Below are 56,291 nucleotides of genomic sequence, written 5' to 3'. Positions count from 1 at the left end.
TCCTCTCGCCCTTCACCAACCGGCGCACCGACGAGTACGGCGGCTCGTACGAGAACCGGACGCGGTTCGCGCTGGAGGTCGTGGACGCCGTACGGGAGGTCTGGCCCGAGGAACTGCCGGTCTTCTTCCGGATCTCGGCGACCGACTGGCTCACCGAGGACGAGAGCGACGAGCGCGAGGGCTGGACGGCCGACGACACCGTGCGCTTCGCCCGCGAGCTGCACGAGCACGGGATCGATCTGCTGGACACCTCCACGGGCGGCAATGCGCCGGACGCGAAGATCACCACGGGGCCCGGCTACCAGGTGCCGTTCGCGGAGCGGGTGAAGAAGGAGAGCGGGCTCGCGGTGGGCGCGGTCGGTCTGATCACCGAGGCTCGGCAGGCCGAGAAGATCATCGCGGACGGTCAGGCCGACGCCGTGCTGCTCGGCCGTGAGCTCCTGCGCTCCCCCAGCTTCGCGCAGCACGCGGCACGGGAACTGGGGGCACGGACCGCCGTGCCGCAGCCGTACCACCGGGCGGTCTGAGGCCGTCGGGACGGCGTGCGCTACCCGTGGCAGGAGCGGGACCGCACCGTCCGACCTGCGCGGACATGTTCCGGGACGCCATTGTCAGTGGCCGGGTGCAAACTTGCCACTGTCTGAGACAACGGCGTCCCGGAGGTGTTCCGGCATGACTGACGTACTGCTCGCGGTGGGCACGCGCAAAGGGCTCTTCATCGGCCGTAGACGGCACGGTGACTGGGAAGTGAGCGGCCCGCACTTCTCCGCGCAGGCGGTGTACTCCCTCGCGATCGACACCCGCCGCGCCACGCCCCGGCTGCTGGCCGGGGCCGACAGTGCCCACTGGGGTCCCTCGGTGTTCCACTCCGACGACCTGGGCGAAACCTGGCACGAGCCCTCCCGCCCCGCGGTCACGTACCCGAAGTACACCGGGACTTCACTGGAGCGGGTGTGGCAGCTGCATCCGGCCGGTCCTGCCGCCCCTGATGTGATCTATGCGGGCACCGAGCCCGGCGGGCTGTTCCGCTCCGAGGACGGCGGCGAGACCTTCGAGCTCGTGCGGGCCCTGTGGGACCACCCGAGCCGGGAGGAGTGGGTGCCGGGCGGCGGTGGGCTGGCCGTCCATACGGTGATCACTGACCCGCGGGACGCCGGCGTGGTCACCGTCGCCGTCTCCGCGGCAGGGGTCTTCCGCACGCTCGACGGGGGCGCCAGCTGGGCCCCGTCGAACACGGGCGTGAAGGCGGTCTTCCTGCCGGACCAGCATCCGGAGTTCGGCCAGTGCGTCCACAAGATCGCGCAGGACCCGGTGCACCGCGACCGCCTCTATCTGCAGAACCACTGGGGCGTCTACCGGAGCGACGACGCGGGCGCGCAGTGGACGGATATCGGCGACGGACTGCCCTCCGACTTCGGCTTCGCCGTGGCCGCCCATCCGCGCACGGCGGATGTCGCCTATCTCTTCCCGATCACCGCCGACAGCGACCGGGTGCCGGCCGGGCACCGCTGCCGGGTCTACCGCACGGCCGACGGCGGCGGGAGCTGGCAGGCGCTGAGCGCCGGGCTGCCGGACGAGGACCATTACGGCACGGTCCTCAGGGACGCCCTGTCCGTCGACGACGCCGATCCCGCCGGGGTGTATTTCGGCAACCGCAACGGCGAGGTGTACGCCAGCGCGGACGATGGCGACAGCTGGCAGCAACTCGCCTCCCACCTGCCGGATGTGCTGTGTGTACGGGCGGCCGCGGTGGCCTGAGGGAAGCGGGGCGACACGGCGGGGCGATGGCCCGCATGCCGGGTCACGGCGCCTTGTCGAGCGGCAGTGCACCTCCCGCGGTGCGCCGGACGCAGGGCAGGCTTGGCCATCGATTGAAGGGGGGCGGGCCCCGGCCAGTAGGGTGATCCCGTGGCTGTACGACCTCTCCAAGACATTGTCGAACCGGGCTGGGCCAAGGCACTTGAGCCCGTTGCCGGACGGATCGCCGCGATGGGCGACTTCCTGCGGGCGGAGATCGCCGCGGGGCGTACCTATCTCCCGGCCGGCAACAATGTGCTGCGCGCCTTCCAACAACCCTTCGACGAGGTGCGGGTGCTCATCGTCGGACAGGACCCCTACCCCACACCGGGGCATGCGGTGGGGCTCAGCTTCTCCGTGGCGCCGGACGTGCGTCCGCTGCCCGGCAGCCTGGAGAACATCTTCCGGGAGCTGCACTCCGACCTCGGGCTGCCCCGCCCGTCCAACGGCGATCTGACTCCGTGGACGCACCAGGGCGTGCTGCTGCTGAACAGAGCGCTGACGACGGCGCCCCGCAAGCCCGCCGCACACCGCGGCAAGGGCTGGGAAGAGGTGACCGAGCAGGCCATCCGCGCGCTGGTGGCGCGCGAGCGCCCGCTGGTGTCGGTGCTGTGGGGGCGCGATGCACGCAATCTGCGGCCGCTGCTCGGCGATCTGCCGGCCGTCGAGTCAGCGCACCCCTCCCCCATGTCCGCCGACCGGGGCTTTTTCGGCTCGCATCCCTTCAGCCGGGTGAACGACCTCCTGGTACGGCAGGGCGCACAGCCCGTCGACTGGAGGCTGCCCTGACACCGGGGGATAGTGTGCCTGGCATGACGAATGCGAACATCCCTGCGGGCTGGTACGCCGATCCGCAGGGCACCCCCCACCAACTGCGCTGGTGGGACGGGTCCCAGTGGACGGAGCACACCCACCCGGGGCAACAGCCCGCGGCGCACGACCAGGGCCAGGCACCTCAGCCGGGCCCTCAGCAGTCCCCACCGCAACATGCTCACCAGCCGCAGGCTCAGCAGGCCCCGCAGCAGCAGACGCTGCAGAAGTCCGCACCGCAGCAGCAGATGCCGCAGCAGCAGGCGCCTGGCCAGGGCCCCTATCCGGGCCAGCAGGGCGGGGCGCCGTACGGTCAGCAGGGTGGTTACGGCCACCCCCAGCAGGCACCCGGCCAGCAGGCACCCGGCCGGCCGATGCAGCAGCCGTACGGACAGCAGCCGATGCCGCAGCCGGGCACGAACCCGGGCGGCGTGCAGCAGCAGGTGCACCAGCAGGCCGGGGTGGCGCCCGGTGGACCGGGCGGCGGCAGTCTGTTCACCGAGCCGGTGCTGGTGGTCAACCAGAAGGCCAAGCTCATCGAGGTCACCAACGAGTACAGCGTCTTCGACCAGCACGGCAACACGATCGGCGCGGTCGTCCAGGTCGGGCAGAGCACGGCCAAGAAGGTGCTCCGCGTCGTCTCCAGCCTCGATCAGTACATGACCCACAAGCTGGAGATCCGGGACGCCTACGGCCAGCCGCAGCTGGTGCTGACCCGGCCGGCGAAGATCCTCAAGTCCAAGGTGATCGTGCAGCGTCCGGACGGCTCGCCGGTCGGCGAGATCGTCCAGCAGAACGCCATCGGGAAGATCAACTTCGCGATGATGGTCAACGGCCAGCGGATCGGCGCCATCAAGGCCGAGAACTGGCGCGCCTGGAACTTCGCCATCGTGGACCACGCCGACACCGAGGTCGCCCGGATCACCAAGACCTGGGAAGGCCTCGCCAAGACGATGTTCACGACGGCGGACAACTACGTCCTGCAGATCCACCATCAGCTGCCCGACCCGCTGTTGAGCCTGGTCGTCGCCACGGCCCTGACCGTCGACACCGCCCTCAAGCAGGACGCCCGCGGCTTTGGGTGAGCCCGCCGGCCGCACCCCGGGCGCCCTCCGGCCCGGCCATGTCCTGGGGATCGACTCGGGCGGGTCCGGGCTGCGGATCGCCGTCGCTCGCGCCGACGACACCGAGGCCCGTCCGCTGGCCACCCGCGCCTCCCACGAGCCGGTGCGCACCGGCCCCGCCGGGATCGACGCGGACCATCTGCTGTCCCAACTCCTGCCCGCAGCTGAGGAGTTGGGGCGCGAAGTGGGTGCGCACGGGTTTGCCGCGGTATGCGTGGGCGCGGCCGGTATGGCAACTCTGGGCGAGGATCTGCGTGCCCGGCTGCCGGCCGCACTGGCCACCGCGTTCGGGGTGCACCACCTCGCCCTCGCCGCGGACGCCGTGACCGCGTACGCCGGCGCGCTGGGCCAGCGGCCCGGTGCCGTGGTCGCCGCGGGCACCGGCATGATCGCCCTGGGTACGGACCTGACCACCGTGGGCGGTTGGCGCCGCGCGGACGGCTGGGGGCATCTGCTGGGCGACTGCGGCGGCGGCGCATGGACCGGCCGCGCCGGACTGGAGGCCGCGCTGCGGGCGTACGACGGACGACCGGGCGGCTCGGCCGCCCTCCTGGCGCGCGCGGAAGCGGTGTTCGGGCCGGTCGCCGGGCTGCCCGGCGCGCTCTACCCGCGCCCCGACCGGCCCGCCGTACTGGCCTCGTTCGCCCCGGAGGTCGCCCGCTGCGCCGTCGAGAACGACGCCGTGGCCCTCGGCATCATGCGTGCCGCCGCGGGCCATATCGCCGATGCCGCCGCCGCGGTCTGCCCGCCGGGGGCCGGCACCGCGGTGGCCTGCACCGGCGGGCTGTTCGGCCTGGGCGAACCCCTGCTGGCTCCGCTGCGTACGGCGCTGACGGAGCGGCTGCCGGACGCCCGTCCGGCAGCCGCCGCCGGGAGCCCGCTCGACGGGGCGCTGACCATCGCCGCGGCACTGGCCGATGACCGTCTGACACTGCCCGCCGATGCGAAGTTGTTGCAGATCACACGGCCTGCACCGGGGTAGCACGGGGTGACGCGCGGGATAAATCGGGACGGATACCTCTTCACCGAACCCTCCCTCCGCGCGGGGGTGGTCCGAACCGTTAGCATGCGGCGCCATGAGTTCCCCCACTGGGCCCGCACCTGGCTCGCCCGATTTCGACGCCGCATCCCCGAGCGCGGGAGCCGCACCCGGCCTGCCTGTACGTATGCCGCGCGCGCGGCAGTCCGGCCGCCACCGCAGGCCGGAGCCGCTCGCCGCACCCGAGGGCGCGCCCGCCCTGGTGCTGGCCGTGCCCGGCACCCCCTCCGCCGCCTCGCGCAGCCTGGCGGAAGAGGTCTCCAGCATCGCCCGCTCCGAGCTCCCGGGCCTCGACGCCCGGATCGGCTATGTCGACGGCGGCGACGACGAGTTCCCGTCCCTGGAGGCCGTGCTGGCGCAGGCCGCCACCGAGCACAAGGCCCGGGTGGGCGCCGACGGGCAGCCCGACCCCGGCCCCGCCGCCGTGGTGGTGCCGCTGCTGGCCGGGCCGGACAGCGCCCTGCTGCGCCGGATACGCCAGGCCATGATGAACAGCGGCTCCGGCGCCGAGCTGACCGATGTCCTCGGCCCGCACCCGCTGCTCGCCGAGGCGCTGCACGTCCGGCTCTCCGAGGCCGGTCTGGCGCGCGCCGACCGTGCCCGGCTGTTCACGGTCGCCACGGCGGCGGACGGCATCATCCTCGCCACCGTGGGCGGCGAGGAGGCCGTGCAGGCCGCCGGGATCACCGGCATGCTGCTCTCCGCACGGCTCGCGGTGCCGGTGCTGGCCGCCGCCCTGGACGAGGAGGGCGCCATCTCCCGTACGGCCGAGCAGCTGCGCGGATCCGGTTCGCAGCAGCTGGCGCTGGCCCCGTACCTGATCGGCCCGGAGATCACCGACGGCCTTCTGGGGGCGGCCGCGGCGGAGGCGGGCTGCGCATCGGCCGAGGCGCTGGGCGCCTACGGCACGGTCGGCCGGCTGGCGTTGTCGAACTATGCGGCGGCGGTGGGCATCACCCTCCCGACGCAGGCACAGGGGGCACCGGTCCGCTAGGACTCTTCCGCCGGACCGGACGCCGCTCCGGCGAAGGGCCGTCTTCGCGCACCGCGCGGGGCGGCCCTTCGGCTTGTCGGGACGGCTCTTCGGCATGTGCGGTCGCCCTGTCCGGGCGCCTCGTCCGGGCACCGTGTCCAGCCGGAGGCGATACGTCCGATTCCGCTCCGAGCGGCGCAGATGCCCCGCAGAAGGCCCGGGAGGCCGGTGGCCGCGGTGCGGGCGCCCCGGTGGGCGTACGCCCGGGAGCTGCCCTCACAGGGGGCTTGCCGCGCCCCTGACACGCCGACCGATGAGTCCGGGAGCACCGCGAGGTCTACCGTCCTGCAGAGGCATTCGCCGGCCCGCTCGCCCCGCGCGCCTGAGCGGCCGCCCAACGGAAGGAAGTTCATGTCGAACGTCGACCTCGTCCGCGCCGCCTTCGGGGCCTATCTCGCCCAGGACCGTGCGGCCATGGACCGGCTGCTCGCCGAGGATTTCGCCTTCACCAGTCCGCAGGACGACCACATCGGCAAGGCCGCGTTCCTGGAGATCTGCTTCCCCACGGCGGACCGGCTGCGCTCCCAGGAGATTCTCGACGCCGTGGCCCTCGACGGCGAGCAGGTCTTCGTCCGGTACGAGTACGAGCTGAAGACGGGCGAGCGGCATCGCAATGTCGAGGTGATGACGGTGCGGGACGGCCGGCTCGCCGAGACACAGGTGTACTTCGGCGGACGCTTTCCGCAGGGGTGAGGCGGCCCTGGGCGGCTCAGACGAAGACCACGCAGGAGGCGGCCGGCGCCGGGACGGATCCGCCCCGGGCCGGGATGCCGGTCGCCTGGTCGACGGTGAACCAAGTGACGTCGCCGGAGCGCTCATTGGCGGCGTAAAGGTGCCGGCCGTCGGGGTGCAGCGCCAGATCACGGGGCCAGTGGCCGCCGCAGGGGACGGTGGTGACGAGGGTGGCGGTGTCGCCGTCGAGGGAGAGGACGGAGAGGCTGTCGTGGCCCCGGTTGGCGGCCCAGGCGAACCGGCCGTCAAGGGAGACGACCAGTTCGGAGGGGAAGGTGCCGGCCGTGGCGGCCCCGTCCGGGAGGAGGGGGGTCTCCCCCAGCGGCGTCAGCGCACCGGGGCCGGCGTCCCATCGGCAGACCGTGACCGTCGGATCGAGTTCATTGATGACATAGGCGCGGTCGCCGTGCGGGTGGAAGGCGAGATGACGCGGGCCGCTGCCGGGCCGCAGCCGGGTCTCGGCGCGTACGGCCGGCGTCCCGTCGCCGGCGGCCAGGGCGCAGCTGCGGACCGAGTCGGTGCCCAGGTCGACGCTGAGCAGCCAGCGGCCGCTGGGGTCGGGCAGCACGGCGTGGGCGTGCGGACCCTCCTGACGGTCGGTCCGCGGGCCGCTGCCCCGGTGGGCGAGCACCGTGGCGGGACCGGCGAGCGTGCCGTCCGGCCGTACGGGGAGCGTACTGACGCTGCCGGAGCTGTAGTTGGCGGTGACGAGGTGGCCGTGCGCCAGGGTGAGGTGGGTCGGGTCGGCGCCGTCCACGGGGACGGCAGGTGCGAGCAGTTCGGGTCCCCGAGAGGTGAGGGCGAAGGCCGCCGCGGTGCCGTCCGGGGTCTCGCTGACCGCGTAGAGGTAGCGGCCGTCGGGGCTCGGGGCCAGGTAGGAGGGGTTGGGGACGGCGTCGGTGGAGTGCAGCGGGGTGAGTGCGCCGGTCTCCGGGTGGACGGCCGCGGTGGTGATGCCGAGGCCGCCGGCCGCGGTGAACGATCCGATGTACGCGCGCCGGCCGTGGTCGCTCGTTTCCACTGGTCCGCCCTTCGTCCGCCTGCCCGTTGAGGTGCCCCGGCGACGCTAACAGCCGGGGGCGGGGCGTTGGGGGCGATGGCGGGTTCCCGCTCACGGGCGTGCGCCCCGCGCGCCCGGGACCGAACCGGCGTCCCAGGCGCTCCGTACGCCGCGCAGGCCGCACGGCGGGCTGCCCCCGGAGGCGCTCCGGGTCAGGCGTCGACCAGTGGGGAGCGCGGGGAGCTGCGCAGCGGTGCGGAGAGGTCGGCCAGTGCCCGCTCCAGGCCGTGGAGATGGACCAGCGCGGGTTCCGCAGCGGGAGGGTGCGCCACAAAGACGGTGGCGGCCGCCGCGTCGCGTGCCCTGCGCGGGGTGGTCAGTGCCTCGACGGCGGCCTCCACACGCTGGCAGGAGGCGGTGAGCCGGGCATCGTGGGATGCCTCCGGATCGGCGGCGATGGTGGCCAGCGCGCGGACCTCACGGGCGCAGTCGTCGAGCAGCGCAAGCACCTGCCGCGCCCGCGCCTTGCGGGCGCGCAGCGGGCTCAGGGGGTGCACGAGCGGGGAGAGCGACAGGCGCACCCGGCTCAGCAGCGGCCCCAGTTCGGCGACGTGGGGGGCGGGGTCGGCGGTCGCGGAGCCCGCGAGGCGGGCGGCGGCCTCGGCGGTGCAGCGGTGCACACAGCGCAGGGCGCGCTGGATCCAGGCGTCGGTGGTGGCGTGCGTCGTGACGGGCAGCACGAAGAGCACCGCCAGCGCCGCGCCGAGCGCCCCCACACCGGTCTCCGTGAGACGCAGCGTGAGCAGGCCGGGGTCCAGCACTCCCAGGAGCCCGTAGAGCAGCGTGGCCATCAACGTCACCGCGAGCATCATCCACGTATACGAGACAGCGGCGGTGTAGAAGATCCCGAAGACGCTGACCGCGACCAGGACCACCGTGGGGACGACGGCGCCGTGCAGCGGGACGGCGACGAGCAGCCCGAGGACGACGCCGATCACCGTGCCGAGGGTGCGGCGGAAGCCGCGGACCATCGTCTCGCCGCGCGAGGTGGTGTTCACGAAGATCCACCACGTCGCGCCCACGGCCCAGTACCAGCGCTGCTCGGAGAGCAACTGGCCCACGACGAGGGCGAAGGCGCTGCCGGCGGTGGCCTGGATCGCCTGGCGGGTGGTCGTCCGGGCGAGCCCCCTCGCGCCCGTCGGGGCGGGCACGACGGCCGGGGGCAGCCGGCGCTCGTAGCACCACAGCCCGAAGCGGACGGTCGAGGAGGCGGCCAGGGAGAGGGCGATCGCGGCATACAGGTCGGGCAGCTGTCCCGGCACCGTGTGCAGGAACTGCGCCGCGAAGAAGGTCATGAACGCGAACACCCCCAGGGCGTGGCCACGCGGCCCCCAGCGGCGGGCGTAGACCCCCGCGCCCACCACCGCGGCGAAGGCCACACCCCGCCCCACCGGATGTTCATGGAGCACCGCCGCGACGGCGAGCACCGGGAAGCCGACCGCGGGCAGCAGGCCGGTGGTGACCATCTGCGCGCGGACCGTCGCGTCGGTGACCGTGAAGAGGGCGAGCAGCGCGGCGAGCCCGCCGGTGATGGCCGCGACGAGCGAGTGCCCGGCGAAACCGCACCCGGTGACCGCCAGGCCGATGCCGAGGACGGACCGGGCGGCGCTGCGCAGCCGCAGCCACCCCGGATCCGGAGCCACGAACATCCTCTTCAGCACAGCTTCCGCCCCTTCGCCGTTCCCGCATGAAAAAGGCGCCGCGGGGATCCGCAGCGCCATCGACGGGACCATCACAGCATCAGTGCGGCAGGTTGCTCAACAGACGCCGAGATGACTGTGCCATTGGTACAGCCTCGTCGGCTCATGTCGCGCCGGAAGGGGCCAATGGGCGAGAGCGGGGGCGAGGGCAGGGTCTCCGGGCCGCGACCGCTTCGCTGCGGTGCGGCCGGTGCGGGGAGCGGTCCGCGGCGGGAATCCGGCGCGGGCCCGCCGGATTCCCGTCCGTGGTGGCCTCAGCCGGCGACGCCCACCGGGGGTGTGCCGGCCCGGGTGGCGGGGGCGGGGGTGGCCTCTTCCGCGGCGCAGGTCCAGAGGCGGGCCAGGGCTTCTCCTTTGAGCTGGTGGCCCTCCTGCCAGAGGCGGCAGGCCGCGGTCAGGACGGCGTGCCGGTCGGCCTCCGGGGTGACGGGACGGGCGGGCAGGAGGGGGACGGCGGCCGAGGCGCCCAGACGGACGGCGCGGTGGCGGCGGGCGAAGACGGTGAGGGTCTGCCGGGGGCCCGCTTCGAGGAGGAGCATGTCGTCGGCCGCCAGCAGCTGGTCCAGCGCGGGCTGGAAGAGCACCGGGTCGGTGATCTGCCGGGCCCAGAAGCGGGGGCTCACCGCGTCGTCGGGCCCCAGCAGGTCGCCGGTGTAGCCGGAGTAGAGCGGCAGGTCGGGGGCGCGGAAGGGGATGCCGGTGTAGGCGCGTTCCACCGCGGCCGATGCCGGGGCCATGGCCGGGCTGTGGAAGGGGCTGGTGGCGGGCACCGTGACGACCGTGTGCCCGGCGGCGCGCAGCGCGGCGGCCGTTTCCGCCAGCGGAGCGGTCGAACCGGCCAGCATGGTCTGGCTGGTGGCGTTGACCGCGGCGATGACCACATCGGCACGCAGGTACGGACGCAGGGTGTCGGCGCCCGCGGCCACCGCGAGCATGCCGCCCGCGGGAATCCGCACCGCCGCGACGACCCGCTCGCGCATCATCGCGACCGCGTCGCTGAGCGGGACCACTCCGGCGAGGACCGCGGCGACCAGTTCGCCGGCGCTGTGGCCCAGGAGGGCGGCCGGGCGGATGCCCCAGCTGAGCACCATGCACCCCAGGCCGTAGTCGACCGCGAAGAGCAGGGGCTGGGCGCGGCGGACGTCGTCGATGGCGATGACCGGGGTGTCGGCGAGCCAGTCGGCGCGGATGGCGGGCCCCTCCGGGCCCATGAGCTCCAGTACGGCATCGACGGCGGCGGTGAAGACCGGCTCCCGGCCGTAGAGTCCGGCGGCCATCGCGGTGTGCTGGGAGCCCTGGCCGGGGAAGAGCAGCGCGACCGGGCGGGGGCGGGGCGCATGCACGGTGCGGGCCGCGGCGACCGCCGCAGGGGCCCGCTCGGCCGTGGTGACGGCCCCGGCACGGACCGGCCCGGGAGCCTTGCCGCAGGGCATGGTGGCCGGCAGGGCGGGGAACGCCTCCGGGAACAAACCGTCGAGCAGGGGCGCCAGTTCGCGCCGTACGCGCTGTTCCTCCGCCGCGTTGCCGCCGGACCACAGCAGCAGACGGGGCGCCGCGGGGTCGGTGAGCCGGCGGCTGTGCCGCGACGGCCGCAGGACCGGCTCGTCCGCCGGTCCCGCACAGCCTTCGAAGTCCAGCACCCCCAGCACACTGTCGTCGGCGGCGACCGCTTCGGCCGCCCGGCGCAGGGCCTGGACGGTGACGGCCCGGCCCAGGGGCTCCTGGAAGCCCGCAACCAACGCCAGGTCGGCGCTCTTGGCCTGGAGTTCGTGGTGGGCCAGGTGCAGGGCGTGCGCGGGCGAGGAGGCGGTACGGACCGGGATGCCCTCGTGGGTGGCGGGGAGTGCGGTGAGCGGAGCGGTGGATCCGAGGACGACGACCGTACGGGGCGGGAGGTCCTGGCGACGGCCGCCGAAGGCGTGCAGCACGGCGGTGACGGCGGTGGGCGGGAGGGTACGGCCGGCGGAGGTGTCAATGACGGGGCCGAGGGGCGGGCCCACGGCTGCATCGTCGGGTGCCTCGGTGCCGGTGGCCGCACCGTCCGCCGTATCGGTGCCGGCGGCCGTGGCGGCGCCCGACGGGTCGGCGGCGGCGATCGGGTCGTCCGCATCGCCCGGGATCGGTGGCGCCTTGGGGGTGATCTCCAGCCTTCTGGTCACCGCGGTCTGGTTGGCGAGAGACATGGGTGCCCTCCTTCCGGGCGGGTGCACATGCAGGGTGTGGCGGGTGGTGCGCGGCGGGCGGATGCCGGTTGGGGGGCGGTCTGCCGGGCGGTAGGGCACGGACGGTGCGGGGTCCGGCGTGGTGCGTGTGACGGCGGAAGGGGCCACCGGGCAGCCCGGGAACGTGCGGGAACGGGAGCCTGCGTGGCGGGAGCGCGCGGTGGTGCGGGCACCCGCCACCAGGCAGCCTCACTCCTCGTGGAGCGGCGCCGAAGGCGGCCCGTCCGGCCGGGGGAACCGGGGTGGCCGCCTTCGACGCCAGATCATGCGGCCGACGCGGTGCCGGCGTTGATGAGGTCGAGCAGGGCGCGCGGGGTCTCGGCGTCGACGACCGCGTCGTCCGGGATCTCCACGCCGTACTCCCGCTGGATCTCGCCGATCACCTGCAGCAGGGCGAGGGAGTCGTAGCCGAGCTCGATGAAGGGCGTGTCGATGACGTCGCCGTCCAGGTCGACGCCCTCCTCCTCGCCCGCGCTCTCACGCAGCATCCGGGTGAGGTCGGTGAGGGTGACGTGGGTGGTGGTGATGGGCATGGCGTGTCCTCTCAGTCGTTCCGGCCGGATGCCGGGTCCGTCGTCGCGGCATGCCGTCGTACGACGAGGGCCGCGTTGAAGCCACCGTGGCCGCGGGCCAGCACCAGCGCGGCGCGCAGGTCCTGCTCCCTCGGTGAGCCGGTGACCAGATCGAGGGGGAAGTCCGTGGCCGGGGCGGCCACGTTGACGGTGGGGGGAATGACGCCGTCGCGGAGGGCGAGCAGGGCGGTCGCGGCGTCCAGGGCCGCGCCGCCGGCGAGCAGACGACCGGTCATGGTCTTGGGGGCGGTGACGGGCACGGCGCGCGGGCCGAAGAGGGCGGCGATCACCTCGGTCTCCACCCGGTCCAGTTCCGGTACGCCCGCGGCGTCGGCGAAGACCACATCGATGTCGGCGGGCGTGAGGCCCGCGTCGGCCAGCGCGTGGCGCGCGGCCCGTCCCAGGCCGGGCGGACGCGAGGAGCCGGGGGCCGGGTCGAGCGTGGCGGCGTACCCGGCGAGTTCGCCGTAGATCTGCCGGGCGCCGCGGTCGCGGGCACTGCCGGCGTCCTCGGTGACGAGGATCGCGCCACCCTCACCGGCCACGTATCCGCAGGCGTCCGGCGAGAACGGCAGGTAGGCGCGGGCCGGGTCGCCGACGGTGCTCATCCGCCCGGAGGCGAGCTGCGGCACCCAGCCCCAGGGGCAGAGGGCCGCGTCGACACCGCCGGCGACGACCAGCGGGATGCCCTTGCGGATGTGGCGGCGTGCGTGGCCGAGGGAGTCGATCCCGCCGGCCTGTTCGGTCAGCAGCACCCCGCTGGGGCCGCGCATCTTGTGCCGGATGGAGATCTGGCCGGTGTTGACGGCGTAGAACCAGGCGAACGACTGGTAGGCGCTGACGTACTCCTTGCCCTTGCTCCACAGGTTCTGCAGTTCACGCTGGCCGAACTCGACGGCGCCGCCCGAGGCGGCGGTGACCACGCCCATGCCGTATTCGGGCAGGGCCGCCGCGTCGACCCCCGCGTCGTCGATGGCCCAGTCGGCGGCGGTCAGTGCGAGGCGGGTCATGTGGTCGGTCTGCGGCATCAGCCGGCTGGGGATGTGCTCCTCGGCGACGAAGCCGGGGACCTCGCCGGCCAGCGTCGCGGGGTACTGCGAGGCGTCGAAGCGGGTGACCGGGCCGATACCGGAGCGGCCGTCCAGGGTGGCCTTCCAGTAGTCCTCGGTGCCCAGGCCGTTGGGTGCGGTGATGCCGATGCCGGTCACCACGGTCGTGGCGGTCATACGGCGCTCCTCTCCGGACGGGCCAGCACCATCGCGCTCTGGAAGCCGCCGAATCCGCTGCCGACGCTGAGGACGGTGTCGGTCTTCTTCTCGCGGGCGGTGAGCGGGATGTAGTCCAGGTCGAGTTCGGGGTCGGGCTCGTGCAGGTTGGCGGTGGGCGGCAGCACCGAGTGCTCCATGGCCAGCGCACAGGCGGCGATCTCCAGCGAGCCGATCGCGCCGAGCGAGTGCCCGATCATGGACTTGATGGAGCTGACCGGCGTGCGGTAGGCATGCGCGCCGAGGCTGCGCTTGAAGGCGCCCGTCTCGTGCCGGTCGTTCATCTTGGTGCCGGAGCCATGGGCGTTGATGTAGTCGATGGCAGTGGGGTCGATCCGCGCCTCGGCCAGGGCGGCGTCGATGGCCTGGGCCATCTCGCGGCCGTCCGGCTTGAGCCCGGTCATGTGGTACGCGTTGCAGCGCGCGGCGAACCCGGCGATCTCCGCGTAGATGTGCGCGCCGCGGGCCTGTGCGCTCGTCAGCTCCTCCAGGACGAGGACGGCGGCCCCCTCGCCCAGGACCAGTCCGCTGCGGGTGCGGTCGAAGGGGCGGCAGGCGCTCTCCGGGGTGTCGTTGCGCGGGGTGGTGGCGTGGATGGCGTCGAAACAGGCCGAGGTGATCGGGGAGATGGGGGCCTCGGTGGCGCCGGCGATCATGACGTCACAGGTGCCCTCGCGGATCAGCTCGACGGCGTGGCCCAGGGAGTCGAGGCCGGAGGTGCAGCCGGTGGAGACGACGGCCGCGGGGCCCTCGGCGCCCGCCGCCATGCCGACCTCGGCGGCCATCGAGCTGGGCACGAAGTGCCGGTAGAGCTCGGGGACCGCATAGGTGTGATCGACCTGCCAGCTGCGTCCGCCGTTGCTGACGACGACGTACTCGCGCTCCAGGCTGGTGGTACAGCCGACCGCGCTGCCCAGAGAGGTGCCGATCCGGCCCGGGTCGACGCCGGCCGCCTCCAGGCCGCTGTCGGCGAGCGCCTCGCGGGTGGAGACGACCGCGAACTGCGCGGCGCGGTCCAGCCGGCGGATCTCCTGCGGCGTCAGCCCGGCCGCCGCGGGGTCGAAGTCGCACTCGGCGGCGACCCGCGAGCGGAACGGGGAGGCGTCGTAGAAGGAGATCGTGCGGGTCGCCGACCGGCCGGCGGTCAGCAGGTCCCAGTAGTTCTTGATGCCCACTCCCCCGGGCGCCACGGCCCCGAGTCCTGTGATGGCGACTCTGCGCATCGCCGCTACCTCGCCTTCGACGGGGCCGGGTACCCCTGCGGGTACGGGCCTGACGGAACGTTGCGGGCCACGGTGTTCCCTTCGGTCGGTCCGCTCCTCGATGAGCCCGGCGGCCGGGGCCGGGCGGGGGTGTTCCCCCGCGCCCCGCCGCCGCGGCGGACAGCTTCGGTGGCCGCTGGTGGCGCTTCCCCCGCTGCCGGCTCCGCCATGGTTCGGCCCTCGCCTCGATACCCGCTCGTATGTGCGTGGATCTGCCGACGGGGCTGCCGTAGGCGCTGGTCAGCGAGGTGCCCGCGGTCTCACGTCGGGACGATGCCGTGCTTGCGGTCGGGCAGTTCGGCCTTCTTCTCGCGGAGCATGGCCAGGGACCGGGTCAGCACCCGCCGGGTGTCGCCGGGGTCGATGACGTCGTCGACGAGGCCGCGTTCGGCCGCGTAATAGGGGTGCATCAGCTCGGACTTGTACTCCTTGACCAGCCGCTCGCGGGTCGCGTCCGGATCGGGGGAGGCGGCGATCTCGCGGCGGAAGACGACATTGGCCGCGCCCTCGGCGCCCATCACCGCGATCTCGTTGGTGGGCCAGGCGAAGGACAGGTCGGCGCCGATGGAGCGGGAGTCCATGACGATGTACGCGCCGCCGTAGGCCTTGCGCAGCACGAGGGAGATACGGGGCACGGTGGCGTTGCAGTAGGCGTGCAGCAGCTTGGCGCCGTGCCGGATGATGCCGCCGTGCTCCTGGTCGACGCCCGGCAGGAAGCCGGGCACGTCCACCAGCGTCACCAGCGGGATGTTGAAGGCGTCGCAGGTGGTGACGAAGCGGGCGGCCTTCTCCGAGGCGTGAATGTCCAGCACACCGGCCAGGACGTTCGGCTGGTTGGCGATCACTGCGACGGTCTGCCCGTCGATCCGGGCCAGGGCGCACACCACATTGCGGGCCCAGCCCTCGTGCACCTCCAGGTACTCGCCGTCGTCGACGATCTCCTCGATCACCGCGCGCATGTCGTAGGCCCGTCCGGGGTCGGCGGGGACCAGGCCGGTGAGGGCGTCGGTGCGCCGGTCCGCCGGGTCCTCGCCCCGTACGGGCGCGGCGAGTTCACGGTTGTTGCGCGGCAGCAGCGACAGCAGCCAGCGCACCTCTTCCAGGCAGGCGGCTTCGTCGTCGAAGACGAAGTGGGCGACGCCGGAGGTCTCGGCGTGCACATCGGCGCCGCCCAGGCCGTTGTGGGTGATCTTCTCCCCGGTGACGGCCTGGACGACGTCCGGGCCGGTGATGAACATCTGGGCGGTCTCGCGCACCATGAACACGAAGTCGGTCAGTGCCGGGGAGTAGGCCGCGCCGCCGGCACACGGGCCGAGCATCACGGAGATCTGCGGGATCACCCCGGACGCACGGACGTTGCGGCGGAAGATCCCGCCGTAGCCGGCGAGTGCGGTGACGCCTTCCTGGATGCGGGCGCCGGCGCCGTCGTTGAGCGAGACCAGCGGGGCACCGGACGCCTCCGCGAGGTCCATGACCTTGTGCACCTTCGTCGCATGCGCCTCGCCCAGCGCCCCGGCGAACACCCGGAAGTCGTGGGCGTAGGCAAAAACGGTGCGGCCGTGCACCAGGCCCCAGCCGATGATCACGCCGTCGCCGTGCGGTTTGCGGGACTCCAGCCCGAAGCCGGTGGCCCGGTGCCGGCGCAGCGGTTCGAGCTCGGTGAAGGTGCCGTCGTCGAAGAGGATTTCCAGCCGCTCGTGAGCGGTCAGCTTGCCCTTGGCGTGCTGCCGGCGGGTGGCGGCGGCGTCGGGGCCGCGGCCGACCTCCTCCTTGAGGCGGTGCAGCTCGTCGGTGGCCCGGCTCAGATCGGGGCGCGGCGGGGTGAGCGGCGGGGTCGCGGTTTCCTGAAGGATCGTCATCGGCCGAACGTAGGAACGCCGACTCGAACCCCGCTGGAGAGCGCACGGCGGCGCGGCTGGCGGGCGCGGCCCGGTCCGGCCGACGGCGGCCGGCGGGCTCCGTCAGCCGGTGGCGGTCAGACGCTGGCCGAGGGGCAAGTCCCCTGACAGGACCGCGTGTTGGAGCTGCTGGAGCCGGGCCGACGGCTCGATGCCGAGCTCCCCGACGAGCGCCTCGCGCAGCCGCTGGTACGCCTCCAGCGCACGCCAGGAGCTGCCCGAGCAGTGCAGTGCCGTCATCAACTGGGCGCAGAAGTTCTCGTGCATGGGGTGCCGGGCGGCGAGGAAGCAGAGTTCGGGCACCACCTCGGTGTGCCGGCCGAGTTTGAGGTCGGCGTCGATCCGGCGCTCCAGGCAGGCCATCCGGTCCTCCTCCAGCCGGAGCACCTCCAGTTCCAGCACCCCGCCCACGGGCACATCGACCAGCGCGGGCCCCTGCCAGATGGCCAGGGCCTTGCCCAGCAGGGCGGAGGCGGCGGCGTAGTCGTGGGCGTCGTAGGCGCCGCGCCCCGACAGGGCGAGCTGCTCGAACTCCTGGACGTCGACCTGGCCGGGCTGGACCTGGAGGAGGTAGCCGCCGTGCTGGGTGACCAGGACTTCCTTGGCGTTGCGCACGGGGTCGCCGTCCAGGGCCACCGCGATCTTGCGGCGCAGCTGGAGGATGTAGGTCTGCAGGGTGGTGGCCGCGCTGCGCGGCACGTTCTGCCCCCAGATCTCTTCCATCAGGGTCGGTACGGTCACCACATGGTCGCCCTGCAGGGCGAGCAACGCGAGTATCTGCCGCGGTTTGGCGGCGCTCGGCACCAGCGAGACACCGTGTTCGTGGGCGGTCAGCGGGCCCAGAACCTTGATTTCCATGAGTGCTCTCCCCTCGTGAGTCACAACCGCCGGCCACCGGGCCGCGGTTCATCTCGAGCTTCAAGCGAGGTTCGCACCGGGGAGCGCACGAGCCCAGTGAGCCACTCATGAACACAATCATGAAAATGTCATGCCGATGTGGTGAACCAGGCACTGGGGCCTGTGCCTCCGGCGCCCGCAGAATACTGCCTCACCGGACGCCGGGTCGTCGTGCCGAGCACTTCAGGCCAACCCCGACGGACCGTCCGACAACGGAGGGAACAGTCACATGCCCGCGACGCACCGGACCATGTCTGACCACACCGCGACCGACACCGCCGCCGACCTCTGCCGCTTCGCCGAACTCGTCGCCCGGGCGGGCCTGGAGCCCGACCTCAAGCACCGGTACACCAGTGACCCGGCGGCCGTGTTCGCCGAGTTCGGGCTGCTGGGCGCGGAGCCCGTCTACACCGCGCCGTCGCTCGTCATCGAGGATCTCGGACGGCCGGACGCCACGGCCACCACGCTGCTGACCGGTATCCCGTACGCCGTCTGACGCCGTGGAGACCACGGAGCCCCTGGTCGGCTTCCGCCGCCATCTGCGTGCCGAGGTGGTGCCCGACGAGGCCACCTATCTGCTGTCCGGGCAGGGTGTCACCGCGCTGTTCGGCCGGCCCGCCGAGGTCGTCGCGCCGCTGCTCGACGGGACCCGGACGCTGTCGAAACTGCTGACGGAGGCGGCGCGCGAGCTGCCCGCGGTGCAGGCCGGCGCGGTGGTGGCCGAGCTGGCGACGGCCGGGCTCATCGGCTACCGCTCGGCGCCCGGTGCGCCGTCCGACGGTGCGGCCGCGGCGTTCTGGGACCTGGCGGAGGTCTCCGGACTGCGGTCCGTCCCGCCGCGCGTCCGGCCGACGGTCGAGATCCTGACCGTGGGCCGGGGTGCGGCCGACGGGCTGCGCACCGCATGCGCCGACTCCGGACTCACGGTCGTCGGGCCCGGCCCCGGCGGCGGCCCGTCGGCGGGCGCAGCGGATCTCTCCCTGGTGCTCTGCGACGACTACCTCGCCCCGGACCTGGCGGCGGTCGACACCTGGCACCGTGCGCAGGGCCGGCCCTGGCTGCCGGTGCGCCCCTGCGGCGCGGAGCCGTGGGCCGGACCGGTGTTCCGGCCGGAAGAGGGCGCCTGCTGGCACTGTCTGGCCGACCGGCTGCGCGGCCACCGGCGGGCCGAACTGGCGGTGCAGCGCGCCCTGGGGGCGGACCGCCCGGTGGCGGCTCCCGAGGCCTCGCTGGCCGCGGGCCGTGCCATGGGCCTGCAGCTGGCCGTGCTGCTGGCGGCGACCTGGCTGGGCGGGGTGCGGCGGGAGAGCCATGACGCGATCTGTGCGCTGGACACCCTGACGCTGCACACCCGGCAGCACACCGTGCAGCGAAGACCCCAGTGCCCCGGCTGCGGGGACCCGGGGCTGGTGGCGCGGACGGTGGACCGGCCCGTGGTGCCCCGCTCGCGCGCCAAGGCCGCGCACGGCGGTGGCAACCACCGGGCGCTGCCCCCAGAGCAGATGCTGGCGCGCCACGGCCATCTGGTGGGGCCGGTGACCGGTGTCGTCAGTGAGATCCGGCGCGCGGACAACGCCCCTGCCGCGCTGCACTGTTACACCTCGGGGCACAACGTGGCGCTCGGCGGCGGGCTGGGCTGGCTGCGCGGCGGACTGCGCAGCCTCAGCGGCGGCAAGGGCGTGACCGCGGTCGAGGCGCAGGTCAGTGCGCTGTGTGAGGCCGTGGAGCGCTACTCGGGGACGCGTCAGGGCGATGAGCCGGTGATCCGTGACTCGCTGCGGGCGCTGGGCGGCGACGCACTGCACCCCAATCGCTGCCAGCTGTGGGCGGCACGGCAGTTCCGTGACCGCGCGAGGTGGAACGCGACCGCCTCACCGCTCCAGCGGGTCGCCGCGCCCTTCGACGCCTCCGCTCCCACCGACTGGACCCCGGTGTGGTCACTGACCCATCGCCGTCAACGGCTGCTGCCCACCTCGCTGTTGTACTTCGGGCCGGGCCCGGACGGCACCCCGCCCGCCGTACCGGCCGACTCCAACGGCAACGCGGCCGGCAGCAGCCTGGAGGACGCCATCGTGCAGGGCTTCCTGGAGCTGGTGGAGCGGGACGCGGTCGCGCAGTGGTGGTACAACCGGACCCGGCAGGCCGCGCTGGACCTCGACGCCTTCGACGAGCCGTGGATCGCCGGGCTGCGCACGGCCTACGAGCGGGATCTGCACCGCGAGGTGTGGGCGCTGGACCTCACCTCGGACTTCGGCATTCCGGTCGTGGCGGCCGTCTCCCGGCGGCGGGACAAGGCCGCGCAGGACATCACCTTCGGATTCGGGGCGCACTTCGACCCGCGGCTGGCGCTGCGCCGCGCCCTGACCGAGATGAACCAGCTGCTGCCGCCGGTGCTGGGCGCCCGCGAGGACGGCACGGGGTACCTCACCCGGGACCGTGATCTGCTCGCGTGGTGGACCGGGGCGACGGTGGGCGGGCAGCCGTACCTGCTGCCCGACGGCGGGCAGAGCGCGCGCACACCGGGGAGTTACGGCTACCGGCCGCGCGCCGATCTGCGCGACGACATCGAGGCGGCGGAGCGGCTGGTCGCCGAACGGGGGCTGGAGTTGCTGGTACTGGATCAGACCCGGCCGGACGTGGGGATTCCGGTAGTGGCGGTGCTGGTGCCGGGGCTGCGGCACTTCTGGGCGCGGTTCGCCCCCGGCAGGCTCTTCGACGTACCGGTGGCCGAGGGGCGGTTGGCGCGCCCCACCCGCTACGAGGACCTGAACCCCGTCCCGCTCTTCGTGTAGACGTGTAGACGTGTTGACGTGTTGACGTGTAGAGGGGTACGTCCAGGCAGCCCGTGAGCCATATGCCAGAGGCCCCGCCCACCTCCGCAAAACCCGCTCCGCGGGGCGGTTGGGCCCAGGTTTGGCCATACTATGCTGTCACGTCCGAGAGCCGCGCAGCCAAGGCACGGGGGGGCATACATGGGTGTCACCGGCGTTCCGTCCGATGCCGGCGCGGAGCCGTTATCGCAGCGTTCGCGGTGGCCCGCAGGGCTGCCGGACCGCGATCTGCCCGCGCCGCGGCTCGCCCGGACCATCACCATCGTGGTGCTGCTGTGCCTGTCGATCGTGGTCTCGCTCAACTCCCTTGAGTACAGCGCCAATATGCCGACCTTGGCCGCGTCGGTGGCCGTCGTGCTGGCCGTGTTCTTCCTGCAGTTCCTGCACTCCTCGTCACGGGCGCAGCGCTGGACGACGCGGACGCGGGTGCTGATGCTGCTGACGCAGGCGGTCTTCACCTACGCACCCGTCCTGATCTTCCACCGCACCTGGGTCAGCATGACCGGTCCGCTGGCCGGATCGATTCTCCTGCTGGTGCCGTTCCCGCGCGCCTGGATCCCGTTCGCGGCGACCGTCGCCGTGCCCGCCTCCTTCCAGCTGGTGGTGTCGCTCAGCTGGCTGGAGACGTCGTATCTGGTGCTGTCGACGCTCTTCACGGGTCTGGTGATCTACGGGCTGTCCCGGCTGACCGACCTCGTCCAGGAGGTGCACCGCTCGCGTGCCGAACTCGCCCGGCTGGCCGTCTCGCAGGAGCGGCTGCGCTTCTCGCGGGACCTGCACGACCTGCTGGGCTACAGCCTCTCCGCGATCACGCTGAAGAGCGAGCTGATCTACCGGCTGGTGCCCGGCCGGCCGGAGCTGGCGCGTGACGAGGTCGCCTCGTTGCTGGACATCTCCCGTCAGGCGCTGTCGGATGTGCGCACGGTGGCCAGTGGGTACCGTGACATGTCGCTCGCCGCGGAGGCGGATTCCGCCGCGGCGATCCTGGCCTCGGCGGACGTGCAGGCGGAGGTCGAGATCGCCTGCGGACATCTGCATCCGGTCATAGACACCGTGCTCGCGACCGCACTGCGCGAGGGTGTCACCAACATCCTCCGCCACAGCAAGGTCGAGACCTGCCACATCAGCGCCGTCACGGAGGACGAGAGAGTGACGCTGACCCTGACCAACGACGGTGTGCCCGACGATCTGCCCACGCTCTCCCCCCACAGCGGCAGCGGAATCGGCAACCTCAAGGCCCGGCTCGGCGCGGTGGGCGGCCGGCTGGAGGCGGAACGGACGCACGACGGGTGCTTCCGGATGGTTGCCGAAGCGCCGACGCGGCCGATCGCCGCGCGCACGACGCAAGACCGGATGGCCGCGAGACCCGCGGCCTGATCGATACCTGCCCGGCTCCGTGCCGGGCACCTGCCCGCCGGGGGAGACCTGCCATGCTCGCCGTCAAGATCCTGCTCGCCGAGGATGTGCACATGATCCGCGGTGCGCTCATCGCCCTTCTGGAACTGGAACCGGACCTGCAGGTGATCGCTTCCGTGGACCGCGGCGACAAGATCGTGGAAGCCGCGCTCGCCAGCCGGCCCGATGTCGCCGTCGTCGACATCGATCTGCCGGGCATCGACGGGCTGACCGCCGCAGCGGAACTGCACCAGCGCCTCCCGGACTGCCGCACGCTGATCCTGACCAGCCTCGGCCGTCCGGGGACCCTGCGCCGTGCGCTGGCCTCCCAGGTGACCGGCTTCCTGCTCAAGGACGCGCCGCCCGACCAGCTCGCCCAGGCGGTGCGGAGCGTGGCGGCAGGGCGGCGTGTGATCGACCCCCAACTGGCCCTGGCCGCCTGGGACTCCCCCGAGAACCCGCTCTCGCCGCGGGAGCTGGAGGTGCTGCGGCTGGCCGCGCGCGGCGCGGACGCCGCGGAGATCGCCGGCTGTCTGTTCCTGTCGCAGGGCACCGTCCGCAACTACCTCACCGCGATCGTCACCAAGCTCAACGCCCGCAACCGGATCGACGCGGTCCGGATCGCGGAGGAGGCCGGCTGGATCCCGTAAGACGGTGTCCCGGCGACGGGGGGCACGGCCGGTGAGGTCAGCCGGTCGTGTCCAGCAGGGCGTCCAGCAGCCCGGCGTCCAGTGCCGTCTGTACCGACAGGTCGGTGCCGCCGCCGAACCCGGCGTCCTGCACGGCGGCGCTGACGACGTATTTGCCGTCGACGGCGAAGGTGGCGAAGACCCAGTCGTCGGCGCCCGCGTCCCGCCCGTCGGGCCCGACCAGCCGGGCCCAGGTGCCGTCCAGCGCGAAGCCGAACTCGGTGAAACGGAACCGCAGTCCCTGCCCGAGCGCCTTGCTGTACGCCTCCTTCAGCGTCCACAGCCGCACCAGCGTGTCATTGCGGTCGCGGTCGTCGACGGCGTCCAGCCACTGCCGTTCGTAGGGGGTGCAGCCCTGCGCCTCGGAGCCGGTGCCGGCCATCCGGCGCACCGCCAGCTCGACGTCCACGCCCACCCGTCCGCGGCTGGTGATGCCCACCACCATCACCTCCTCGGTGTGGCTGAGGCTGATGTCGATCTGGTCGCAGCCGCGCACGAACGGCCGGCCGCCGGGCTGGTAGGCCAGGTCCACCAGGTCCGGCGCCGTCTCGATGGCCACCGCCGCGGCGTAGCGCAGCAGCAGTCGCGAGGCCAGGAACCGTTCCTTGGCCCGGGGATGGGTCAGGGTCTGGTAGCGGTGCCAGTCACGGCCGAGCACGGGCCGCACCAGGGCCACGTCCTGGATGTGCGGCAGCCACTGCTCCAGCCGTCCGTAGACGAGGACGACACCGGTGGCGGAGAGATCGTCATGGACCGTGTGCCATGGACCCTGCGGTCCGGCGACGGCCCGGGGGCGGCGGAGCGGGGGCCCGGCAGCGGGGGACACCGGTGCCATCTCAGGCCCGTACCAGCGGGTCGGACAGCGGTCCGGCGTCCAGCGCGGACAGCACACCGGCCAGGTCGACGGCGTTGCTCTCCGGGCCGCGGCACACCCCGAGGCAGACGGGACCGGCCGAACCGCCCATCCGGCGTACGAACGGGGTGAGCACCACCCGCGGGCCGATCTCCACGACATGGCTGGGGGTTTCCTGGTCGAGCAGCTGCCGTGCCGCGTCGGCGAACCGGACCGGGGCGGTGATCTGCCGGCTCCAGTACGGCGCGTAGAGCGGCTGGGTGGTGAGCCTGCCGTGGACCGTGGAGTAGTAGGGCAGCCGCGGGGCGCCGCCGGGCAGCCGGCGGGCGACCGCCTCGAAGCGCGGCAGCATCGGCTCCATCAGCGGCGACTGGAAGGAGTGCGACACCTCCAGCATGCTGCAGCGGATGCCCCGTTCCTCCAGCCGGCCCCGGACCCGTTCGAGGCCGGCCAGGTCACCGGAGAGCACGGTCGCCCGCGCGGCGTTGATCGCGCCGATGACGACGCCCGGCTCACCGGCTATCGCCTCGGTCGCTTCGTAGGGCGCGGCGCAGGTGGCCATCATGCCGCCGTCCGAGGACGGCAGGTACTGCATGAACGCGCCGCGCAGGGCGACCAGTTTGGCGGCGTCGGCGAGCGGCAGCGCCCCGGCGACGGTGGCCGCGGCGTACTCGCCGATGCCGTGCCCGAGCACCGCCACCGGCCGCACCCCGGCCTCCTCCAGGGTGCGGGCGAGGGCGTACTGCACGGCGAACAGCGCGGGCTGGGTGTAGGCGGTCCGGTGGATCCGGCGGTCGCCGCTGAGGATCAGGTCGACGACGGACAGGCCGGTGTAGGGCCGCAGGACATCGGCGGCCTCGTCCAGGTAGCCGCGGTAGCCGGTGGAGTGCATGTACAGGCCGGCGGTCATGCCCGGGTGCTGGCAGCCCTGGCCGGTGAAGACGAAGGCGGCGCGGATCCGCCGGCCGCCGCAGGGCCGGATGTCGCGGAGCTGGAGGTAGCGGGTGAGCTCCCGCACGGTGGGGTAGTCCCAGATGTCGGTCGGGTCGATCAGCGGCCCGAACTCCTCCTCGATGTCCCCGTAGAGGCTCAGCGCGGCCACCGAGTCCAGCCCGTACTCCACGAAGGCGACGTCGGCCGCGACGGGCCGGCCGAGATAGTGCCGCAGACGTGCGGTGAGCCAGCCCTCGTAGTCCGGTTCGTTCGGCGGGGTGGACGGCGGCGTGCTGTGCATGGCGGGCTCCTCCTGGGCAGGTCGGGTACGTCGGTACGGGGACGGGGCGCGGGTGGTCAGGCCAGCGCGGATCCGTACAGGTCGTAACTGCGGCGGCCGTGGAGTCTGGCCAGCACCTCGGCCAGCACGCGTTCCTCGTCCGCGGCCGGGCGGTCGGGCAGCGGCAGGCCCAGGCGGCGGCCCAGGCGGTAGAGCGCGGCGGTCGCCCAGGACGGGTCGGCGAGGAAGTCGTCGGAGCCGGCGCGCTGTTCCCGCCACACCCCCAGACAGGCGGCCGCGGTCAGTACGAGGGAGTAGCGGTCGGCGAGGCCGAACGCGTGCGGGCTGGCCAGCGCCTTGCGGTCGTCGGGGGCGATATCGGTGAACGCCTTGCGCAGATCGGCGAGTTCGGTGGTGAAGGCACGGGCGAGGAACCGCAGGGTGCCGTCCCGGGACGCGGCCGCTTCGCCCTCCAGCTGGTCGGTGCAGGCGACCAGGGTCGCGGCGAGCGGATCGCCGTCGCCCAGCAGCGCCGGCTGCGACAGATCCAGCGGCGGCAGCCCGTCGTGGATACGGAACAGCGCGGCCGGAGCCTCGGGGTCGGCGAACCAGGCGTTGCGGGCGAAGTACGGCAGCTGCGGCAGCAGGCTGACCTGCCGGCCGGCGCTGCCGGCGTGCCCGAGCGAGGTGACCGGCAGATCCCGCAGCTGCTTTTGGAACATGGCGTACGCGCCCGCCTCGGCGAAGGTCGCCTTGCCCAGCACCGCCGACATCTCGTCCATGGACTCGGCGAGCAGCTTGGGGGCCTGGTAGGCGGCAGCGGCGGCGTAGGCGCTCATCTGACGGGGCACCAGGTGCAGCGCCCGGGTGGCGACCGCGGCCAGGCAGTCGCTGAGCAGCAGATCGAGGAACGCGCCGGTCAGCACGTCCCGTACGTGCCGTACGTCGAGCGAGGAACGGCCGTCGGCGCGGCGCCGGGTGGCGAACCGGGCGACGGTGCGCAGCGCGGTGTCGGCGCCGGACAGCACGATGGACGGGATCAGCCCCCGGATGACGAGGGAGGAGCGCAGGCTCAGCTCATAGCCGTCGCCGAGGGAGCCGACCAGGGAATCGTGCGGGACGACGCAGTCGGTGATGCTCAGTCCGCTGAAGTCGGTGCTGCGCATGCCGTTGGTGGCGCGGCGGCCCAGGTTCTGGACCCGTCCGGCGGGCAGCCGTTCGCGGTCGAGCAGCAGCACGGAGTGGGTGCGGCCCCTGGCCTCGCCGGTGCGGGCGAACACCACCAGGCCCGCGGAACGGGCGGCGTTGGCGATGACGGATTTGCTGCCGTTGAGCAGGAACCCTTCCTCGACGGGCTCGGCCGCGAACTCCTCGCGGACGAAGGCGTTGCCGTGGGCGACCTCGTGCCGGGCGACCGCGATCCGTCGGCCGTCGAGCAGCAGCCGGGCGGCCAGCGCACACTGGCCCTCGTGCCCTCCGGTCCACACCGGGACGGCCGCGAAGAAGCAGTTCAGCCCGTAGCCGAAGCCCAGGGAGGCGTCGCGGCGGAAGACCGGGCGCAGCACCCGGCCCAGGACATCCATGCGCGCCAGCCGCCCGCCGTGGTGCTCGGGCACGAACTCGGCGTCGAAGGCGTAGGAGTCCAGCACCGCTTCGGCCGCGGGCAGCGCCTCGCCTGCCGAGTCGGCGGCGAGCAGCGCGTCCTGACCGCAGGGGTTTGCGGGGTCGTCCAGCGGGCCGAACGCGGACTCCAGGCGGTCGATGCGGTCCTGCGCCGGGCCGCTCATCGCGCGCTCCCGACCGGCAGCAGCTGCTCGACGTCGGACTCGATCTGCTGGTGCAGCGGCCGTAGCTCGCCCTGGAGGAACAGCCTGCGCATCGCGGCGCGTTCGACCTTGCCGCTGGTGGTGCGACGGACCGTACCGGGCCGCACCAGCAGCACCGCCCCGGCCCGCACGTCGTACTCCTCGGTGAGCGCGGCACCGACCGCGGAGGCGAGCGCGGCGAGGTCGATGTCGTAACGGCTGCCGGCCCGCAGCTCCTGTACGACGACGACGCGTTCGCGTTCGCCGGGGACGACGAAGGCGGTGCAGGCGCCGAACAGGGCGCTGAGGCGCTGGACGGTGGTCTCCAGGTCCTGCGGATACAGGTTGCGGCCGGCCACCACGATCATGTCCTTGAGCCGGCCGGTCACATACAGCCGGCCGTCCTCGCGGGTGCCGAGGTCGCCGGTGCGCAGATGGCCGCCGTGGCCGGCCGCGGTGGTGCCGTTGAAGGCCGCGGCGGTCTCGGCTGGGCGGCGCCAGTAGCCGCGGGCGACGCTGGCGCCGCGCAGCCAGATCTCACCGATGCGGCCGTCGGGGAGCGGCTCCCGGGTGGCGGGGTCGACGATCAGCAGTTCACCGTCGGCGGGCTCGCCGCAGTCGGTGAGCAGCCGCCGCGGTGCGCCCTCGGTGGGGGCCCGCAGCTCGTGGGTCTCCAGGGCGGCGGCGTCGGCGGTCAGCTCGCGGCGCTCGGTGCCGGCCGGGGCGCCGGACGCCAGCAGGGTCGCCTCGGCGAGCCCGTAGCAGGGGGTGAGGACCTCGCGGCGCAGGCCGGCCGGGGCGAACCGTTCGGCGAAGGCGTGGAGCGTGGCGGGGCGCACCGGCTCGCCGCCGCTGACCGCCATCTCCCATCCGGACAGGTCCAGGGTGGCGAGCTGCTCGTCGGTGACGCGCCGGGCGCACAGGTCGTAGGCGAAGTCCGGTGCGCCGCTGACGGTGACGTGGTGCTGCCCGATCGCCTCCAGCCAGCGCACCGGGCGCCGGACGAACGCCTCGGGTGAGAGCAGCACGCTGCTGCCGCCGAGCCACAGCGGGTGCAGCAACTGGCCGATCAGGCCCATGTCGTGGTGGAAGGGCAGCCAGCCGCCGAGGCGGGCGCCGGGCAGAGTGTGCAGCACCCGGCTGATCGCCCGCTGGTTGGCGAGGAGGTTGTCGTGGGTGACCACCACGCCGCGGGGTTCGCGGGTGGAGCCGGAGGTGTACTGGAGGAAGGCGACCGTGTCACCCGGCAGGTCCGGTTCCTGCCAGGCCCGGGAGGCGGGGACGACGTCGGCGGCGAGGCAGGGGATATGGCCGTGGCCGTGCCGGGCGAGCAGCCGGGAGACGTCCGGGGCACCGGCCCCGTCGGCCAGTGCGAGGGTGGGGGCGGCGTCCTTGACGATGCCGGCGAGGCGGGCTTCGAGGTGGCCGCGGCCGTCGGGCGGCGGCACCGGGACGGCGAGGGCACCGGCGTAGAGGCAGGCCAGGAAGCTGATGGCGAACAGCCTGCGGTCGCTGTGCACGATCAGCACGCGTTCGCCGGCGGCCCCGTGGTCCTGCAGCCAGCCGGCCAGGCGCCGGGCGCCCTCGTCCAGCGCCCGGTAGGTCACCACTTCGGGCTGCGCCCGGCCCTCGTATTCGGGCAGCACGATCAGCGCTTCCCGGTCGGGCGTCTGGGCGGCCCTGGAGCGGACGAGTTGGGTGAAGTTGTGGTTGCCGTTCAACGCCTCCCCCTCACATGTCGTGGTGTACGGGCCCGGTCGGCCCCTGCGGCGGTGCGTTGCGGTCGTCGGGCGCGGCCCGTCCGGCGGGGTACGGGTGCCGGTGGTGCGGTGCGCGCGGCGACCGCGGGGTCATGGCGTGGACCAGCCGACGGGTGCGCGGCGCGGGACGTGCGCGCGGCCCCATCCGGCGCGCGGCGGCAGCGGCTCACCGGTTTCGGGACCGGCGGCTTCACCGGCCCGCAGCACGGCGAGCAACACGGTGGTGACGGCGGCCAGTTCGGCCTCGTCCGGTCTCCCCCGGACCACGGTGAACCGTATGTCGTTGGCCATGTGCGCAGGATGCGCCGGGGCACTCGAAGGGAACTCGCGTCCGCCCGCCAAGATCGCTATACGGCGGCGGTCCCGGGCGGAAACGGCCGGAGCCGAGGACCGGTGGGTCCTCGGCTCCTGCGGTGCGCGTTCGGGCGGTGTCAGCGGATGACGCGCTGGTAGGCCAGGTGCACGGTCCGTTCCGTGCTGACGTCGGCGATCTCGGAGACGCCCCGCAGCCGGTCCTCGGCCTGCGGGTCGCGCAGTGCGGAGACACAGGCGTCGCCGTTGCGCCACCATGACAGCCCGAGGTAGGCCATGGGGCTGAGGGTGGAGCGCAGCAGGTCGCTGCCGCCGAACCCGTCGAGCTGGGACCAGCGGTCCGTCAGCTCGCCGAAGCGGCGCTCGAACTCGGCACCGGAGCCGCGGACCCTGGCGTGGGTGAGGACGACATCCGCGTCGCCGACGGCGGCGTCGTGGTGGAGCAGCCGCCCCACACTGACGGCCTGGTCGGCCTCGGTCTCCACCAGCGCGCCGAGGCGCCGCACCCGGTCCAGGAAGGTGTCGTCGTGGACGACGTCCAGAAAGTCCCGCAGGCTGCGCCAGTGGCCCAAGTGCACGTACATATGGGGCTGTTCGACGAGTCTGACCGTCACCAGGAAGTCGAACCCCTGCTGCCGGCGCAGGAATTGGGAGTGCTCGTGGAACTCCCGCTCAAACTTTCCGGTGTCGCCCTTGACGCTGAACCGGTTGATGACGGTGACGGGCCCGTCGAGGTCACGTCCGGGCATGTGCTTCCTCCGCGAACTGCTTGGCATGGCGCAACGTGGTCGAGCTGTTGGTCCCCAGCGCCTTGCGCACCAGGGTGCGGGCCTCTTCGAGCGTCGCCTCGGGCCCGAGCGTCTGGCGCACCCCCTCGGGATCGAGGGTGACAGTGTGCCAGGAGGTGGCGGTAACTCCCGTGCGGTGCGGCCCGCGTGGCGTGATTTCCCAGCGGCCGGTGTGGCCGGCCATCGCGACGGGGACCCGCAGCTGCTTGTAGACGATCTCGGCGCGGTCGGCGAAGCAGACCCGCACGGACGTGGTGTTGTGGATGGAGCCGTCCGGGCTGCGGGTGTCCATGTCCAGGTGCTGCAGGCCAGGTTCGTCCTCGGTCAGCTGCAGCCGCGCCACGTGCGGCAGCCGCTCGGGCCACCGGTCGGCGCGGTCGAGGAAGGCGAAGACATCGGCGGCGGCGCCGTCGATGTCCACCGAGTCGCTGAAGGTGAAGGTGGTCTCGTGGCGCCGGCCGGCGAGTTCGGCGGCGTTCTTCAGCGCCTCCAGTTCGGCGCGGCTGTTGCGGTCGACCGCCTGCTCGATGAGGGCCACGGCGGCCGGGTCGTCGTCGGCGGCCCGGTAGTCGTGCAGCAGCACCACCCGGCAGCCGCCGTCGTCATCGGCCTGTATCTGCCAGGTGCCGCCCATCGACGCCACCGGAGCGGCGGAGACGACCTGGCGGAAGGTGATGGTGTGCGTGGCGGGGTCGAGGGTGCGGCGGGAGGTCCAGTTGCGTACCTCGCCGTTGGCGAACGCCCAGAGGTGCAGCAGCTGTTCGCCGCGGGCCTCCTCCAGCACCTCGACATGCACGGTCGGCCCGAAGACCTGCGGCCAGGCGGTGACGTCGGCGACCAGGGCGTAGACGGTGCCGGGCGAGGCGGCGACCGTGACGGTGTGCTCGGTGACATGGGTTGTGCCGGTGGTGGTAGCGGTCGGCGCCACGGCGGACCTTCCCTTCATTACGCGCCGCGCAGGCGGCGGCATCAGACTGGCAGGGGGGACTTGAGCGGAGCTGGAGCGCGGGTCGGCCGGTCCCCGGACCGGCGGCGCGCCCGGCGGAGGGCAGGGATCGCGACGCGCGAGCGCACACGGCCTACGCCTCCGCCCAGGCGGGGCGTTCGCAGATCTCGACCACGGCGGCGCCCCAGCTGTAGCCCGCGCCGACTCCGATGAGCACGACCCGGTCGCCGGGCGCGGCCCGGCCCGAGGTGACGAGGTGGTCCAGGCCGGCGAACTGGTCGCCGGCGCCGAGGTGGCCGACGGTGCGGCTCCACTCCCAGGTGGTGCGGGCGGGGTCGATGCCGTACGGCCGGTAGTAGATGGCTTCCAGCCGGCGGCGGCCGAAGTGCGGCAGTACCACCCACTCCGCCTCGGCCAGCTCCAGGTCCGCATCCGCCAGGGCCTTTTTGACGACGGTGCGCTGGCCGGCGTTGGCGCGGCTGATCGCGAAGGACATCCCGACCCGGCCGACGAAGGCGCGCTTGGCCTCCTCGAAGTCGACCGGGGTGCGGTGGCTGAAGGGGGCCGGGCCGAAGGGTTCGTCGCCGCGGTGCATCGGCTCCAGCTCGGGGTCGGCGAGCAGCGCCAGCGACCGCAGCCGGGCGAAGCCGCTCTGCCGGGAGAGCACCAGGGCACTCGCCCCGTCGGCGTAGGGAGTGCCGGGGTCCGTACGCCAGCGGTCGATGCCGGGCGCACAGAACCGGTCGGCGGCGCTGAGCAGGGCGTCCCGGCGGCCGGCGGCCGCGGTGAGGTAGGCGGTGGCCAGGTCGAGGGCGGCCATCCCGCCGTTGGACATCTGCCGGATCTCGATGGCCGGGCAGGTGTTGCCGACGGCCTCCCGCTGGATGTACGAGGCGACCGGCCACAGGTCCTGGCCCTGGTGGTAGGTGTCGGCGTGCAGGATCAGCGCGATGTCGCCCGGGGCGGATGCGGCCCTGGCGAGGGCCGCGCGGGCGGCCGCCGCGCCCATCTCGGCAGCCGACTCGTCCGGTGAGTGGGCCACCGCCAGCATGCCGGTCGCCCGGGCCACTTGGGGCGGGCAGCTTCCGTCGGCGACGGCGTCGGCAATCGGTAAGGAGGAGGGCAGCCTGGTCGCGGTCCCCCGGATGAAGATGTCGTCCACTCGCACAGCCACTCCTGGAGTGTGGTTCGCGGCCGGCGCGGCCGGGTGCCCGGCGGCGCGCCGGCGGGGTCAGTCGGCCACGGCGGCGGTCGGCAGCGCCCGGTAGCGTGCACCGCCGGTGCGCGCCCCGGACAGCAGGACATAGCGGACCGCGTCGAGCAGGGCCCGCCAGGACGCGGCGACGGTGTTCTCGTCCACGCCGACGGTGCCCCAGCGGCGCTGCCCGTCGCTGAAGGTGATCAGCACCCGGGCGGCCGCGCCGCTGCCGCCGCCCGGTCCGGCGCTGCCCGGCAGCACCCGCACCTGGTAGTCGACGACCTCCAGCGCGGCGAGCTCGGGGAAGAACGGGTCGAGTGCGGTGTGCAGCGCGCGGTCCAGGGCGTTGACCGGTCCGTTGCCCCCGCCGGCGGCGCTCAGCGGCACCCCGTCGACCCGCAGCCGCACGGAGGCCTGGGTGCGGGTGCCGCCACCGGGCCGCCGGTCCACGCCGACCCGCCAGGTCTCGACATCGAAGGGGCACTCCAGCGGTCCGGCGACGGCCCCTTGCAGCTCCTCGCGCAGCAGCAGTTCGAACGAGGCGTCGGCGGACTCGAAGCTGTAGCCGCGCATCTCCAGGTCCTTGATGCGGGCGGCGGCGCGGGCGACCGGCTCGGAGCCGGCCGCGACGTCGTAGCCCAGTTCGCGGGCCTTGAGCTCCACGGAGGAGCGGCCTCCCATGTCGGAGACGAGGGTGTGCATCGCGTTGCCGACCAGCGCCGGGTCGATGTGCTGGTAGAGGCCGGGGTCGACGCGCAAGGCGGAGGCGTGCAGCCCGGCCTTGTGGGTGAAGGCGCCCGCGCCGACGTACGGGGCGGCGGCGCGTACCGGGATGCCGGTCAGTTCGGCGATGGATCCGGCGGAGAGGGTCATCTCCCGCAGCTGGTCGAGGGAGACCGCCTCCAGGCCGCGCTGGAGCAGAAGGTTGGCCGTGACGGTGAACAGGTTGGCGTTGCCGCAGCGTTCGCCGTATCCGTGGGCGGTGCCCTGGACGTGGTCGGCGCCGGCGTCGACGGCCGCGAGGGTGTTGGCGACCGCGCAGCCGGAGTCGTCGTGGCAGTGGATGCCGAGGCGGACACCGGTCACCACCCGGGTGTCGTCGACCACCGCGCCGATCCGGTCCGGCAGTCCCCCGCCGTTGGTGTCGCACAGCACCACCGCCTCCGCGCCGGCGTCGGCGGCGATCCGCACCACCTCCAGGGCGTATTCGCGGTTGAGGCGGTAGCCGTCGAAGTAGTGCTCGGCGTCGACGAAGACCCGCCGGCCGGCGCGCACGAGGAAGCGCACGGTGCTGCCGATCATGGCGAGGTTCTCGGCGAGCGTGGTGCGCAGGGCCAGCTCGACATGGCGCGGGTGGCTCTTGGCGACGATGGTCACCACCGGAGTACCGGCGGCGAGCAGTGCGCGCACCTGCGGGTCGTTGGACACCATCGCGCCCGCCTTGCGGGTCGCGCCGAAGGCGGCCAACTGCGCGTGATGCAGGTCCAGTTCCTGTTCCGCGCGGCGGAAGAACTCGGTGTCCTTGGGGACCGCTCCCGGCCATCCCCCCTCGATGAACCCGACGCCGAAGGCGTCCAGATGGCGCGCGACGGCGAGTTTGTCCTCGACCGTGAGCACCATGCCCTCCTGCTGCGTTCCGTCGCGCAGGGTGGTGTCGTAGAGCTGGAAACGCTGCTCGGCCATGGTCCCTCCGTCCCTGACTCACGCCGCTCTCGGTCGGCGGCTCGGAGCGGTCACGGTCGGGTGGCGGGGTGGAGCGGGGATGGAGAACGGCTCGAACCTCCGTGGTGGTCCGCCGTGGGGCGCCGGGCCGGGTACGCGGCACGGACGGGCCGGGTGCGGCGCGAGCGGCGCCGGAGCTGTTCGCTCCGCCGCGGACGGCCGTTGGTAGGATCGCCTGCTCATGGACGCGAGCGAGGACAACGAGATGATGGCCGTCCCTCCGGGGCGGGTGACGCTGTCGGACCGGCGCACACAGCGCAGTTGGCCGGTCGAGCTCGCGCCCTACCGGCTCGCGGCGTTCCCCCTCACCCAGGCGCGGTACGCGCAGATCACCGGCCGGCGGCCGAGCACCGCGCAGGGCGACCGGCTGCCCGTCGAGGGCGTTTCGTGGTGGGACGCGGTGCGGTTCTGCAACGCCCTGTCCCGAGAAGAGGGGTTGGCGCCCGCGTATCGTCTGCAGGCCGGCGCCGAGGACGTCGAAGCCGTCGAGTGGGACACGTCCGCCGACGGGTACCGGCTGCCGACCGAGGCCGAGTGGGAGCACGCATGCCGTGCCGGTACGGCGGGGGCGCGGTACGGGGAGCTCGACGAGATCGCCTGGCACCGCGGCAACGCGCACGAGCGGATGCACGACGTGGGCGGCAAGCAGCCCAACGCGTGGGGCCTGCACGACATGCTGGGCAACGTCTGGGAGTGGTGCTGGGACCTCTACGATGCCGAGGTCTACGGCACGTACCGGGTGCTGCGTGGCGGTGGGTGGTTCGACGAGCGCTGGAGCTGCCGGGCCTCGGTGCGCCGCCGCAGCCACCCGACCTTCCGGATCGATGACGTCGGATTCCGCCTCGCGCGTTCCCTCGTGCGCTGAGGCGCGTGGGGGGCGACGGCTGCCGTCGGCGTGGCGCGGCAGGGCGGTTCGGCCCTCGCCGAGGGGGTGCCGGGGAGGTGAGCGTCCCCGGCCGGCGCCCGGCAGACCCCCGTGCGGCCCCTGAGCCCGTCCGCGGCGGGCCGGACCCCGTCGGGAAACGCTCCCCTCTCTCCGCGCTGTCAGGCGGCGACCTCGACGCTGGAGTGGTCGCCGACGACGAGGCGGGAGCAGCGGGTGCGGACGGCCGAAGTCACCGTCGCGTCCCGGCCGATGACCGAACCGCGGACCCCGCCCACGCGCCGGACCGTCGCCCCGTCCAGCATGATGGAGTACTCCACCTCCGCCGCGGTCAGCACACAGTCCCGGCCGATGGAGGTGTGTGGGCCGATGTGGCTGTCCTCCACGACGGTGCCGGCGCCGATGATGACCGGGCCGGTGAGGCGTGAGCGGACGACGCGGGCGCCCTCCTCGATCACCACCGGGCCGGTCACCTCGCTGGTGCCGTCCACGGCGCCGAGCACCGACGGCGCGAGCCGGTCGAGGAGTTCGCGGTTGCAGTCCAGGACGTCCTCGATCTTGCCGGTGTCCTTCCAGAAGCCGGAGTAGATCCGCGCCCGCACCTCCGCGCCGTGGGACACCATCCACTGCAGCGCGTCGGTGATCTCCAGCTCGCCGCGGGCGCTCGGCTCGATCGCGGCGACCGCCTCGTGCACGGCCGGGGTGAAGAAGTAGACGCCGGTCATCGCGAGGTCGCTGCGCGGCTCTGCCGGCTTCTCCACGAGCCGCACCACCCGGCCGTTCTCGTCGATCTCGGCGACCCCGAAGGCCCTGGGGTCGGGCACCTTGTGCACCACGACCTGGGCGGCGGGCCGGTCGGCCCGGAACTGCCGGGCGATGTCGGCCACGCCGTCGGTGAGCATGTTGTCGCCCAGATACATCACGAAGTCGTCGTCGCCGAGGAAGTCTTGGGCGATGGTGATGCAGTGCGCCAGGCCGAGCGGTGCGTGCTGCCGGATGTAGGTGAGCTCGACGCCGAGGCCGGTGCCGTCGCCGAGCGCGGCCACGATCTCGTTGCCGCGGTCCCCGACGACCAGGCCGATCCGGGTGACGCCGAGGGCGCGCAGATCCTCCATCACATGGACGAGCACCGGGCGGTTGGCGATCGGGATCAGCTGCTTGGGCATGGAATGACTGAACGGGCGCAGCCGGCTGCCCAGCCCGCCGGCCAACACGAGTGCCTTCATGGGAAGTCCTTCCTCACCGCGTCGCCGGCCGCCGCTGCACGGCGGCGGGCGGCCTGTGACCTGCGGGCGCAGAATGCGGTGGGCGGGTCGCGGCGCGCTCAACCCCCGCTGGTTTCCGGCCCTTTGGGGGCCGGGGCCCTAGCGTGCCGGGGCAGGTTCGGCGGTGCACAGCCGGGTGCTCTCCGCCTCCGTCAGGCCCCAGCCGGCGAGCAGCCGCCGGGAGGGCGCGCCGGGCGCCGCCGGGTCCGGTCCTGCGGGGGTGCGTCCGAACCGGGGCGCGGGGGCGGGCTGGACACCCTCGTCGGCGCGGCGGAAGGTGCCGCGTGCCCGGTGGTGCGGGTGCCCGGCGGCCTCCCGCAGGCTGAGCACGGGGGTCACACACGCCTGGGTGCCGTCGAAGGCCGCGGTCCACTCCGTACGGGTACGGGTCGCGAACCGGGCCGCGAACTCCTGCCGGAGATCAGGCCAGTTGGCGGGGTCGTCGCGGTCCGGCAGCCGGGCCGCGTCAAGCCCGAGGCCCGTCAGCAGCGCCCGGTAGAAACGCTCCTCCAGCGCGCCGACCGCGACATGCTCGCCGTCGGCGCAGCGGTAGACGCTGTAGAAGGGTGCCCCGCCGTCGAGCAGGTTGCCGCCCCGGTCCGCACCCCACTGGCCCGCCTGCGCCATGGCCAGCAGCATGCCCGTCAGCGAAGCCGTGCCGTCGACGATGGCGGCGTCCACCACCTGGCCCAGGCCGGAGCGGGACCGTTCGAAGAGCGCGGCGAGGATCCCGGCGACCAGCAGCATCCCGCCGCCTCCGAAGTCACCGAGAAGGTTGGCCGGCGGGACCGGAGCGCCGCCGGCCGGCCCGATGGCGTGCAGCGCGCCGGTGAGTCCGATGTAGTTGATGTCGTGGCCGGGGGCCTGCGCGAGCGGCCCGTCCTGGCCCCAGCCGGTCATCCGGCCGTACACCAGCGCGGGGTTGCGGTCGCGGCACACCACGGGTCCGACGCCGAGCCGCTCGGCCACCCCGGGCCGGAAGCCTTCGACCAGCACATCCGCGCCGTCCACGAGCCGCAGCAACAGCCCGGTGTCCGCCGGGTCCTTGAGGTCCAGGCTGACCGGCCGGCGGCCCCGGTCGAGAATGCGGTGCCATGCGGCGAAGGCGCGTTCCTGACCGGGCCGGTCGACGCGCAGCACCTCGGCGCCGAGGTCGGCGAGCATCATGCAGGCGTAGGGCGCGGGGCCGATCGCGGCGAGTTCGAGCACCCGCAGACCGCGCAGCGGGCCGCCGCTCACCGTGGGTCCCGCTGATGCGGTGCGGACGCGGCGGCAGGGCGGGGCGGCGTACCGGCGGGCGGGCGGCCGGCGGAGTGGGAAGGCGGCATCCGGTGAGGGTGACAGCGGGCGCTGCACCGGGCCTTGAGGGGCTCTCGCGCCACGCCGACGCCCGCCCGCGCGCGGTTCGAGCCGGAGGCGAGTGAACCGGTCCATAGTGGGCCTGCCCTCCTGCACCACGACCGAAGGAACCCGATGGCCACCCGGATGCCGGCGAGCAGCCGCCCGCACAACGGCGAGGACGACGGCCCCGTCCTCAGCACCCGCGCCCTCAACCGTGCATTGCTGGCACGCCAGTTGCTGCTGCAGCGCCACCGGCTGGGCGTCATCGACGCGGTGACCCGGCTCGTCGGACTGCAGGCCCAGGCGCCCAACCCGCCCTACATCGGCCTGTGGACCCGTCTGGAAGAGCTGGCGATCGAGGATCTGGCGGGGGCGATCCAGGACCGCTCACTGACCCGTATCGCCGTGATGCGCAGCACGGTTCATCTCGTCACGGCACAGGACTGCCGCACGCTGCGCCCGCTGACCCAGCCCGCCCTGGACCGCGATCTGTGGGTGGGCAGCGGGTCCGGCAAGGCGGTGGACGGGGTGGTGGACCCGGCCCGGCTGGCCGCCGCCGCGCGCGCCGCGCTGGCCGATGCGCCGCTGACGACCGCGGAGTTGGGCGAGGTGCTGCAGAAGGAGTGGCCCGACGTGGCGGCGCGGCATCTGGCGTACGCGGCGCGCGCCCTGCTGCCGCTGGTGCAGGTGCCGCCGCGCGGCATCTGGGGGGTGGGCGGCCGGACACGGTACGCCACCGCCGAGTCCTGGCTGGGCGAGCCGCTGGTGGCACAGCCGTCCCTCGCGGAGCTGGTGCGGCGCTATCTGGCGGCGTACGGTCCGGCCACCGTCAAGGATGTGCAGGTCTGGTCGGGGCTGACCCGGCTGCGGCCGGTGCTCGACCGACTGCGGGACCAGCTGCGCACCTTCCGGGACGGCACCGGCAACGAGCTGTTCGACGTTCCCGGAGCGCCACTGCCCGACCCCGGCGTCCCCGCCCCCGTGCGGTTCCTTCCGGAGTTCGACAACATCCTGCTCTCACACGCCGACCGGGCCCGCATCATCACCGACGAGGACCGCCGGCGCATCTTCACCCGCAACGGCATCGTCCGTGCCACCTTCCTCGTCGACGGTTTCGTCCGCGGGATGTGGGCCATCGACCGCGACCGCAGCGGGGCGGTGCTGCGCATCGAACCGTTCGTCCCGCTCGGCGCGCCGGACCGCGACGCCCTGGCCGAGGAGGGCGCCCGTCTGCTGGCGTTCGCCGCGGCCGACGCCCGCGCGCACGACATCCGTTTCGCACCGCCCGGAGGGTGACCGCGCCCTCCCGTCACGGCAGGTGCGCCCGTACGACCCTGCACCGGGCGGACGAGCCGCCCGGCCTTCCCGAGAGGAACCCGCCATGCCCCACGCACCGTTCACCGGCCGGACCGTCGTCGTCACCGGAGGCGGCAGTGGCATCGGCCGCGCCACCGCGCTCGCCTTCGCCGAGCAGGGCGCCGCCGTGATCGTCACCGGCCGCCGCAAGGAGCGGCTGGCCGAGACCGCCGCCGCGCACTCCGCGATCGTCCCGGTGACCGCCGATGTCACCACCGAATCGGGGGCCGAGGCGGTCGCCGAGGCCGTGCGGGCGCACGGCGGGACGGTGGAGGTGCTGGTGCACAACGCCGGCATCTTCCGCTTCAGTCCGCTGGCGGCACTGGACGTGTCCGCCGCCCGGGAGGTCCTCGACACCAACGTCATGGGCCCGGTCCTGCTGACCAAGCATCTGCTGCCGCTGCTGCGTACGCCCGGTGGCTGCCTGGTGCTGGTCTCCAGCCGCGGCGGCCACAACCCGGGCCCCGGCAGCTCGCTGTACTCGGCGAGCAAGGCGGCCGTGCACAGCCTGACGCGCAGCTGGGCAGCCGAACTGTCCGCGCAGGGCATCCGGGTCAACGCGGTCGCTCCCGGTTTCGTCCGTACCGACGCCTATGCCGCCAACGGCCTGGCGCCGCAGGAGGTCGAGGGTCTGTTCGCGGGCGTCGCGCACAGCATCCCGCTGGGCCGGGTCGCCGAGACCGACGACATCACGCCCTGGATCGTGCAGCTGGCCCATCCGTCGTCCGCCCAGGTCACCGGGCAGGTCATCACCATCGACGGCGGGATGGACGTGGGCGGGCCGCAGGGCGGCTGACCCAACGGCGGCGCCCTGGTCCAGCCGGGCTCGACCCGCTGTTCAGGGCCCGCTCCTAGCCTCGGTGCGACCGAGGCAAGCCGCAGCGCTGGAGGGGACGTTCTCATGAGCCCGGCAATCACCCCGTTCCGCATCGACATTCCGCAGCCGGAGATCGACGACCTCCGCCAGCGGCTCGCCAGGACCCGCTGGCCGGAGGCGGAGACCGTCTCCGACCGGTCCCAGGGCGTCCCGCTCTCGGCCATGCAGGACCTGTGCACCTACTGGGCGGAGCGCTACGACTGGCGGGCCACCGAGGCCCGGCTGAACGCGCTGCCGCAGTTCCGTACGGAGATCGACGGGCTGGGCATCCACTTCCTGCACGTCCGCTCCCCGCACCCCGGTGCCGTACCGCTGCTGATCACCCATGGCTGGCCCGGCTCGGTGGTCGAATTCCTGGACATCGTCGGCCCGTTGACCGATCCCCCGGACCCGGCCGACGCCTTCCACGTCGTGTGCCCCTCACTGCCGGGCTACGGCTTCAGCGACAAGCCGTCCGAGGCCGGCTGGACCGCCGAGCGGATCGCGGCCGCCTGGCAGGAGCTGATGGCGCGGCTGGGGTACCCGCGCTACGCGGCGCACGGTGTGGACTGGGGGTCCTTCATCTCGGCGGTGATCGGTGAGAGCGACCGCGGCAGTCTGCTCGGGCTGCATCTGACGATGCCGTTCGCCCGTCCGCCGCAGGAGCAGGCCGAGCTGTCCGAGCGGGATCTGGCCGGGCTGGCCGCGATGAAGCGGTTCCAGCAGGAGGAGGGCGGCTACTCGGTCCTCCAGACCACCCGGCCGCAGACGCTCGGCTACGGGCTGACCGACTCACCCGCCGGCCAGCTGGCCTGGATGGCGGAGAAGTACTGGGCGTGGAGCGACCACGGCGGGGACCTGGAGAAGGTCATCTCCCGCGACCGGCTGCTGGACGCCGTGTCGGTGTCCTGGTTCACGGCGTCGGCCGCGTCATCGGCCCGGATCTACTGGGAGAGCCAGAACAAGCTCGCGCTGGCCCCCGTCCACGTCCCCACCGCCGTCGCCAACTACCCGAAGGACGGCCGGATGCCGCGGCCCTGGATCGAGGGCCGCTTCACCGATCTGCGGGAGTGGCGGGACCACGAGCACGGTGGTCACTTCCCGGCCCTGGAACAGCCCGAGAACCTCGTCCGCGAGCTGCGCGCCTTCTTCCGCACCCTGCGCTGACCCACGCCCCTTCTGGAAAGGACCCATCGTGACGACCTCTGCCACCGGACCCGGCGCGGCCACCGGCGCCAAGACGTTCCCCTATCAGCGGATGTGCCCCTTCAGCCCGCCGGCCGAGTATGCGGCGATGGCCGAGCAGGACGTCTCGCAGGTGACCCTGACCGGCTCCGGGCTGCGGATATGGACGGTGACCGGCTACCACACCATCCGCAAGCTGCTCACCGATCCGCGGCTCAGTGCCTCGCGCAAGCACGCCAACTTCCCCTTCTACTTCGTGGCGCCGCCGGAGTACCGCACCGAGACCTCGTTCATCGGGTACGACGGCGCGGAGCACACCACGACCCGGCGCAAGGCCGCACTGACCTTCACCAACCGGCAGGTGCAGCGGCTGCGTCCGCGCATCGAGCAGATCGTCGACGAGCACCTCGACCAGATGCTGGGCATGCAGCCGCCGGTCGACCTGCACCGCGTGTTCTCGCTGGCGGTGCCGATGACCGTCATCTGTGAACTCCTGGGCATCCCGCAGGACAAGCACGACTTCTTCATCAAGCACGGCACCGCCCTGCTCGGCGGCCACAGCTCCACCGAGGAGCGGCAGGCCGCCATCGTCGAGGTCAACGCCTATGTGGACGAGCTGATCCAGCTCAAGAAGCGCGAACCGGGCGACGATCTGCTCAGCCGCGCGATGGCCGACTACGCGGCGTCCGGCGAGGAGTACACCGACCGGGACCTCTTCAACATGGTGCGGCTGCTGATGAACGGCGGGCACGAGACCACCGCCAGCCAGATCTCGCTCGGTACCGCCTGCCTGCTGGAGAACCCCGACCAGCTGCAGCTGCTGCTGGACGACCCGGCGCTGGTCAAGCCCGCCGTCGAGGAGCTGGTGCGGTTCGCCACCATCGGGGACACCGCGGTGCCGCGCGTCGCGCTGGAGGACATCGAGATCGGCGGGCAGGTCATCCGCAAGGGCGACGGCATCCTGTGCCTGGGGCTGGCCGCCAACCGTGACCCGGAGACCTTTCCCGAGCCGGAGAAGCTCGACATCACCCGCGGCAGCCGCAAGCACCTCGGCTTCGGTCACGGCGTGCACCACTGCATCGGCGCTGACCTGGCGCGGCTGGAGCTGGAGATCGTGTGGAGCAAGCTCTTCCGGCGCATCCCGGCCCTTCGGCTGGCCAAGCCGTTCCTGGAGATCCCGCGCAAGGAGGGCGCGGTCATCTACGGGCTGTGGGAGCTGCCGGTCACCTGGTGACCTCCCGGGTCTCCGTGGCGCCGCACCGGCGCCCCTCGGCACCCTCACCGCCTGTCCGCCGGCCGTCATCAGACGAGGAGAGCTCCATGGCCAAGATCACCTACCGGCACCCGAACGGAACCGAGACCGTCGTCGACGTCCCGGTGCCCAACACCGTGATGCGCGCCGCGAAGATCAACAACATTGACGGGATAGAGGCCCAGTGCGGCGGTTCCGCCCAGTGCGGCACCTGCCATGTGTACATCGACGAGACCAACGCGCTGCCGTTGCCCGAGATGCACGAGTCCGAGGACGACGTCCTCTACGGCACCGCCGCCCCGCGCCGTGCGACCAGCCGCCTCAGCTGCCAGCTGCCGGTCTCCGAAGAGATCGACGGGCTGGTGGTGCACCTGCCGGAGACCCAGAGCTGATGGCGGCGCCGTCGGTCGTCGTCATCGGCGCGGGACAGGCCGGCTCGGACACCGCCGCCGCGCTGCGGTCCCACGGCTTCGGCGGGCGGATCACCCTGGTCGGCGCCGAGGACACCCTGCCCTACCAACGGCCCCCGCTGTCCAAGAAGTTCCTCGCCGGTACCAAGAACAGCGCCGATCTCGCCCTGCGCCCCGCCTCGTTCCACACCGCCCAGGACATCGAGTTCGTGGCCCGGGACCCGGCCGTACGCCTCGACCGGGACAGCGGCCGGGTCACGCTCGCCTCCGGGCGCTCCCTCGGCTACCAGCACCTGGTCCTGGCCGTCGGCGCACGCCCGCGCCGGCTCTCCGTGCCCGGCGCCGAGCTGGACGGGGTGCTGACCCTGCGCACCCTCTCCGACGCCGCCCGGCTGCGGGACCGGCTGCGCGACGTCGGTCATCTCCTGGTGATCGGGGGCGGGTTCGTGGGACTGGAGGTCGCCGCGACGGCGCGGGCGGCCGGGCTGGAGGTGACCGTCGTCGAGGCCGGAACCCGCCTGTTGGCGCGTTCGGTCAGCGGCGCGATGTCGACACATCTGCTCGCCGAGCACCGTGCCCACGGCGTCCGGGTCCTGCTCTCCCGCGCCGTGACGGCCCTGCGCGGCGACGGCACGGGCCGTGTGCGGGGGGCCGAACTGGACGGCGGGGAACGGATCGCGGCGGATCTGGTGGTCGTCGGCATCGGCGCACTGCCGGACGTCGGGTTGGCCGCCGAGGCCGGCCTCGCCGTCGACGACGGCATCCTCGTCGACGGGCACCTGCGTACCGGCGACCCCGCCGTGTACGCGATCGGCGACTGTGCCCGGTTCCCCAGCCCGCACACCGGGCGCCCGCTCCGCCTGGAATCGGTGCAGAACGCGGCCGACCAGGCCCGCTGTGTGGCCGCCACGCTCTGCGGGGCGCCCCGTCCGTACGCGGCACTGCCGTGGTTCTGGACCGAGCAGCACGGGCTGCGGCTGCAGATCGCCGGGATCGGCGACGGACACGACCGGGTGGTGACCGTCGGCGATCCCGGCACCGGCCGGTTCTCGCTGCTGTGTTACCGAGGCCGGCGGCTGCTGGCCACGGAGTCGGTGAACCAGCCGGCCGACCACATGATCACCCGGCGTCTGATGGGCGCGGGCGGGCCGCTGCCGACCCCGCTGGAGGCGGCCCGGCCCGGGTTCGGTTTCAAGGCCTTTCAGCAGGCCGCCGTCGTATGACGCGACGGCGCAGGGCCCGCCCCCGGTGCCGGGGCGGGCCCTGCACCGTGGTGATCAGGAACGGGTGCCGGTGTCGTGCGCCTGCACGGTGCGGGTGAGGACGTCGTTCGCGTCGTACTGCCGGGAGACACCGCTGCTGGTGAAGGTGTCGCCGGTGAGCCGGGCGCTCTGGTCGACGCTCACCCGGCCGAGGTAGTCGCCCTGTGCGCTCCAGACGGGTTCGGCGATCCGGAAGGTGAAGCGCCCGGTCCCGGCACGGGTCCAGCTGCCCGCTCCGCCGCCCACGATGAAGGCCGTACCGCCCGCGGTGAATTGCACGGTGCTGTCATAGGTCTGGCCCTCGAAGGACACCTTCAGCGCCCACCTCCCGACCGGACTTGCCGCGGCCACCCGCCCGGGGCGCCCGGCCGGACCGCCCGCTCCGGCCAGGGCCGTGGACGTACCGGCCATCGGCACCGCGGCCAGGACGGCCGCCGCCACGACGACCGGAGTCCTCAGGTGTCTGACCCTCTCTGCCGAACGCTTCATGCTGTTCCTCCCCCGCGCGGCGCGCGTCTGCTGTGGTGAAACGGTCGGGCCAGGCTGCGGCCGCCGCCTCGACGGGCGCTCGAACCACGCTGCACGGCTGCGCTCCAGCGGGGCGCGAGACGGCGCCATGACACTGGGCGGCCGCATCCCGAGGAGGCCCGATGCCGCTCCCCCGCTCCCGCCCGGACCGCGACGACCACACCTCCCCGCCGGCACCGGCCGGTGCCTGGCGGGCGCTGGTGCGGCGGCCCAGGGAGACCTCCGCCGGCACCTTCGTCTTCACCCCGCGGGGCTCGGCCCTGCTGCTCTCCGGCACCGCGGGCTGCGGCTCCTGGCGCCTCACGGGGGCGTCGGCGTTCTGCTACCGGATCACCGAGCCGCTCTTCGACGCGGACGGCCGCTGTACGGGCTGGGTGGACATCGACCAGACGGCCGTGTGCCGGGGTGCGGCGTTCACCAGTTGCGGGGTGTCCCGTGTCCATGACGCACACGGCGTCCTGCGGTACCGCGTGCCGGTGGCGGTCACCGCACGCCGGTGGGGGTGAGGGCCACCCGGTGCGCAAGGGGGCGGGCACCGGAGATCCGGTACCCGCCCCCTGGGGCCTGTTCGACGTGCCGTCAGGCGTGCGCCAGATGCAGTGCGACGTTGCCCCGGTAGGCCCCCTTGAGCAGCGACATCAGGACGACGGGCGCGTCCTCGATGCCGCCCTCGACGGCCGTGTGCGGGAAGACGAAAGTGCCTTCGGCCACCCACATCGCGAAGTGCCGCGTCCACTGAGTGATCTGCTCCGGCGTGTGGTACGTCGCGAACGGCCGCAGCTCCAGATGCTTGGTGATGGCCGTCATGAGGTCGAGCCGGGGATGCGCCTGTGCGCCGTTCTGTGCGGACAGTGCGCCGCAGAGCGCGAACCGGGCATGCGGGACCGCGACCTCGATCGCGGCCTCGAACTGTTCACCGCCGACGTTGTCGAAGAAGACCTGGATGCCGTCCGGGGCCAGCTCGCGGAGCCGGTCGACGACCGGGCCGTCGTGGTAGTCGAACGCGTCGTCGAAGCCCAGCTCGCCCACGAGGTAGTCGACCTTCTCCTGGCTGCCCGCGCTGCCGATCACCCGTGCCGCGCCCCGGCATTTGGCGATCTGCCCGGCCAGCGAGCCCACACCACCGGCGGCACCGGAGACGAACACCACGTCGCCCTTGCCGGCCCGGGCGATGTCGGCCATGCCGTAGTAGGCGGTGGGGCCCTGGCTCAGGTAGTACACCGGGCTCGGGAAGAGGTCCGGGTCCACCTTGAAGTAGGTGTTGGCCGGACCGCAGGAGTACTCGCTCCAGCCGGTCATCGACTGGACGATGTCGCCGACGGCCAGGTCCGGGCTCGCGGACCGGACCACCGTGCCCAGCGCGCCCCCTCCGAGCCGTTCGCCGACCTGGAACGGGGGCAGCGGCAGCGGGCAGTCGGCCCGCATCAGATCCTGGTAGGCCGCCGCCAGCGGCAGGTGGTCCGTACGGACCAGGACCTCGCCGGGCGCCGGCTCGGGCACCTCGACCTCGACGATGTCGAAGTGGCCGGGGGTCAGTTCACCCGCCAAGTGCTCGGACAGCCGTACCTCCCGCGCCTTCTGCGGAATGCCGGGACCCACACCAGCGCTCATGACTCTCCTTCGTGCCGTCGGCAGCCTGGGCTCAAACACCCCAGGGATATCCCGGCCCGCTCGCGCCCGCCTCGGGCGCCGGTGCAGCGCGGGGGCAGCGCGGCGGGCCGGGTGCCGTCAGGCGTCGGGGGCGGCCCGCTGCAGGTCGAAGGCGTTGGCACCGTCCAGGGATTCGCGGATGAGGTCGGCATGCCCGGCGTGCCGGGCCGCCTCCCCGATCAGATGCAGCAGGATCCACCGCACCGTACGCGGCTCGTCCTGCGGGCCCCACGGAGTCTTGGGCATCGGCACCCGCTCGTCGAAGTCCTTGACCGCGCGCACCGCTTGCGCCACTTCGGTGCCCACCCGCTCGTGCTCCGCCAGCAGACCGGCCACCGTCTCCGTCGCGGGCACCTCGAACTCGGCCTGTCCGTCGCGCTGCAGCCAGTCGGCGCCCCGGCCGGCGATGACCGGGATCCAGGCCGGCTCCCCGCGCACGGCGTGGGTGAGCAGCGACGCCAGTGACAGCGTGCTGACGCTGGGGGTGCTGCGTGCTTGTTCTTCGGTGAGGCCGACGAGCGCCCGGCGCAGCACCTCGCGGTGCTCCTGCCAGGCGGCCAACAGCTCTTCACATTCATCCATCCGCGGGTCCGCCGGGGTCGGCATGCCGATCGCCTCTCGTCCGTGCTGGTGGTACAGCGCCGCCCTGCGGCACCGGCCTGCACAACGTCGCACGTCCGGCCGGGGACACGCGGCGCTGTAGTGCCTCTCCAGGACGCATCCAGCTCAGCACGTCACCGTGGACGGCGCCACGGAGCCACCCGGCGACGGTGGCGCGCCATGACCGGAAGGAGTCGTTGTGTCCCAGGTATCGCAGGGCACCGTGCAGCGGGTGACCGCGGATCTGTATGTCGAGGTGCAGCAGTTCTACGCACGGCAGATGCCGCTGCTGGAAGCCCGGAAGCTGGAGGAGTTCCTGGAGACCCTGACCGAGGACGGCTCGATCGAGCACCGTCCCGGCGGCTGGAAGCTGGAGGGGCGCCGGCAGCTGCTGACCGAGATGCAGGCGCGCCGCGGGGACCCGGAACGGCCGCTCGTCGAGGAGATCTCGCCCCGCGAGGCGCGGGAGCGGAACGTCTCGTACTACGACGGGCTGGTGTACCGGTACTGGTTCGACCGGATGCATATCGAGCCGGTCGACGAGGACACCTTGCAGGTGCGCTACCAGGCGATCGTGAGCATGACCGACGCCGCGGGCAAGGTCAGCTTCGAGCCGACGACCGTCGTGGACGACGTCCTGGTCCGTATCGACGGTGCGCTGTACACCCGTTCACGCGTCGTCACCCACGACTCCCCCGCCTGGGCCGACAAGATCCACAACCCGTCCTGAGCAGCCCGGCCGGCCCCGGCCGCTCCTGGTCCGATCCGATCCGAAAAGGCCGCACACCGCGGAGGTGCCCCTTGTCCGCCTGCCCCGTCTCAGACGCGTTCCCCTTCCCCGGCTCGTCCTACCACGGCCCGGCCCCGCACTACGCCCGGCTGCGCACCGAACAGCCGGTGGTCCGGGTGCGGACGGCAGGCGGTGTGGACGCCTGGCTGGTCACCCGGTACGAGGACGTCCGGGCGGCCCTGGCCGACCCGCGGCTCAGCAGGGCCGAGACCTGCCGGCCCGGGGCCCCGCGGATCGGCGGGTCGATGACGACCACACCCGAGATGATCATTTCGCTGGACGGTGCCGAACACGCCCGGCTGCGCAAGCTGGTGATCGGCGCGTTCACCACACGGCGCGTCGAGCAGATGCGGCCCGGTGTGCAGAAAGTGGCCGACGAGCTGCTGGACGACATGGCCGACCGCGGCGGTCCGGTGGATCTGGTGCAGCAGCTGACGGTGCCGCTGCCGCTGACGGTCATCGGTGAACTGCTCGGCGTCCCGCGCGAGGATCTGCGGCAGTTCGAGATCTACGCCCGCGCCTTCGCCACGGTCGACGACCGGGCCGGCGGTGAGGAGTCCCTGGCCGGCCTGGCCAAGCTCAACGAGTACATCGTCGGCCTGATCGCCGACAAGCGGGCCGACCCCACCGACGACATGCTCTCGGATCTGATCGCGGCCCGGGACAACGACGACCGGCTCAGCGAACAGGAGCTGGTGACGTTCGGTTTCACCCTCATCGGCGCCGGTTTCGACACCACCGCCAACCAGCTCGCCAACTCCGTGCTGGCGCTGGTGGCCGGGCACCGTGACCAGTGGCGCGCACTCGTCGAGGACCCCGGCCGGATACCGGACGCCGTCGAGGAACTGCTGCGGCACGTCAACCTGTTCGCCACCGACACCTCCGGGTTCCCGCGGATGGCCGTCGAGGATCTGGAGATCGGCGGGGTGCACATCGCCGCGGGCGAGCCGGTCCTGCTGTCCCTCGCCTCCGCCAACCGCGATCCGTCGGTCTTCGACGACCCGGACCGGCTGGACCTCTCCCGCGGCCGCAATCCGCACATCTCCTTCGGCCACGGCATCCACTACTGCCTCGGCAAGCAGCTCGGCCGGATGGAGATGGAGATCGCCCTGGCCGGACTGCTGCGGCGCTTCCCGGACCTGCGGCTGGCCGTACCCGAGAGCGAACTCCCCTGGCACACGGGCGAGATCAACCACACCCTGACCAGTCTTCCGGTCACCTGGGGAGCCTGAGGCCATGGCCACCGCCACGCCCTCCCGTACGGCAGCGGATCCGGCGGAGCGCTTCGCGTGCTCCGCCGCGGTGACCGAGGCCGGCTCGTGGCTGCGCACCGCCGAGGTCCCCGGCTGGATGGCGGAGCGTCACGCGTCCCACCGCTTCGCGGTGCGGCGCATCCCGTTCGCGGCGCTGACCGGTTGGTCCTTCGACCCCGGCTCCGGGAACCTCGGACATGACAGCGGGCGCTTCTTCACCGTGGAGGGGTTGCAGGTCTCGGTCGGCAGCGGACCGTTCCCGCACTGGCAGCAGCCCATCATCAAGCAACCGGAAGTCGGCATCCTGGGCATCCTCGCCAAGGAGTTCGACGGAGTGCTGCACTTCCTGATGCAGGCCAAGATGGAGCCGGGCAACCGCAATCTGCTGCAGCTGTCGCCGACCGTGCAGGCCACCCGCAGCAACTACACCAAGGTGCACCGCGGCGCGGACGTCCCGTACCTCGGCCACTTCCTGCGGCCCGCCCCGGGCAGTGTGGTGGCCGATGTGCTGCAGTCCGAACACGGTTCCTGGTTCTTCCGCAAGAGCAACCGGAACATGATCGTCGAGACCCGCGACGAGGTGCCGGTGGCCGAGGACTTCTGCTGGCTGACGCTGGGACAGATCGGCCGGCTGCTGCGCCGGGACAACGTCGTGAACATGGATGCCCGGTCGGTTCTGGCGGGTGTGCCGACCGGCGGCGCTCCGGCGTCCGGCGCGCCGTGCTGCGACACGGATCTGCTGTCCTGGATCACCGCGGAGCGCTCCCGCCACACGGTCAGCGCCGAGCGCATCCCCCTGGACGCGGTGGCGGGCTGGCGGCGCGGGCCGCACACGATCGAGCGCGCGGACGGCCGGTACTTCCGTGTGGTGGCGGTGGCCGTCGAGGCCGGCAGCCGCGAGGTGGCGGGCTGGAGCCAGCCCCTGATCGAGCCGTGCGCACCGGGTGTCACCGCCTTCCTCACCCGCCGTATCGGAGGCATTCCCCATGTGCTGGTGCACGCACGGGTGGAGGGCGGCTTCCTCGACACCGTCGAGCTCGGGCCGACCGTCCAGTGCGTGCCGGGCAACCACGCCCCGCTGCCCCCCGGGGACCGGCCGCCGTTCCTCGACACGGTGCTGACGGCCGGGCCCGGCCGTATCCGGTACGAGGCGGTCCACTCCGAGGAGGGCGGCCGTTTCCTCAACGCCGAGAGCCGCTATCTGCTCGTCGAGGCGTCGGACGACGTACCGGAGGTCCTGCCGCCCGGCTACCGGTGGGTCACGCCCGGCATGCTCGGTGCGCTGGTCCGGCACGGCCACTACCTCAACGTCCAGGCGCGCAGCCTGCTCTCGCTGCTCACCACCGGCGCCGCCGTCCTCCAGGACTGACCGCGGCACCGGAGGGGTGGTGCGGCCGCAAGGGGCGGTGCGGCCTCAAGTGACGGTGCGGCCTCAAGTGGCGGTCGAGCGCGGACGGCGACAATGCGCGCATGTCCCCGCTCTCCCTGCGTACCCTCAACCGCACCTACCTCGAACGGCAGTTACTGCTGGACCGCGCCGGCCGCACCCCTCTCGAAGCCGTCGGGCATCTGATGGGCCTGCAGGGCCAGGAGCCCGACGCTCCCTATGTGGGCCTGTGGGCGCGGCTCGCCGGATTCCGGCACGACGCACTGACGGCGTTGCTGCACGACCGTTCCGTCGTCCGCGCCAAGCTCCAGCGCAATACCCAGCACCTGGTGGACGCCCGGGATTTCCGTACGCTGCATCCGCTGCTGGCCCCGGTGCTGGGCAAGGCCCGCCAGGGTGCGTTCGGGCGGGCCGTCCATGGGCTCGGCACGGACGAACTGGTGTGTGCGGGGCGGGAGTTGCTGAGCGGCGACGGTCTCACCCGCCCGCAGCTGGGCCGTGCGCTGGCGGCGCGGTTCCCCGGGCGGGACAGCCTCGCCCTGGCCTATGTGGTGCAGTCGCTGGTGGCGCATGTGCACCCACCGCCCAGCGGCGTCTGGGGCCATCGCGGCACCACTCCGGTGGTCCTCGCGGAGGAGTGGCTCGGCCGCCCGACGGCGGAGCCGCCCCGCATCGACGAGATGATCCTGCGCTATCTGGCGGCCTACGGGCCGGCCGGCGTGATGGACATCCAGGCGTGGTGCGGTCTGACCAGGCTGCGGGCGGTGGTCGACGGCATGCGGTCGCGGCTGCGGGTGTACCACGACACGTCGGGCCGGGAGCTGTTCGACGTGCCCGGTGCTCCCCTCGCGGACCCGGACCGGCCCGTGCCGGTGCGCTTTCTGCCGCCCTTCGACAACCTCGTCCTCAGCCATGCGGACCGGACGCGGGTGATCGACGACGAGGACCGCAGACGGGTGATCACCGGCAGCGAGGTACGCCCCGTGTTCCTGGTCGACGGCTTTGTGCGTGGCATCTGGTCCCGGCGGGACGGCAGCGTGGAGGTCACCCCGTTCCGGCCACTGGCACCCGACGAGGCGGCCGCGGTCCGGGAGGAGGCCGGGCTGCTGCTCGGCTTTCTGCGGGGGCCTGACGGTACGGGCGCCGAGGGGCGGCGGCGCGCGGCGGCCGCAACGGGCGAGGTCCTGATCGGCTGAGCGATGCGACGGGCCGGTGACCCCGTGGGCGGCGGTCACCGGCCCCCGTGTCGGGGCCACCCGGCTCAGGCGACGCCCACGGTCTCCCACATATCGCGGAACGAGGTGGCCAGGGCGTAGCGCGGGCGCCAGCCCAGGGACCGCTCGGCCCGGGAGCGGTCCACCTGGATCCAGTCCGCGCCGGCGCTGCGGCTGCGTACCTCGTCCAGGCGGACCCGGACCGCGTCCGGCGACAGACCGCTGACCGTGATCAGGGTGCGGACCATCGTGTGGATGTCCACCGCCGTGCCCCGCCCGATGTTCACCAGCGGCGCGGCGGGCCGGACCGCGGCCGCGGCGAGCACCGCGTCGGCCGCGTCCCTGACATCGACATAGTCGCGGCGCGCCGCGGCCACCGTGACGTCGAGCCCTTCGGCCGGGTCGGCCTGCCGCAGCCGGGCCGCCAGGACACCGAAGAAGCTCTCCTTCGCCGGGTGCGGCCCGACGGTGTTGGTCAGCCGCAGCACCGAGCCCTGGACGTCCCCGCGGCGGACCGCCTCCAGCACCAGACGCGACGCGGTCAGCTTCGCCTGCGCGTACAGGGATGCCGGACGCGGTGCGACGTCCTCGTCGAGGGACGTGCCGGCCGGGACCGGGCCGTACTCGTGGATGGTGCCCAGGTGCACCAGCCGGACCGGGTCGGGGAGCCGCGGCAGGGCGGCCAGCAGCCGTTCCACCGGGCGGACATTGGCGTGCGCCATCTCCTCGGGCGTACTCCCCCAGCCGAGGGTGGCGTTGACCACCGTGTCCACGCCTTCGTCCGCCAGGATCGCGGCGAGCCCGGCCCCCGTGCACCGGGCCAGATCGAGCGGCAGGAACGGATAGCGGCGCAGGTGCGGGGCGTTGCTGCGGGCGATCGCGACGACCTCCGTCCCCCGGGCCGCGAACGCCGCGCACAGGTGCCGGCCCACACAGCCGCTGGCGCCCAGGACCGCGACCCGGCGGGGCAGTTCTGTCGTGGTCATCGAGGCTCCCGTCAGACCCGTGCGCAGTCCGCATAGCGGGGCAGCAGCCCCTGGGCCGTGGCCTGTGCCAGGCCGGGGGCGACGCGGTCCCGGTCGGAGAGGACGAAGGCGGTGCCGGCCGGCCACGGCAGGGCGAGCTCCTTGTCCAAGGGGCTGATGGCCAGCTCCCGTTCGGCCCGGTAGCCGGTGGACACCAGGTACGACATGACGGTGTCGTCCTCCAGGGCGAGGAAGGCGTGCCCCACGCCTTCGGGGTAGTAGGCGGCCCGGCAGGTGCTCTCGTCCATGTCCACGGTGTCCCAGGCGCCGAACGTCGGGGATCCCAGCCGCAGATCGACCACCACATCGAGGGCCCGGCCGCGGGCGCAGTGGACGTACTTGGCCTGGCCGGGTGGCGCCGTGGTGAAGTGCACACCGCGCAGCACCCCGCGGGCCGATCTGCTGTGGTTGGTCTGTGCCACCGGGAAGGGACGGCCGACGGCGGCGAGGAACGCCTCCTCCTGCAGCGGCGAGACGAACAGTCCCCGCTGGTCGGCATGGACGTCCGGGGTGAACTCGAAGGCGCCGGACACGGCGAGCTCTCGGGTGCGCACGGGCTCACCACCGTCCCTGACGGGGCGTGGGAGCGACGGCCGGCGGCGCGTACGGCGCGGTTGCCGCCCTCACAGGACCGTGATTTCCGGGAGCGGGAAGACCAGTTTTCCGCCGTGCGCGAGGTAGGAGGCCTCCCGCTCGATGAAGCCGTCACGGTAGATCCAGGGCAGGACGAGGAGCTGGTCCGGTGCGAGGGCCTTGGCGTCTGCCTCGGACACGATCGGGATGCCGGTGCCGGGGGTGAAGCAGCCGGCCTTCTCCTCGTTGGGTTCGCCGATGCAGGGCAGGTCGTCGGGGCCCAGGCCGCAGTACTGGAGGATGACATTGCCCTTGGTGGAGGCGCCGTAGCCGACGGTCAGCTTCCCGGCCTTGCGGGAGTCCGCGAGGAACTCCACCAGCTGGTCGCGGGAGTCGACGGCCCGCCGGGCGAACGCCTCGTAGGGGGCCGGGGTGTCGAGCCCCAGCTTCCGCTCGTGGGCCCGGATGCCGGCAAGGGCGGTGTGGTCGACGGGGTGCCGGCTGCCCTTCTTGGCCAGCGTCAGCGAGAGGCTGCCCCCGTATACGTCGGTGAGCCGGGCGCCGATGACCGTGAGCCCCGTGCGCTCGGCCATCCATTCGATCTGCCGCAGCGCGTAGTACTCCAGGTGCTCGTGGCAGACCACGTCGTAGGCGGTGGCCTCCAGCATGGCCGGCATATAGCTCTGCTCCATCACCCACACACCGTCGTCGGCGAGGATGCCGGCGACGTCGCGCATGAAGTCGAGCGGGCGCGGGAGGTCGTAGAACATCGCGATGGAGGTGACGGCTTTGGCGCGCCGGGCGCCGAACCGCTCGGTGAACACCTGCCGGGAGAAGAAGTCGGTGACCAGCTCCGCGTTCGGCGGGTAGGAGGCGCGGAACTTCTCCCCGGACGGGTCGATGCCGACCAGAGCGAGGCCGTTGCGGGGGTAGCAGCTCAGCAGGGTGCCGTCGTTGCTGCCGATGTCCAGCACCAGGTCGCCGGGGCCGAGTTCGACCAGTTCGTTGATCGCCGCCACCTTGCCGCGCAGGTGCTGGATCATGAACGGCCGGATGCCCGAGCGGTAGCCGTAGTGCTCGCCGTACATCAGCCCCAGGTCGGCGGTGTGCCGCAGCTGCAGCAGACCGCAGCCGTCGGGCGAGCACATCACCAACTCCAGCGGGACGGTGGGGATGCGCTGATCCGGCGTCGCGGGGAAGACGCCCGTGAGGGCGGAGGGGCCCAGGTCGAGCACGGGCAACAGGGTGCGGTTGTCGCAGATGCGGCAGGCATCGATGACCATTCGTCCTCCAGGGCGCGTCGGAACGGCGAGCCGGGCCGGCTCGGACGGCAATCACCGTCGTGGACCGGACTCGAACGCCCGTGGAGCGCCGCTGAAGGCCTGCGTCTGCACGGTCCGGCGGCCGGCGCCGTCCGCTGCCGTGCCCCCGCCCGACGGAGGCGGAACCCCTCGCTCCGGCGAGACCCGAGCGCGGCTCTAGCGCGGTACAGCAAGATCGGTCGACACGCCCGAACCCCCGTATCAGGAGAGGCCCATGAGCTCCGCCCGCGAAACAGCGGCACCGGTCGCGGATGCCCGGCGCTGGATGGCACTGGCCGTATTACTGACCGCTACCCTGCTGGATCTGCTCGACGCGACGATCATCAACATCGCGATTCCGAGCATCCAGCGGGACATCCATGCTACCTACACTGCCGTTCAGTGGATCGCGGCAGGCTACACGCTCGCGTTCGCCATCGGCCTGGTCACCGGTGGCCGGCTCGGCGACATCTTCGGACGCAAGAAAGTCTTCCTGCTCGCCATGGCCGGCTTCACCCTGGCGTCCGCGCTGTCGGGGCTGGCGACCGGCCCGGACATGCTGATCATCTCCCGTGTGCTGCAGGGCGGGATGGCCGCGATGATGGTGCCGCAGGTGCTGTCGATCATCCATGTCACCTTCGCTCCGGAGGAGAGCGGCAAGGTCTTCGGGATGTTCGGTGCCGTCTGCGGCATCGGGGCGGTCTCCGGCCCGGTCATCGGCGCCCTGCTGACCGAGTGGAACCTCTTCGGCCTCGAATGGCGCCCGATCTTCCTGGTCAATCTGCCGATCGGGATCGCCGGTCTGGTCCTCGGCCACCGCTTCGTCCGTGAGTCCAAGGCGCCCAGCGCGCCACGCCTGGACCTGGTCGGCGTCACGCTCGTCACGCTCGCGCTGTTCATGCTGCTCTTCCCGCTCACCCGCGGCCGCGACCTGGGCTGGCCGGCCTGGTGCCTGGCCTCCATGGCCGGCAGCATCGTCATGTTCGTGCTGTTCGTCCTGCACCAGCGCACCAAGGTCCGCAAGAATGCCTCCCCGCTGCTGGAGCTCTCGCTGTTCCGGATCCGGAGCTTTGCGGCCGGCATCGCCGTCCAGCTGACCTTCGGTACCTCCTTCGGGTTGTTCTCCCTCACCGGCGCGCTCTACATGCAGGTCGGCCTGGGCTGGACGCCGTTGCGGGCCGCGCTGACGAGCCTGCTGTTCGGCGCGACCATGGCCGGTGTCGCCATGGTCGCCGTGCCGAAGCTCGTACCGCGGTTCGGCCGCAAGGTGCTGCAGGCCGGGGCGCTGCTGATGATCGTCGGACTGGGCCTCTACGGCTGGATCGCCCACCAGCAGGGAACCGGGGTCACACCGGCGCAGATCGCCGTCCCCCTGGTCGTGGGCGGCTGCGGCCTCGGCATGATCATGGCGCCGCTGACCAGCGCGGTGCTGTCCGAAGTGCCCGGTCAGCACGCCGGGTCCGCATCCGGCCTCATCAACACGATCAACCAGGTGGGTCTGTCCCTGGGCCTGGGGCTGACGTCGGTGGCCTTCTTCAACGTCGTGGACGACGCCGGCCAGCCGGCGCCGACCGGCGGTACCCCCTTCATCACGGCGTTCACCCACTCGCTGTGGTGGGTGATCGGCGGTATGGCGCTGGCGTTCCTGCTGATGTTCGCCCTGCCGAAGGCCGCTCAGGCCCAGTTCGCGGCGCCCGCCGAGGACGCCGCCGAGGACCCGGCCGCCGCCTCCGGCACCTCGTCGCCCGACGACTCCCCGGCGCTGCGCGACGAGGCCGTGCCGGCCACGAACGAACCGACACCCACCGTCGGCTGACACCCCGCCGCCGCGCCCGACCGGGCCGGCCCGTGGCCCCTTCCGGTGCCCACGGGCCGGCCGTCGTGCTGCGCCGGGATCCGGACCCGCGAGGGGAGTGCCGGTCGAGCCGACCACGAGTATCCATGGGTAGGTTCACCAGTCCGTCCGCCGCCGGGGACGGCGCCGCCAGGAACAAGGAAGTGATCACTGATGAGCGACACCACCCGCGACGCCGTGCGGATGCGGTGGCCCGCGGTCTCCGCCCGGCGTCTGGAGCGCAGCGCCCTCGCCGCGCCGTCACCGCATCTGGACCCCGCGGGGATCGTCGGCGCCCTGTGCGGTGCGCATGCCCAGGTGCTGAGCGCCGCCGAACTCTCCCTCGGCATGCGGGGCGAGGGCATCACCCGGAGCGTGGTGCGCAAGGCGCTGTGGGACGAGGCCGGGCTGATCAAGATGTACGGGCCGCGGGGCACCGTCCATCTGCTGCCGGCGGCCGAACTGCCGATGTGGGTGGGCGCCCTGACCGCGCTGCCGCCCTCGCCCAGCCCGTTCACCAAAGACGTCCGGATGAGCCCCGAGCAGACGGAAGAGGTCATCGCGGCCATCGGCGCGGCCCTGCGGGACGCCGAACTGACCGTCGACGAGCTCAGCGAGGCCGTCATCGCCGCCACCGGCCCCTGGGCCGGCGACCTGGTCATGCCCGCCTTCCAGGGGATGTGGCCGCGCTGGCGGCAGGCCATCACCCTCGCCTCGCACCGCGGGCAGCTGTGCTTCGGCCCGAACCGCGGCCGCAAGGTGACGTACACCCACCCGCAGCATCTGACCGGTGGCCGCCCCACGGAGGGCACGGCGGCGCTGGCCCGGCTCGTGGAGCGGTATCTGCACGCCTACGGCCCGGCGACTCCGCAGAACTTCGCGCAGTGGCTCAATGTCTCACCTCGCTGGGCCACCGAGCTGTTCGAGTCCCTGGCCGGTGCGCTCCAGCGCGTCGATCTGGAGGGCACGGCGGCCTGGGTGAACGCGGGCGACACCGAAACGCCCGCCGAACCACCGTGCGGGGTGCGGCTGTTGCCGTACTTCGACGCCTATGTGGTGGCCTGCCGGCCCCGTGACCGGCTCTACCCGGGAGCCATGGCGCAGCGGGCGCTGACCCCGAGCGGCCAGGCCGGCAACTATCCGGTCCTGCTGGTCGACGGCGTGGTCAGCGGCGTCTGGCACCAGCGGCGGTCCGGCCGCCGGCTGGCCGTCACCGTCGAGCCGAGCACCCCTTTGACGACCGCGCAGCGCGCGGAGCTCGACACACAGGTGGAGCGGCTGGCGTTCGTGCTGGAGGGGACCGCCGAGCTCACGATCGGAACGGTCAGCGTCGGCCCCCACGCGTAACGGGCACGGCCTCGGCCCGCCCGGACCGGCCGGGCGCCCGGGGTTTCCACCGCGCC

Annotated in this window: 50 protein-coding genes (1 of these 50 running past the window's edge); 25 read left to right on the top strand and 25 right to left on the bottom strand. The window is 73.0% G+C overall.

What is annotated here, in order from left to right; translation table 11 throughout:
- The 7 genes from ACWGI6_RS18340 to ACWGI6_RS18310 form a co-directional block, all read left to right on the top strand.
- A protein-coding gene (locus ACWGI6_RS18340; protein WP_453268458.1) for an NADH:flavin oxidoreductase/NADH oxidase crosses the window boundary here: on the top strand, positions 1–527 show its 3' end. 577 nt of this gene lie to the left of the window's left edge; the window shows 527 of its 1,104 coding nt (coding positions 578–1,104); its start codon lies beyond the left edge, outside the window; its stop codon occupies positions 525–527.
- A 145-nt stretch (positions 528–672) separates the two neighbouring features.
- Positions 673–1,758 (top strand): WD40/YVTN/BNR-like repeat-containing protein, encoded by a 1,086-nt coding sequence (locus ACWGI6_RS18335; protein ID WP_453268457.1) that lies wholly within the window; start codon positions 673–675, stop codon positions 1,756–1,758.
- Positions 1,759–1,908: 150 nt separating this feature from the next.
- Positions 1,909–2,586 (top strand): uracil-DNA glycosylase, encoded by a 678-nt coding sequence (locus ACWGI6_RS18330; protein ID WP_453268456.1) that lies wholly within the window; start codon positions 1,909–1,911, stop codon positions 2,584–2,586.
- A 23-nt stretch (positions 2,587–2,609) separates the two neighbouring features.
- On the top strand, positions 2,610–3,692 hold the full coding sequence (locus ACWGI6_RS18325) for a phospholipid scramblase-related protein (RefSeq protein WP_453268455.1): 1,083 nt from the start codon (positions 2,610–2,612) through the stop codon (positions 3,690–3,692).
- Positions 3,685–4,713, top strand: coding sequence for an N-acetylglucosamine kinase (locus ACWGI6_RS18320; protein WP_453268454.1), 1,029 nt, complete (start codon positions 3,685–3,687; stop codon positions 4,711–4,713). The genes ACWGI6_RS18325 and ACWGI6_RS18320 overlap by 8 nt, the downstream gene beginning before the upstream one ends.
- Positions 4,714–4,807: 94 nt before the next feature.
- Complete coding sequence (locus ACWGI6_RS18315; protein ID WP_453268453.1) at positions 4,808–5,764, top strand: sirohydrochlorin chelatase; 957 nt, start codon at positions 4,808–4,810, stop codon at positions 5,762–5,764.
- 390 nt (positions 5,765–6,154) lie between these two features.
- A complete protein-coding gene (locus tag ACWGI6_RS18310) occupies positions 6,155–6,496 on the top strand; it encodes a nuclear transport factor 2 family protein (RefSeq protein WP_393910187.1) in 342 nt (113 codons plus the stop codon).
- Positions 6,497–6,512: 16 nt separating this feature from the next.
- On the opposite strand, the gene ACWGI6_RS18305 is transcribed toward ACWGI6_RS18310, so the two are convergent.
- The 8 genes from ACWGI6_RS18305 to ACWGI6_RS18270 all read right to left on the bottom strand — a co-directional run bounded on the left by ACWGI6_RS18305 (position 6,513) and on the right by ACWGI6_RS18270 (position 17,372).
- Positions 6,513–7,556, bottom strand: coding sequence for a lactonase family protein (locus ACWGI6_RS18305; RefSeq protein ID WP_453268452.1), 1,044 nt, complete (start codon positions 7,554–7,556; stop codon positions 6,513–6,515).
- A gap of 191 nt (positions 7,557–7,747) precedes the next feature.
- Entirely contained in the window at positions 7,748–9,256 is a 1,509-nt protein-coding gene (locus ACWGI6_RS18300) for an FUSC family protein (RefSeq protein ID WP_453268451.1), read from the bottom strand.
- A gap of 293 nt (positions 9,257–9,549) precedes the next feature.
- Positions 9,550–11,478, bottom strand: a complete 1,929-nt coding sequence (locus ACWGI6_RS18295; RefSeq protein ID WP_453268450.1) for an acyltransferase domain-containing protein — start codon at positions 11,476–11,478, stop codon at positions 9,550–9,552.
- Between the two features lie 302 nt (positions 11,479–11,780).
- Complete coding sequence (locus tag ACWGI6_RS18290; RefSeq protein ID WP_159473865.1) at positions 11,781–12,050, bottom strand: acyl carrier protein; 270 nt, start codon at positions 12,048–12,050, stop codon at positions 11,781–11,783.
- Between the two features lie 11 nt (positions 12,051–12,061).
- Positions 12,062–13,315, bottom strand: a complete 1,254-nt coding sequence (locus ACWGI6_RS18285) for a ketosynthase chain-length factor (protein ID WP_453268449.1) — start codon at positions 13,313–13,315, stop codon at positions 12,062–12,064.
- Entirely contained in the window at positions 13,312–14,577 is a 1,266-nt protein-coding gene (locus ACWGI6_RS18280) for a beta-ketoacyl-[acyl-carrier-protein] synthase family protein (protein ID WP_453268448.1), read from the bottom strand. The genes ACWGI6_RS18285 and ACWGI6_RS18280 overlap by 4 nt, the downstream gene beginning before the upstream one ends.
- Positions 14,578–14,876: 299 nt before the next feature.
- Entirely contained in the window at positions 14,877–16,475 is a 1,599-nt protein-coding gene (locus ACWGI6_RS18275; RefSeq protein WP_453268447.1) for an acyl-CoA carboxylase subunit beta, read from the bottom strand.
- A gap of 102 nt (positions 16,476–16,577) precedes the next feature.
- The gene (locus tag ACWGI6_RS18270) at positions 16,578–17,372 is read right to left on the bottom strand and encodes an AfsR/SARP family transcriptional regulator (protein WP_393910180.1); all 795 of its coding nucleotides are present in this window, start codon (positions 17,370–17,372) and stop codon (positions 16,578–16,580) included.
- A 289-nt stretch (positions 17,373–17,661) separates the two neighbouring features.
- Between ACWGI6_RS18270 and ACWGI6_RS18265 the strand changes: the two genes are divergently transcribed.
- The 4 genes from ACWGI6_RS18265 to ACWGI6_RS18250 all read left to right on the top strand — a co-directional run bounded on the left by ACWGI6_RS18265 (position 17,662) and on the right by ACWGI6_RS18250 (position 22,287).
- The gene (locus tag ACWGI6_RS18265) at positions 17,662–17,907 is read left to right on the top strand and encodes a hypothetical protein (RefSeq protein ID WP_453268446.1); all 246 of its coding nucleotides are present in this window, start codon (positions 17,662–17,664) and stop codon (positions 17,905–17,907) included.
- Between the two features lie 4 nt (positions 17,908–17,911).
- A complete protein-coding gene (locus ACWGI6_RS18260) occupies positions 17,912–20,203 on the top strand; it encodes a TOMM precursor leader peptide-binding protein (RefSeq protein WP_453268445.1) in 2,292 nt (763 codons plus the stop codon).
- 180 nt (positions 20,204–20,383) lie between these two features.
- Entirely contained in the window at positions 20,384–21,619 is a 1,236-nt protein-coding gene (locus ACWGI6_RS18255) for a sensor histidine kinase (protein ID WP_453268444.1), read from the top strand.
- 53 nt (positions 21,620–21,672) lie between these two features.
- Entirely contained in the window at positions 21,673–22,287 is a 615-nt protein-coding gene (locus tag ACWGI6_RS18250; protein ID WP_453268443.1) for a response regulator transcription factor, read from the top strand.
- 37 nt (positions 22,288–22,324) lie between these two features.
- Here the strand turns inward: ACWGI6_RS18250 and ACWGI6_RS18245 are convergent, their stop codons facing one another.
- From ACWGI6_RS18245 to cimA, 9 genes are all read right to left on the bottom strand, one after another.
- Entirely contained in the window at positions 22,325–23,161 is an 837-nt protein-coding gene (locus tag ACWGI6_RS18245; protein ID WP_453268442.1) for a 4'-phosphopantetheinyl transferase family protein, read from the bottom strand.
- 1 nt (position 23,162) lies between these two features.
- Positions 23,163–24,413: an acyltransferase domain-containing protein gene (locus ACWGI6_RS18240; protein ID WP_453268441.1), complete on the bottom strand. Its 1,251-nt coding sequence runs from the start codon at positions 24,411–24,413 to the stop codon at positions 23,163–23,165.
- A 56-nt stretch (positions 24,414–24,469) separates the two neighbouring features.
- Complete coding sequence (locus ACWGI6_RS18235) at positions 24,470–26,179, bottom strand: acyl-CoA dehydrogenase family protein (protein WP_453268440.1); 1,710 nt, start codon at positions 26,177–26,179, stop codon at positions 24,470–24,472.
- Positions 26,176–27,918 carry a fatty acyl-AMP ligase gene (locus ACWGI6_RS18230; protein WP_453268439.1) on the bottom strand — a complete coding sequence of 581 codons (1,743 nt, stop codon included), beginning with the start codon at positions 27,916–27,918 and terminating at the stop codon, positions 26,176–26,178. The genes ACWGI6_RS18235 and ACWGI6_RS18230 overlap by 4 nt, the downstream gene beginning before the upstream one ends.
- 129 nt (positions 27,919–28,047) lie before the next feature.
- Complete coding sequence (locus ACWGI6_RS18225) at positions 28,048–28,248, bottom strand: acyl-CoA carboxylase subunit epsilon (RefSeq protein ID WP_453268438.1); 201 nt, start codon at positions 28,246–28,248, stop codon at positions 28,048–28,050.
- Positions 28,249–28,388: 140 nt separating this feature from the next.
- On the bottom strand, positions 28,389–29,018 hold the full coding sequence (locus ACWGI6_RS18220) for an antibiotic biosynthesis monooxygenase family protein (protein ID WP_393910170.1): 630 nt from the start codon (positions 29,016–29,018) through the stop codon (positions 28,389–28,391).
- Positions 29,005–29,985: an aromatase/cyclase gene (locus tag ACWGI6_RS18215; RefSeq protein ID WP_453268437.1), complete on the bottom strand. Its 981-nt coding sequence runs from the start codon at positions 29,983–29,985 to the stop codon at positions 29,005–29,007. The genes ACWGI6_RS18220 and ACWGI6_RS18215 overlap by 14 nt, the downstream gene beginning before the upstream one ends.
- 151 nt (positions 29,986–30,136) lie before the next feature.
- Positions 30,137–31,171: a ketoacyl-ACP synthase III family protein gene (locus ACWGI6_RS18210; RefSeq protein WP_453268531.1), complete on the bottom strand. Its 1,035-nt coding sequence runs from the start codon at positions 31,169–31,171 to the stop codon at positions 30,137–30,139.
- 63 nt (positions 31,172–31,234) lie between these two features.
- Positions 31,235–32,884 carry a citramalate synthase gene (gene cimA, locus ACWGI6_RS18205; protein ID WP_453268436.1) on the bottom strand — a complete coding sequence of 550 codons (1,650 nt, stop codon included), beginning with the start codon at positions 32,882–32,884 and terminating at the stop codon, positions 31,235–31,237.
- A gap of 220 nt (positions 32,885–33,104) precedes the next feature.
- Here cimA and ACWGI6_RS18200 point away from each other — a divergent pair, with 220 nt between their 5' ends.
- Positions 33,105–33,788, top strand: coding sequence for a formylglycine-generating enzyme family protein (locus ACWGI6_RS18200; protein WP_453268435.1), 684 nt, complete (start codon positions 33,105–33,107; stop codon positions 33,786–33,788).
- 179 nt (positions 33,789–33,967) lie between these two features.
- Here ACWGI6_RS18200 and ACWGI6_RS18195 read toward each other — a convergent pair whose 3' ends face one another.
- Both ACWGI6_RS18195 and ACWGI6_RS18190 read right to left on the bottom strand, forming a co-directional pair.
- The gene (locus ACWGI6_RS18195) at positions 33,968–35,032 is read right to left on the bottom strand and encodes a glucose-1-phosphate thymidylyltransferase (RefSeq protein WP_453268434.1); all 1,065 of its coding nucleotides are present in this window, start codon (positions 35,030–35,032) and stop codon (positions 33,968–33,970) included.
- Positions 35,033–35,170: 138 nt separating this feature from the next.
- A complete protein-coding gene (locus ACWGI6_RS18190; protein WP_453268433.1) occupies positions 35,171–36,310 on the bottom strand; it encodes a CaiB/BaiF CoA transferase family protein in 1,140 nt (379 codons plus the stop codon).
- A 234-nt stretch (positions 36,311–36,544) separates the two neighbouring features.
- On the opposite strand from ACWGI6_RS18190, the gene ACWGI6_RS18185 reads away from it, so the two are divergent.
- The 6 genes from ACWGI6_RS18185 to ACWGI6_RS18160 all read left to right on the top strand — a co-directional run bounded on the left by ACWGI6_RS18185 (position 36,545) and on the right by ACWGI6_RS18160 (position 42,694).
- Positions 36,545–37,708: a winged helix DNA-binding domain-containing protein gene (locus ACWGI6_RS18185; RefSeq protein ID WP_453268432.1), complete on the top strand. Its 1,164-nt coding sequence runs from the start codon at positions 36,545–36,547 to the stop codon at positions 37,706–37,708.
- An 85-nt stretch (positions 37,709–37,793) separates the two neighbouring features.
- On the top strand, positions 37,794–38,564 hold the full coding sequence (locus tag ACWGI6_RS18180; RefSeq protein WP_453268431.1) for an SDR family NAD(P)-dependent oxidoreductase: 771 nt from the start codon (positions 37,794–37,796) through the stop codon (positions 38,562–38,564).
- A 105-nt stretch (positions 38,565–38,669) separates the two neighbouring features.
- Complete coding sequence (locus ACWGI6_RS18175) at positions 38,670–39,791, top strand: epoxide hydrolase family protein (protein WP_453268430.1); 1,122 nt, start codon at positions 38,670–38,672, stop codon at positions 39,789–39,791.
- A 28-nt stretch (positions 39,792–39,819) separates the two neighbouring features.
- The gene (locus ACWGI6_RS18170; RefSeq protein WP_393910161.1) at positions 39,820–41,043 is read left to right on the top strand and encodes a cytochrome P450; all 1,224 of its coding nucleotides are present in this window, start codon (positions 39,820–39,822) and stop codon (positions 41,041–41,043) included.
- 86 nt (positions 41,044–41,129) lie between these two features.
- Positions 41,130–41,453, top strand: coding sequence for a 2Fe-2S iron-sulfur cluster-binding protein (locus ACWGI6_RS18165; RefSeq protein ID WP_453268429.1), 324 nt, complete (start codon positions 41,130–41,132; stop codon positions 41,451–41,453).
- Positions 41,453–42,694 (top strand): NAD(P)/FAD-dependent oxidoreductase, encoded by a 1,242-nt coding sequence (locus ACWGI6_RS18160; RefSeq protein WP_453268428.1) that lies wholly within the window; start codon positions 41,453–41,455, stop codon positions 42,692–42,694. The genes ACWGI6_RS18165 and ACWGI6_RS18160 overlap by 1 nt, the downstream gene beginning before the upstream one ends.
- Before the next feature lie 54 nt (positions 42,695–42,748).
- On the opposite strand, the gene ACWGI6_RS18155 is transcribed toward ACWGI6_RS18160, so the two are convergent.
- The gene (locus ACWGI6_RS18155) at positions 42,749–43,222 is read right to left on the bottom strand and encodes a hypothetical protein (RefSeq protein ID WP_453268427.1); all 474 of its coding nucleotides are present in this window, start codon (positions 43,220–43,222) and stop codon (positions 42,749–42,751) included.
- Positions 43,223–43,383: 161 nt separating this feature from the next.
- On the opposite strand from ACWGI6_RS18155, the gene ACWGI6_RS18150 reads away from it, so the two are divergent.
- Positions 43,384–43,767 carry a hypothetical protein gene (locus tag ACWGI6_RS18150; protein WP_453268426.1) on the top strand — a complete coding sequence of 128 codons (384 nt, stop codon included), beginning with the start codon at positions 43,384–43,386 and terminating at the stop codon, positions 43,765–43,767.
- 73 nt (positions 43,768–43,840) lie between these two features.
- Here the strand turns inward: ACWGI6_RS18150 and ACWGI6_RS18145 are convergent, their stop codons facing one another.
- Together ACWGI6_RS18145 and ACWGI6_RS18140 are read right to left on the bottom strand one after the other, a co-directional pair.
- Positions 43,841–44,872: a zinc-binding dehydrogenase gene (locus ACWGI6_RS18145; protein ID WP_453268425.1), complete on the bottom strand. Its 1,032-nt coding sequence runs from the start codon at positions 44,870–44,872 to the stop codon at positions 43,841–43,843.
- A 117-nt stretch (positions 44,873–44,989) separates the two neighbouring features.
- Positions 44,990–45,493 carry a DinB family protein gene (locus ACWGI6_RS18140; protein WP_453268424.1) on the bottom strand — a complete coding sequence of 168 codons (504 nt, stop codon included), beginning with the start codon at positions 45,491–45,493 and terminating at the stop codon, positions 44,990–44,992.
- Between the two features lie 217 nt (positions 45,494–45,710).
- Between ACWGI6_RS18140 and ACWGI6_RS18135 the strand changes: the two genes are divergently transcribed.
- The 4 genes from ACWGI6_RS18135 (at position 45,711) to ACWGI6_RS18120 (ending at position 50,137) form a co-directional block, all read left to right on the top strand.
- A complete protein-coding gene (locus ACWGI6_RS18135) occupies positions 45,711–46,241 on the top strand; it encodes a nuclear transport factor 2 family protein (RefSeq protein WP_453268423.1) in 531 nt (176 codons plus the stop codon).
- A gap of 71 nt (positions 46,242–46,312) precedes the next feature.
- A complete protein-coding gene (locus ACWGI6_RS18130) occupies positions 46,313–47,533 on the top strand; it encodes a cytochrome P450 (RefSeq protein ID WP_453268422.1) in 1,221 nt (406 codons plus the stop codon).
- A gap of 4 nt (positions 47,534–47,537) precedes the next feature.
- Positions 47,538–48,923: an NDP-hexose 2,3-dehydratase family protein gene (locus tag ACWGI6_RS18125; protein WP_453268421.1), complete on the top strand. Its 1,386-nt coding sequence runs from the start codon at positions 47,538–47,540 to the stop codon at positions 48,921–48,923.
- A 101-nt stretch (positions 48,924–49,024) separates the two neighbouring features.
- Positions 49,025–50,137 carry a winged helix DNA-binding domain-containing protein gene (locus ACWGI6_RS18120; protein WP_453268420.1) on the top strand — a complete coding sequence of 371 codons (1,113 nt, stop codon included), beginning with the start codon at positions 49,025–49,027 and terminating at the stop codon, positions 50,135–50,137.
- 65 nt (positions 50,138–50,202) lie between these two features.
- Here the strand turns inward: ACWGI6_RS18120 and ACWGI6_RS18115 are convergent, their stop codons facing one another.
- From ACWGI6_RS18115 to ACWGI6_RS18105, 3 genes are all read right to left on the bottom strand, one after another.
- The gene (locus ACWGI6_RS18115) at positions 50,203–51,141 is read right to left on the bottom strand and encodes an NAD-dependent epimerase/dehydratase family protein (RefSeq protein ID WP_453268419.1); all 939 of its coding nucleotides are present in this window, start codon (positions 51,139–51,141) and stop codon (positions 50,203–50,205) included.
- A gap of 11 nt (positions 51,142–51,152) precedes the next feature.
- The gene (locus ACWGI6_RS18110; RefSeq protein WP_453268418.1) at positions 51,153–51,734 is read right to left on the bottom strand and encodes a dTDP-4-dehydrorhamnose 3,5-epimerase family protein; all 582 of its coding nucleotides are present in this window, start codon (positions 51,732–51,734) and stop codon (positions 51,153–51,155) included.
- 69 nt (positions 51,735–51,803) lie between these two features.
- Entirely contained in the window at positions 51,804–53,036 is a 1,233-nt protein-coding gene (locus ACWGI6_RS18105) for a class I SAM-dependent methyltransferase (protein WP_453268417.1), read from the bottom strand.
- Between the two features lie 253 nt (positions 53,037–53,289).
- On the opposite strand from ACWGI6_RS18105, the gene ACWGI6_RS18100 reads away from it, so the two are divergent.
- Both ACWGI6_RS18100 and ACWGI6_RS18095 read left to right on the top strand, forming a co-directional pair.
- Positions 53,290–54,870, top strand: coding sequence for an MFS transporter (locus ACWGI6_RS18100; protein ID WP_453268416.1), 1,581 nt, complete (start codon positions 53,290–53,292; stop codon positions 54,868–54,870).
- Between the two features lie 192 nt (positions 54,871–55,062).
- The gene (locus ACWGI6_RS18095; protein WP_393910141.1) at positions 55,063–56,235 is read left to right on the top strand and encodes a winged helix DNA-binding domain-containing protein; all 1,173 of its coding nucleotides are present in this window, start codon (positions 55,063–55,065) and stop codon (positions 56,233–56,235) included.
- Positions 56,236–56,291 lie beyond the last annotated feature (56 nt).

Source organism: Streptomyces sp. NPDC054786, from assembly GCF_053611685.1.
This window is presented reverse-complemented; position numbering and strand designations above follow the sequence as displayed.

Coding starts and splice junctions, on each gene's coding strand:
- ACWGI6_RS18335 (WP_453268457.1), top strand. CDS start 673: ATGACTGACGTACTGCTCGCGGTGGGCACGCGCAAAGGGCTCTTCATC.
- ACWGI6_RS18325 (WP_453268455.1), top strand. CDS start 2,610: ATGACGAATGCGAACATCCCTGCGGGCTGGTACGCCGATCCGCAGGGC.
- ACWGI6_RS18315 (WP_453268453.1), top strand. CDS start 4,808: ATGAGTTCCCCCACTGGGCCCGCACCTGGCTCGCCCGATTTCGACGCC.
- ACWGI6_RS18310 (WP_393910187.1), top strand. CDS start 6,155: ATGTCGAACGTCGACCTCGTCCGCGCCGCCTTCGGGGCCTATCTCGCC.
- ACWGI6_RS18295 (WP_453268450.1), bottom strand. CDS start 11,478: ATGTCTCTCGCCAACCAGACCGCGGTGACCAGAAGGCTGGAGATCACC.
- ACWGI6_RS18290 (WP_159473865.1), bottom strand. CDS start 12,050: ATGCCCATCACCACCACCCACGTCACCCTCACCGACCTCACCCGGATG.
- ACWGI6_RS18285 (WP_453268449.1), bottom strand. CDS start 13,315: ATGACCGCCACGACCGTGGTGACCGGCATCGGCATCACCGCACCCAAC.
- ACWGI6_RS18280 (WP_453268448.1), bottom strand. CDS start 14,577: ATGCGCAGAGTCGCCATCACAGGACTCGGGGCCGTGGCGCCCGGGGGA.
- ACWGI6_RS18275 (WP_453268447.1), bottom strand. CDS start 16,475: ATGACGATCCTTCAGGAAACCGCGACCCCGCCGCTCACCCCGCCGCGC.
- ACWGI6_RS18270 (WP_393910180.1), bottom strand. CDS start 17,372: ATGGAAATCAAGGTTCTGGGCCCGCTGACCGCCCACGAACACGGTGTC.
- ACWGI6_RS18265 (WP_453268446.1), top strand. CDS start 17,662: ATGTCTGACCACACCGCGACCGACACCGCCGCCGACCTCTGCCGCTTC.
- ACWGI6_RS18255 (WP_453268444.1), top strand. CDS start 20,384: ATGGGTGTCACCGGCGTTCCGTCCGATGCCGGCGCGGAGCCGTTATCG.
- ACWGI6_RS18250 (WP_453268443.1), top strand. CDS start 21,673: ATGCTCGCCGTCAAGATCCTGCTCGCCGAGGATGTGCACATGATCCGC.
- ACWGI6_RS18245 (WP_453268442.1), bottom strand. CDS start 23,161: ATGGCACCGGTGTCCCCCGCTGCCGGGCCCCCGCTCCGCCGCCCCCGG.
- ACWGI6_RS18240 (WP_453268441.1), bottom strand. CDS start 24,413: ATGCACAGCACGCCGCCGTCCACCCCGCCGAACGAACCGGACTACGAG.
- ACWGI6_RS18235 (WP_453268440.1), bottom strand. CDS start 26,179: ATGAGCGGCCCGGCGCAGGACCGCATCGACCGCCTGGAGTCCGCGTTC.
- ACWGI6_RS18225 (WP_453268438.1), bottom strand. CDS start 28,248: ATGGCCAACGACATACGGTTCACCGTGGTCCGGGGGAGACCGGACGAG.
- ACWGI6_RS18220 (WP_393910170.1), bottom strand. CDS start 29,018: ATGCCCGGACGTGACCTCGACGGGCCCGTCACCGTCATCAACCGGTTC.
- cimA (WP_453268436.1), bottom strand. CDS start 32,884: ATGGCCGAGCAGCGTTTCCAGCTCTACGACACCACCCTGCGCGACGGA.
- ACWGI6_RS18200 (WP_453268435.1), top strand. CDS start 33,105: ATGGACGCGAGCGAGGACAACGAGATGATGGCCGTCCCTCCGGGGCGG.
- ACWGI6_RS18195 (WP_453268434.1), bottom strand. CDS start 35,032: ATGAAGGCACTCGTGTTGGCCGGCGGGCTGGGCAGCCGGCTGCGCCCG.
- ACWGI6_RS18185 (WP_453268432.1), top strand. CDS start 36,545: ATGGCCACCCGGATGCCGGCGAGCAGCCGCCCGCACAACGGCGAGGAC.
- ACWGI6_RS18180 (WP_453268431.1), top strand. CDS start 37,794: ATGCCCCACGCACCGTTCACCGGCCGGACCGTCGTCGTCACCGGAGGC.
- ACWGI6_RS18175 (WP_453268430.1), top strand. CDS start 38,670: ATGAGCCCGGCAATCACCCCGTTCCGCATCGACATTCCGCAGCCGGAG.
- ACWGI6_RS18165 (WP_453268429.1), top strand. CDS start 41,130: ATGGCCAAGATCACCTACCGGCACCCGAACGGAACCGAGACCGTCGTC.
- ACWGI6_RS18160 (WP_453268428.1), top strand. CDS start 41,453: ATGGCGGCGCCGTCGGTCGTCGTCATCGGCGCGGGACAGGCCGGCTCG.
- ACWGI6_RS18155 (WP_453268427.1), bottom strand. CDS start 43,222: ATGAAGCGTTCGGCAGAGAGGGTCAGACACCTGAGGACTCCGGTCGTC.
- ACWGI6_RS18150 (WP_453268426.1), top strand. CDS start 43,384: ATGCCGCTCCCCCGCTCCCGCCCGGACCGCGACGACCACACCTCCCCG.
- ACWGI6_RS18145 (WP_453268425.1), bottom strand. CDS start 44,872: ATGAGCGCTGGTGTGGGTCCCGGCATTCCGCAGAAGGCGCGGGAGGTA.
- ACWGI6_RS18140 (WP_453268424.1), bottom strand. CDS start 45,493: ATGGATGAATGTGAAGAGCTGTTGGCCGCCTGGCAGGAGCACCGCGAG.
- ACWGI6_RS18125 (WP_453268421.1), top strand. CDS start 47,538: ATGGCCACCGCCACGCCCTCCCGTACGGCAGCGGATCCGGCGGAGCGC.
- ACWGI6_RS18120 (WP_453268420.1), top strand. CDS start 49,025: ATGTCCCCGCTCTCCCTGCGTACCCTCAACCGCACCTACCTCGAACGG.
- ACWGI6_RS18115 (WP_453268419.1), bottom strand. CDS start 51,141: ATGACCACGACAGAACTGCCCCGCCGGGTCGCGGTCCTGGGCGCCAGC.
- ACWGI6_RS18105 (WP_453268417.1), bottom strand. CDS start 53,036: ATGGTCATCGATGCCTGCCGCATCTGCGACAACCGCACCCTGTTGCCC.
- ACWGI6_RS18100 (WP_453268416.1), top strand. CDS start 53,290: ATGAGCTCCGCCCGCGAAACAGCGGCACCGGTCGCGGATGCCCGGCGC.
- ACWGI6_RS18095 (WP_393910141.1), top strand. CDS start 55,063: ATGAGCGACACCACCCGCGACGCCGTGCGGATGCGGTGGCCCGCGGTC.